This is a genomic window from Mycobacterium sp. NGS49 (assembly GCF_059812565.1).
In genome coordinates, this window is the sequence record NZ_JCALCX010000009.1 from 171545 (window position 1) to 229215 (window position 57671).

The following is a 57671-nucleotide window of genomic DNA, read 5'->3' on the forward strand; positions in this document are numbered from 1 at the left end:
CAGCCGGCGGCTCGCGGCGTCGATCGCGATGAGCCCGGCCGGATCGCGCAGGTCATGGGTGGACTTGACCAGGACGACTTCGGGCAGGCGATTGACCGGTGTGAAATGCGCGTTGCCGGACCGGGCCCCAGCGTCACCGACCGCCACGTGCATTCCGAGGACGGGCAGCGCGCAGATGGCCGATACCAGTACGACGGCGACGGCGGGACTTCGAACCGCCCCGCGCAGCGACTCCGGGAGCGCCCACCGGGCGCCGGGCCGCGCCGACGCCACGGGCAACGCGGAAAGGAGCGTCACCGACGCGCCGAGTGCCACAACCACACCCAGCGCGGCCAGCCCGACGGCATGGACCGCCGGGGTGCGGGCCAGCAGCAGCGGGCCGGTGAGAGCCAGCACAGCCGCGCCCGGCAGCGCCAACGACGGCAGCTTCGCGCGGTAGCCGCGCCGGTCCCGCGCAGTGACCAGTAGCGCCGATGCGGCGATCACGCCGATCGCCAGCACCGCCGCCAACGTCCAGCAGAACAGCCCGAACAGCGGGGCCAGCGGCCACGCCGCCGCGAGGGACAGCCCGGCGGTCAACGCCACGGTCCCGACCGCCGACAATCCCAGCCGCAGCAGAAACAGGGCGGCGATCACAGCCGCCGCGGTCACGATCGCCGCCGCCTGCCACGGCTCCACGCGCAGGGGAGTGCCGCGAAGAGGCGCCGGGACGGTGATGCGGGCGTGCAGTCCCGCGCTCGGCGGGAGCTTGCTCACCACGGATCGCGCCGCCTCCAGCGATGCTGCGGCCCCGGCGGTGCCGGCCTGTCCCCGTAACCAGATCACCGCGGTGCCGGATCGCCCGTCGGGGCTGGTTCCCAACGGTGCCATCAGCGGGTCCGACCACCAGTCCAGGACGGACCCCACGTGCGCGGTGTCCGCGCGCAGGGCGCGGACGGCATCGTCGTAGTACTGCCGGTCGGCGTCGCCCAACGGGTCACGGCCGTCCAACACCAGGTAGGCGATCGCATCGGTGCCGGTACCGGGGAAGGCTTGGGCGATGCGGTTGCCGGCGGCGCCGCTCGAGGCGCCCCGGGCCGGCACGTCCCCGCGCGGCTGTGTGGGGGCGAGGCTGAGGATCACGTTCACGGCCACCGCCGCTGCGACCCAGGCCAGCACGACAAGGAGCGTGGTGAGCCGTGCCGGCTTTCGACCACCGTCGGCTGACGTCGACACGGTGATGTTAAGCGTCCAAGCGGGCGAACTTGTCCTGCCGATACTGCTCGACACAGGCCGCCCGTCTGACCTTGCCGCTGGTGGTGATCGGAATCGAGCCCGGCGGCACCAGCACCAGATCCGCCGCGCTCAGACCGTGCGAATGCGACAGAGCCGAGTTGACTTCACGCTTGACCTCGCCGAGGCGGTCCGTCAACTCCTGATCCGACTCGCCGCGCTGTCGCAGTTCGATGATGGCGACCAGTTTCTCGGTGCTGCGATCACCGGGAACGGCGATGGCCGCGCACCGGCCGCGGGTGATCTCCTGGATCGTCGCCTCGATGTCGTCCGGCGAGTGGTTGCGTCCGTACACGATCAACAGGTCCTTGATCCGGGCGATGATGAACATCTTGCCCTCCGAAAAGAACCCCGAGTCTCCCGTTCTCAGCCAGGGACTGTCGGGCGTGCCGTCGGCGGGATTGAAGATTTGTGCGCCGAAGGTACTCTCGCTCTCTTCTGGCCTCCGCCAGTAGCCGGTGGCGACGTTGTCGCCGTGCACCCAGATTTCGCCGACCGTCCCCTCCGGGCATTCGGTGCGGGTCTCGGGATCGACGATCCGCACCTCCGGCGCCTCCGGGATGAGGTAGCTGACCAGCGGTGTGCCGCTGCCGGCGGGACACCGGACCGCCTGTCCGCCGGCCAGTTTCTCCGAGTCGAAGTTCACCAATTCCGGCGGTTCGCTCGGGCTGCCCGTCGCGACGAACACCGTCGCTTCCGCAAGCCCGTAGGACGGTCGCACCACCTGGTGCCGAAGATTGAAGCGCGCGAAGCGATCTGTGAACCGTCTGAGTGCCGCGGGTTGCACCCGTTCGCTGCCGCTGAGGATGGTGTGCACGCCGCCGAGGTCGTGTCCCGCCATGTCCTCGTCGGAGACCTTGCGGGCCGCCAGTTCGTAGGCGAAGTTCGGTGCGGCCGAGAACGACCGAGAGTTGTTGGCCAGCATGTGCATCCACCGCGCCGGCCGTTGCAGGAAGGCCACCGGGCTGGTGATCACCGCGGAGAATCCCGCCAGGATGGGCGTGCAGATTCCGCCGACCAGGCCCATGTCGTGATAGAAGGGCAGCCAGGACACGATGGTGACGTCCGGTGGCGGTACGCCGCCGTCGTCCGCAGCGAAGTAGCCGGCCATCAGCTGTTCGAAATTGATCCGCAGGTTGTCATGGGTGATGACGACGCCGGCCGGCTCGCGGGTCGAGCCGGACGTGTACTGCAGATAGGCGGTGGCCGGATGGTCCGCATCCCCGGCGCCAGATCGGTTGCGAGCGTCCAGGTTCAGCCGATCGATCTCGACGATCGCCGGGGCGGGGGAGGCGCCGTCCTGCGCGGAGACACGCCTAGCGACGTCGTCGATGACCGGGGAAGTGGTGAGGACGGCGATGGGCGAGGCGTCGCGCAGCACCGAATCGACACGTTCATCGCTGGCACCGCCCTGTGGCACCGACAGGGGAACGGCGATACGCCCGGCCTGCATCGCGCCGAGAAACGCGACGATGTAGTCCAGCCCCTGGGGAGCCAAGATCACCGCGCGATCCCCCGGCGAACCGAAACGAGTCAGCTCCTGCGCAACGTTGAGGGTGCGGCGATACAGCTGTGACCAGGTCAGTGTGGTGGTTACGCCGTCCCGGTCCCGCTCGAAATCGATATATGTGAACGCCGGGTCATTCGGCTGGATCTGGGCCCATGTGCGCAGCACAGCGGGGAGGGAACGCACACTCATAGGCATGACGGTACCGGCGCGCCGCATGTGCAGGCGCCGAATCCGGCCGATGGCCAGGGGCGCGGAGGTGCACCGGCCGGGCTGAACGCCATCGGTGCCGGTCAGTACCCGAGATCGGTCCCACCTGGGAATTAGCTGAGTTTGGGCGCCGATGGCCCCGGTGGCGTCTAAGCTCGTCATTCGAGACGGTGTCGAGCTCCCGTCAGCCCCGATTTGGAGGGTGCCAGAACGGCACGGCACTATTCCGTTGCCCGTACCCGACCCGGTGCTGAGTCGGGACGCGCCGGTTGAGTTGAGACGAGGTTGGTAAGGCGATGGAAACACGTGTCACTCCTATTGCGGTCATCGGAATGGGGTGTCGGCTTCCCGGGGGTATCGACTCGCCCGAGAAGCTCTGGGAGTCGTTGCTGCGCGGCGACGACCTGGTCACCGAGATTCCCGCCGACCGCTGGGACGTCGACGCCTACTACGACCCCGAGCCCGGGGTTCCCGGTCGAACGGTCTCGCGGTGGGGCGGTTTTGTCGACGATGTCGCCGGCTTTGACGCCGAATTCTTCGGGATCAGCGAGCGCGAAGCGACCTCGATCGATCCGCAACACCGGCTGCTGCTCGAGACCGCGTGGGAAACGATCGAGCACGCCGGTCTGGACCCGGCCTCGCTGGCCGGATCCGCCACTGCGGTGTACACCGGGCTGACGCACGAGGACTACCTGCTGCTGACCAAGGGGTCCGGCGGCCTGGCCAGCCCCTATGCGGTGACCGGCCTGAACAACAGCGTGGCCTCGGGACGGATCTCCTACGCGCTGGGCCTGCACGGTCCCGCGATGACCTTTGACACCGCGTGTTCATCGGGTCTGATGGCCGTGCATCTGGCGTGCCGGAGCCTGCATGAGGGTGAAAGCGACCTCGCGCTGGCCGGCGGCTGCGCATTGCTGTTGGAGCCCGACGGCAGTGTGGCGACGTCGGCGGTGGGCATGCTCTCGGCCACCGGACGCTGTCATTCCTTCGACGCGGCTGCCGACGGGTTTGTGCGCTCCGAAGGTTGCGCGATGGTGCTGCTCAAGCGCCTGCCCGACGCGTTGCGCGACGGCGACCGCATCCTTGCCGTGGTGCGCGGCACGGCGACCAACCAGGACGGCCGCTCGGAGACGCTCACGATGCCGTCGGAGGACGCGCAGGTCGCCGTGTATCGCAAGGCTCTGGCTGCGGCCGGTGTCGCCGCCGAATCGATCGGTGCCGTGGAGGCGCACGGCACCGGTACGCCGGTCGGCGACCCCATCGAGTACCGGGGCCTGACACGGGTTTACGGCACCGACGGCAGCCGGTGCGCGGTGGGGTCGGCCAAGAGCAACATGGGCCACAGCGAGTCGGCGGCCGGTGCCGTAGGACTGATCAAAGCGATCCTGTCGCTGCAGCACGGCGTGCTGCCGCCGCTGCTGCACTTCACCCGGCTACCCGACGAGCTTGCCGACATCGAAACGGGACTCTTTGTGCCGCAGTCGGTTACGCCGTGGCCCGGCGACGGCGGTGACACCCCCAGGCGGATTGGGGTGTCCTCGTTCGGGATGTCGGGCACCAATGTGCACGCGATCGTCGAACAAGCCCCGGCGCCGCAGGCCAGTTCGGCCGCAGCCGCCGAAGGGCCACTGGTTTTCGCGGTGTCGTCTTCGTCGGCCGACGGCTTGCGGGCCAGTGCGCGGCGACTCGCCGAGTGGGTCGAGGCGCAATCGGACTCGGTGTCGCCCGCCGATCTCGGCTACACGCTGGCGCGCCGGCGTGCGCACCGACCGGTGCGCACCCTGGTGGTGGCCGACGGACCGGCGGAGCTTGCGCAGCGGCTGCGCGAGGTGGTCGACGGTGAAGCTCTGTATCAGCCGGCGGTGGCCCACGACGACCGGGGACCGGTGTGGGTGTTCTCCGGGCAGGGTTCGCAGTGGGCCGGGATGGGCGCGGATCTGCTTGCGAGCGAACCGGTTTTCGCCGCCACCATCGCCGAACTGGAGCCGCTGATCCTGGCCGAATCGGGATTCTCGGTCACCGAGGCGATGACCGCGCCGCTGACGGTTGTCGGCATCGACAAGGTGCAGCCGACCATCTTCGCCATCCAGGTGGCCCTGGCCGCCACCATGGACCGGGCCTACGGCGCGCGGCCCGGCGCGGTCGTCGGGCACTCGATGGGTGAGACGGCCGCGGCCGTCGTCGCCGGCGCGCTGTCGCTCAGCGACGGTGCCCGGGTGATCTGCCGCCGCTCGAAGTTGATGGCCGGGATCGCCGGCTCGGGCGCCATGGCATCGGTGGAACTGCCTGCCAAACAAGTCATTTCGGAGCTGATGGCGCGCGGCATCGACGGCGTCGCGGTTGCGGTGATGGCTTCGCCACAGTCCACGGTGATCGGGGGTGCCACCGAGCAGGTGCGCGATCTGGTCGCCCGCTGGGAACAACGGGACGTGATGGCGCGCGAGGTCGCGGTCGACGTCGCATCCCACTCGCCGCAGGTCGATCCCATCCTCGACGAACTGGCCACGGCGCTGGCGGACCTCGAGCCGGTGGAGCCCAAGGTGCCCTACTACTCGGCGACCTTGTTCGACCCGCGCGAACGGCCGCTATGCGACGCCGACTACTGGGTGGACAATCTGCGCAACACCGTGCAGTTCGCCGCGGCGATTCAGGCCGCGCTGGACGACGGCTTCCGCGTTTTCGCCGAGCTGTCGCCACACCCGCTGCTGACCCACGCCGTCGACCAGAACGCCCGCAGCCTCGACATGACCGTCGCCGCGCTGGCCGCGGTCCGGCGGGACCAGCCGCTGCCGCACGGGCTGCGCGGGTTCCTCACCGATCTGCACAGTGCGGGCGCCGCAATCGACTTCTCGGTGCTCTATCCCGCCGGACAGTTGGTGGATGCCCCGCTGCCGGCGTGGACTCATCAGCACTTGTTCATCGACGCCGCCGGTGAGGACAGCAAGGTGCACGGGGCGAGCACCATCACCGTGCACCCGCTGCTCGGGTCGCACGTGCGACTGGCCGAGGAGCCCGAACGCCACGTCTGGCAGACCGACGTCGGCACCGCGTCAATGTCCTGGCTCGACGACCATCAGGTGCACAACGTGGCGGCTCTGCCGGGCGCCGCGTACTGCGAGATGGCCCTGGCCGCCGCGGCGGAAGTCTTCGGCGCGGCACCCGCAACGGAAGCCCGCGACATCGTGTTCGAGCAGATGTTGCTGCTCGACGACCAGACGCCGATCGATGCCGTCGCGTCGGTGCAGGCGCCCGGTGTCGTCGACTTTGTGGTGGAGTCCGCACAGGACGGTGAAACCACCCGGCACGCCACCGCGACGCTGTGCGCCGCCCGAGACGAGTCGGTACCGCCCGCCTACGACGTCGCCGCCCTGCTAGACGCGCATCCGCGCAGTGTCAAGGGATCCGAACTGCGGGAGTCGTTCGTCGAACGCGGTGTCCGGCACGGCCCCGCCTTCAGCGGGCTGTCCGCCGCGCACACCGCGGAGTCCGGCGGCAACACCGTGCTGGCCGAGGTCGCGCTGCCCGCGTCGATCCGTTTCCAGCACGCGGCCTACCTCGTGCACCCGGCGTTGCTGGATGCGTGTTTCCAATCGGTGGCGGCCGGCGTCGACGCCGCGGCCGGCGGAGGCCTGCTGCTGCCGCTGGGGGTGCACACATTGCGTGCCTACGGGCCCCTGCGCAACGCGCGCTACTGCTACACCCGGGTGACGCGGGCGGACGCGACGGGCGGTGAGGCCGACCTCGACGTGCTGGACGAGCACGGCGCGGTGCTGCTGGCGGTGCGCGGGCTGCGCATGGGAACCGGCACCACCGAAAGCGGCGAACGGGATCGGGTGCTGGCCGAGCGGCTGCTGACCTGCGAGTGGCAGCAACGCACGCTGCCCGAGGCGGACGCCGGTGAGGCAGGGTCGTGGCTGCTGGTTGACGCCTCCCTGGCCGGCGAGATGTTGGTCGGCTCGTTGAACGATGCGCTGAAAACCCAAGGGGCAGAATGCTTCAACTTGCAGCTGTGCCCGGGAGCCGAGGTGGAGCCGTTCCGGGCGCAACTGCGCGCCCGTTCTTTCGCCGGTGTGGTGCTGCTGTGTGGCCCGGCCGGAAACGCACCCGATGACGGGGGTCTGGCACAGGGCCGGGAACAGGTGCGTCATCTGGTGCGCCTGGCCCGGGAACTGCCCGAGCTGGAAGGAGAGCTGCCCCGGCTGTTCGTCGTGACCCGGCAGGCCCAGTGGGTGCGTTCGGGTGACGACCTGAATCTGGAGCAGGCCGGGCTGCGCGGTCTGCTGCGGGTGATCGGCAGTGAACACCAACTGTTGCGCACCACGCACATTGATGTCGACGAACACACCCAGGGCGAGCAGCTGGCCGAGCAGCTGCTGAGCGGTTCCGCCGAGGACGAGACCGCCTGGCGCGGTGGCGACTGGTACACCGCGCGGCTGTGCCCGGCGCCGTTGGTGCACAACGACCGCAGGACCGCCGTGATCGACCACGAGACACAGGGCATGCGGCTGCAGGTCCGTACGCCGGGCGACCTGCAGTCGCTCGAACTTGCTGCGTGCGACCGTGTTCCGCCCGGACCGGGACAGATCGAGGTCGCGGTCGCGATGTCCACCATCAACTTCGCCGACGTGCTCATCGCATTCGGTAAGTTCCCCGTCGTCGACGACCGCGAACCGCAGCCCGGCATGGACTTCGTGGGCGTGGTGACCGCGGTCGGGGAGGGCGTCACCGACCACCGGGTCGGTGACCGGGTGGCGGGCTTCTCCGAGGGCGGCTGCTGGCGCACCTACCTGACGTGCAACGCGAACCTGGCGATCGGGCTGCCCGCGGGACTGAGCGACGAGCAGGCGATCGCGTCGGCCACGGCGAACGCCACCGCTTGGTACGGGCTGAACGATCTGGCCGGCATCAAGGCCGGCGACAAGGTGCTGATCCATTCCGCGACCGGTGGCGTGGGGCAGGCGGCGCTGGCGATCGCGCGGCACGCCGGGGCCGAGATCTTCGCCACCGCCGGCAATGAAGCCAAGCGACAGATGTTGCGCGACATGGGTATCGAGCATGTTTACGATTCGCGCAGCGTCGATTTCGCCGAGCAGATCCGGCGCGACACCGACGGCTACGGTGTGGACATCGTGCTGAACTCCCTGACCGGTGCGGCGCAGCGGGCCGGACTGGAGCTGCTCGCCTTCGGCGGACGGTTCGTCGAGATCGGCAAGGCCGACGTGTACGGCAACACCCGGCTCGGGCTGTACCCGTTCCGGCGCGGGTTGACGTTCTACTACCTGGACCTGGCGCTGATGTCGGTGCTGCAGCCGCAGCGGGTCCGGGAACTGCTCGAGACGGTGTTCGCGCTGACGGCGGACGGCGTGCTCGCCGCGCCGCAGACCACGCACTACCCGCTGGCCGAAGCGGCGAATGCGGTGCGGGCGATGAGCAACGCCGAACACACCGGCAAGCTGCTGCTGGACATGCCGCGCACCGGACGGGCCAGCGTGGTGGTGCCGCCGGAGCAGGCTCCGGTGTTCCGCCGCGACGGCGCTTACATCATCACCGGCGGGGTGGGCGGACTGGGCCTGTTCTTCGCCTCGAAGATGGCTGCCAAGGGTTGCGGCCGGCTGGTGCTGACCGCGCGTTCACAGCCCAATCCCAAAGCGCGCCAGATGATCGAGCGGATGCGCAAGGGCGGCACCGATGTGGTGGTGGAGTTGGGGAACATCTCCGAGGCCGACACCGCCGTACGGTTGGTGCAGGCGGCCACCGCCACCGGCCTGCCATTGCGTGGGGTGGTGCACTCGGCGGCGGTGGTGGAGGACGCGACGCTGACCAACATCACCGACGAGATCATCGACCGCGACTGGGCACCAAAGGTTTTCGGGACGTGGAACTTGCACCGGGCGACGGTTGGGCAGCCGCTGGACTGGTTCTGCCTGTTCTCCTCGGGTGCCTCGCTGCTGGGCTCGCCCGGGCAGGGCGCGTATGCCGCGGCCAACAGCTGGCTGGACGCGTTCTCGTATTGGCGCCACGCCCAGGGACTTCCGGTCACCACTATTGCCTGGGGTGCGTGGGCCGAGGTCGGCCGGGCCACCTTCCTTGCCGAAGGTGGCAAGCAGTTGATGATCACGCCAGAGGAAGGCATGTACGCGTTCGAGACGCTGCTGCGTTATGACCGCGCCTACACCGGTTACATCCCGATCATCGGTGCACCCTGGCTGGACGACGTGGTGCGGCGCAGCCCGTTCGGCGAGATGTTCAAGTCGACCGGTCAGAGCAACAGGGGGCCGAGCAAGTTCCGCAGCGAGCTGCTGACTGTGCCGCACGAGGAGTGGCCCGGTCGGCTGCGCCGGCTGATCACCGAACAGGTCGGCGTGATCCTGCGACGGGCCGTGGATGCCGACCGCCCCTTCGTCGAGTACGGCATGGATTCCCTCGGCATGCTCGAGATGCGCACTCACATCGAGACCGAGACCGGAATCCGGTTGAGCCCCAAGGTGATCGCCACCCACAACACGGCACGGGCGTTGGCCGAGCACCTGGCGGGGACCCTGGCGGAAGAGGGCTCCGGCTAGGTTGGTGGCGCGAGCAGACGCAAAAGCCCCCAATTTCGTGCCGAAATGGGGGCTTTTGCGTCTGCTCGCGCACTCACTCCACCGCCCAGCCGTAGTCCGACGGCACGGTGCACAACAGCTCGCGGATGGCTTCGAGTGAGTCCTTGCGCTGCGGCGAGTGTCCGTGGTTCTCGATCACCAGGTGGTCGCCGGACATCCCGCAGCCGTAGAAGTCCAGCGGCACGGTGATCGAGCAATAGAACTGTCCGCGAAAGCCTTCCAATTCGATGTCGGACGGCATCCGCACGTTGGGCAGTGCGCTCACATCGGTGCAGAACACCAGCGGCGGCAGCCCGGCCGGCGTTCCCTCGAAAGCCACGCCGAAGTTGAGCCCGGACTGCTGGACGACGCCGTCGGCGATGTCGGAGCGGAAAGTGGCGCCGATATCGGTCGCCAGGTCCACGATGTCGGTGTCCGGGCCGATCTCGGCCAGGTAGGTGGCCACTCCCACCAGGTTGGTGGCCTCGGTCGGGGCGACTGGCGGGCTCAGGAAATAGCGCAGGTCGACCGGGTAGACGTAGGGGATGGGAACGTGTGGGGTCTCCCGTAGCCGCCACTCGGTCATCAGGATCGCCGCTGCCACCACGGTGTTGACGCTGACCCGGTTCTCCCGCGCGAACTCCACCAGATCCGTTGTCTCCTGCTCGGTGAGCCGGACGCGGGTGACCGGAACCGGTTGCGGGAAACCAGGAGTCGCGACCAGCGTCGGCTTGACCGAGGGTGGCAGGTCGTAGGCGAACATCACCGGCAGGAACCGTTCCACACCCGTCATACCGAGCTTTTTGACACCCCGCTGTTCGAGCACCACCTCCAGCGGCTGCGGCGCGGACTGGGGGTTGACCGGGCCCGGGTCGCCGGTGGTCACCACATCGGTGTAACGGGAGAACAACTCGTCGAAAAGGCCGGCGCCGTGGTGACCGTCGGCGATGCTGTGGTGCAGGAAGATGGTGAGTTCCGAGGTCTTCTCGTGCAGGGTCAGGCGCAGATTCAGCAGTGTCTGGCCCTGATCCAGGGTCACCTGCGCGGTGCCGAGCACGCCTTCGGGGCCGTCCTCCACCACGATCCCCGGATGCAGCATGTCGTCGGATACCAGGTTCCAGCCGCCGTCGGGGCTCTTCTCGAGGTGGCTGGCCAGGATCGGGTGCGCATCGACGAGTGCGTCGAACGCGTCGGACAGCGCGTCGGCGTCGACACGGCCGCGCAGCTGCACGGTGACGGCGGTGAAGACCTCGTACTGGGCGAATACTTCCTCGCTGCGGGACAGCTTTCGGATCACCGATCCGGGAAACACGTTAAGAATCCAGCCTTTCCATCAGTGCGTGCTGGCTCGTTTGTATCCGATGGCCATCGGGACGGCGCAGGCGGCGGCTATCCCGGCGCTCCACAGCAGTGTCGTGATCATCGGTGCCAGCACCGGGCCGCCGGCCGAGAGCCCGCGCATGGCCGCGATCGCGTAGCTCACCGGTTGGTGTTCGACGATCGGCTGAATCCACTTTGGGTACTGGTTGAGTGGCAGCAACCCGGTGGAGAAGAAGATCAGCAGCAGCTGCCACAGCTCAACCGCTTCCACCACCAGGGTTTTCGACGTGAACAACGCGATGGTGGTGGTGAGAGCGGCGAACGCCATTCCGAAGATCACCGGGACGCCCAGCCACATCACGGTGGCCAGCGCGCCGCCCCGGAAACGGAAACCCAGCGCCACGCCGGCGCCGAGCATCACACCGGTGGTGACCAGGATCCGGATCGCCTCGGCGATGATGCGCGCCAGCGGGCCCGAAGCCCGGTGCACCGGCATCACCCACAGCCGGGTCAGCAGCCCGCTCTGCTGTTCGCGCATCAGGTCGATCGCGACGAACGCCGAACCGCTCACCGCCCCTCCCAGCGCAAGGAGCGGCACGATGCTGTAGAGCGCGCTGTCGTGCGTCATGGCATAGATCAAATTGCCCAGCACGATGTAGAGCACCAGCATGAAGGCCACCGGCAACACCAGTGCCTCCATGACCGTGACCAGGTCGCGTCCCCACCGGTTGAGGATGCGTTGGGTCTGCACCAGCGTCTGGGAGACCAGCAGCCGTAGCGAGCTTTCCGGCGCCCGGGCCGTTGCGGCCGCGGTCACGGGCGCCGCGACAAGACGACGACGGACACCGGCACCAGGAACAGCGCGAAACCGGCGAGCCACAACAGCGGTGGCGTCATGACCGACCACGTCACCGGCACCGGCGACTTGACGGTATCGCCGGCCAGTGCGCGCAGCGCGATCACCAGCTGCGAAATCGGCTGATTGCGGACGACCGGCTGTATCCAGTGCGGGAACATCTTGAGGGGCTGCAAACCGACCGACAGCAGCCCGAAGATCAGGATCGGCATGGTCAGCAGCGGCAGCATGGCATCGGGGTTGCGGGTGGCGGTGCCGATCAGGTCGGCGCCGAACGACAACAGCACCCCGATGACGATGGCCAGCACGCAGAATCCCGCGATGTACAGCGCCCCTCGGTGAAACCGGAATCCGATCACGTGGGCGGCGATCAGCGAGACGGTCAATCCGACACAGCAGCGGTACACGCTGGCCGAGACGCGGGCCAGCACCGGTGTCAACGGTGCGATCGGCATCGACCGAAACCGCCGGTTGACGCCGTGCAGCGAATCGGTCGCCGCCCGAAACGCCGACGAGATGGCCGCAAAAGCGATGGCCTGCAAGGTGATCAGCGGTGTGATGTACTGCCCCAGGTTGCTCGCGATGCCACTGCCGGCCCCGCCTACATAGTGATTCCACGGGATGGAGAACGGGATGTAGAAGCCCACCGCGAAGGCGAGCGAGGCGCCGATCGCGGTGATCAGTTCGCCGTTGCGCAGTGTCGGTGCGATGAAGCGCACGGTGAGCACCCACCACTGTTGCAGCATCGACTGCTGCAACCTACCCGTCGCGGCCGCGGCGGGGGCGCTCACCGCACCGCCTCGGCGGTGAGGTGACTCAGCCCCCGCGACTCGCTGGGATCGGCGGTCATGGAAAGGAATACGTCGTCGAGCGACGGCCGGCGCAGCGCGATGTCGGCCGGTTCGAGGTGGGCGGCGTTGAGCAACCGCACCGCCTCGATCAGCGTGCCGGTGCCGTCCGGTGCCGGCATGGTGATCCGGTCGGACTCGAGAGTCAGCATGGTCCGTTGATGTTCGGGTAGCAGCGGCCCGAGCGCGGCGACCATTGCCGGCAGGTCTTTGATGTTGCGCGGCACGACTTCGCAGAATGTGCCGCCGGCGCGGTGCTTGAGCTCGTTTGCGGTGCCCTCGGCGATGATGGTGCCCCGATCGATCAGGATGATGCGGTCGCTGAGGGCATCCGCCTCCTCCAGGTACTGGGTGGTCAGCAGCGTGGCGATGCCGAGCCTCTTGAAGTTGGTCACCAAGTCCCAGATGGCTTGCCGGCTGCGGGGATCCAGTCCGGTAGTCGGTTCATCCAGGAACGCCACCAGGGGCTGGACCACCAGACCGCAGGCGATGTCGATGCGGCGACGCATGCCCCCCGAATAGGTGCTCACCCGACGTTTGGCGGCGTCCACCAGATCGAACTGTACGAGCAGTTCCGCCGCGCGGGCGCGTGCGGTGGACTTGGAGAGCCCATACAGACGGCCGAACATCACCAGATTCTGCTCGCCGGAGAGCATGTCGTCGATGGCGACCTGCTGCCCGGTGAGCATGATGGACCGCCGCACGCCGGCCGGGTCGGAGACGACGTCGTGACCGGCCACGCTCGCCGAACCCTTGGTCGGCTCAGTCAGCGTCGACAGAATGTCCACCATGGTGGTCTTGCCGGCTCCGTTGGGGCCGAGCAGACCGATCACTTCGCCCCGGCCGACCTCGAAACTGACGTCGTCGAGCGCCACGACCTGTCCGGACCGGGTGCCGAACGTCTTTCCGACCCCGTTGACGACCACCGCTGCATCACTTGGCATCCGAGTCTCCTCAGTCCAGGCTCGACAGGTCCACCAGGGCACCCGCTTCGGCGACGCCCTCGATCTCGCTCTCCAGCTGCTCGGCGGCGATCCCTTCCTGGATCAGCTCGCTCAGCGCCTGCGGGAAGGTCCGTGACAGCGCCTGCACCGTTTCGCCGGAGATCCTGCGGGTGTCGTACCACCAATCGACGTGTGTCGAGCCCGCGAACCGGTACACGCGCACCTCGAGGGCATGGCCCAGGCCCGGTATGGTTTCGCGCACCGGCATGGTGACGTCGGAATCGAACTGCACCGGGGCGTCGATGGGCGGGAGTTCGGGAATCGTACCGGCATAACGGAAGTGGATGTCGGGTGTGCGCTGGGCGCCGAAGGCGCGCCCGGTCGGCGCGTAGAGGTAGCGCAGCAGCCCGTAGCCGATTCCGTAGTGCGGAACCGATTTCAGGGTGTGGTGCACCGCGTCCAGTTGTTCGATCACCGTGGAGCCCTCACCGGTGGCGCAGGCCAGCGGCACCGGGTAGTAGGTCGTGCACCAACCGGCGGTACGACGCAGGTCGACGTCCGGTCGCAGCACCGAGCGTCCCTCGCCCTCCAGTTCGACGGCGACCACACCGTCGCCGACCGTCTGGGCGATGGCGCGGCCCAGCGCGGTGAGCAGGATCTCGGAGATGGAGCGCCGGAACCTGCGGCGCGCGTCGTCCAGTTCGGAGGTCCGCCCGGCATCGAGGGTGCAGGACACCCTGGCCAGGTCGGCCGCGGTCGGCGGCGCGGTTTCGGATTCCGACAACCAGCGGGTTACCTTGGCCGCGTTGTCCATCCAGAAGGACCTGGTCTCCAGCGCCGCCGGATGCGTTGCCAGCGCGGCCGTGCGCTGCGACCACTCCCGCCAGCCGGTCACGGGCTGCTCGAGCGTGATGTCGCCGCCGGCCAGATGCTGTCCGAAAGCGATGACGATGTCGCTGCCCAGGATCTGGTGTGAGGCCGTGTCGGCCACCATCGCATGAATCCCGAGCCCCAGATAGTTCGGGCCGCCGGAGGAGGTGGTGATATGCACGGCGGTCAGCGGTGCGGTGGAATCGCCCTGCTCGGCAATCACTTCGGCGAGCACCGACGCCGGCTCACTCCCGTCGGGCAGGGCACGGGTCACCAAAGCCGTGAACTCCGCGGGTGGGCCGACGTGCTGTTCCCACACGCCCCCATTGTCGACCAGTTGCAGCCGCAACGCGTCGTGATGGCTGGAGACCGCCGTCAGCACCGTCCGGATGTCGTCCGGACTCACCTTCGGGTCCAATCGCAGGATCAGCGGCACCCGCCAGCGGCCGCCGTCTTGCAGTCCGTGCTCGAGGAAGTACGCCGTGTTCGGCAGGATCGCCGGATCCGCTTCCGGCTCGGGTGGTTTGGCCAGACCGCTGGCCGCGAACGCGGCGTCCACCGCGGCGGTGAGCGATGCCAGGGTGGGGTGCTCGTAGAGATCCTGCGGGGTGATGCTCAACCCCTCGTTGGAGGCGGTCATCGCGATGCTGATCGCCATCAGCGAATCGCCGCCCAGGTCGAAGAAATTGGCGTTGGGGTCGATCGAGGGGACCCCGAGGCACTGCTGCCAGACACGTTGCAGCGTGATGCCGGTCTGCGACGGCCCGGTCACATCGGCGGCGGGTTCGACGTGGTCACCCAGCGACGCGCCACTGTCGGGTGCCGCCGCAGCGGACTCCCAGACGGTCGTCCTGGGTTCGATCCAATGCCGTTGGCGTTCAAAAGGATAGCCCGGCAGGGACACGATGTGGGGTGACACCGAATGCCGCGGCGACCAGTCCACATCGACTCCGGCCGACCAGAGTTCGCCCAGGGCGCGCAGGAAGGTCTCGCGGTCGTCGGCCTGCTGGATGGGGTGGCGCATGAGCCGGACGGAGCGGTTGCCGCTCGACCACCTCGGGTGCCGGATCGCCGAACCGGTCAGGCTGCCGCCCGGCCCGACCTCGACCAGGATGCGATTGGGTTCGGACAGCACCGCGTCGAGTTCGTCGGCGAACCGGATGGTGGAACTGATCTGGCGGGTCCAGGTGTCGGGGTCGGTGGCCTGCTCGTCGGTCAGCCAGGTTCCGGTGAGGTTGCTCAGCAGCCGGGTGTCGGGAGTCTTCAGCTGCTGGCGGGACAGGAATTCGCTGAATTCGCCCAGCATGCCGTCCATCTGGCCGGTGTGGAAGGCGTGGGTGGCGCGCACCCGCCGTACCGGGATGCCCCGCTCGCCCAGCCGCTGGGTGAAGGCGCGGATGGCCTCCTTGGGACCGGCGACCACACAGTTGCCGGGGTCGTTGACCGCAGACACCTCCGCCCCCGGCACCAGGTGCTGTGCCAGCTCGGCGGGGCTGAGTGCCACGGCGACCATCGCCCCGGGTGGGGACTCGTGCATCAGCCGGGCCCGCAGCGACACCGTCTTGATGGCGGTCTGCAGGTCGAAGACCCCGGCCAGCGTGGCCGCGATGTATTCACCCGTGCTGTAACCGATGTAGGAGCCGGCGCGCACCCCGTAGCTGTCGACCAGCTTCGCCAGCGCATATTCGACGGTGAACAGCGCGGGCTGGGATCGGTCGATGCGCTCCAAGTCGGCGGCGGATCCACTGAATATGGCCTCGTGCAGGTCCAGGCCAATCTCCGCCTGGAAGGCCGTGGCGCACGCGTCGAAGTGCTCGGCGAACACGGGCTCGGTGTCGTACAGACCCTTGGCCATGCCGGGATGCTGAGCGCCCTGGCCGGGGAACAGGAAGACGACCTGCTCGGCGGTTGCCGTCTGACCCGCGGACTCACCGACGAAGACGTTGTCGTGCTCGGTGGCGCGCAGCAGTGTGATCGCCTGTGCCCGGTCGGCGGCGACGGCGGCCATGGTGACGTGGTGTCTGCGCCGGCCGGCCAGCGTGTGGGCGACATCGGCCAGGCCGGGGGCGTTCGGGCGCTCCAGCGCGGTGGCCAGGGCGGTACGCGCCTCGCCCAGGGCGTCTGCGGTACGCGCCGAGACCAGCAGCACCTGCGGGCCCTCGGGCTCGGCCTGCGTCACGACCTCGGGGGCCTCTTCCACCACGAGGTGGGCATTGGTGCCGCCGATACCGAACGAGCTCACCCCGGCCCGCCGCGTTCCGTCGGATTCCCATGCACCGTAACGGCTTTGCACCGTGAACGGCGTCTCGTCGAGATGCAGCTCCGGGTTGGGGCTGGTGTAGTGCAGGGTGGCGGGGATCGCCTTGTTCTTCAGGCACAGGATGGTCTTGATGAGGGCGGCGATTCCGGCGGCCACCTCAAGGTGACCGATGTTGGACTTGACCGAGCCGATCACGCACGGCGCGGATCGCGGTTCCGCGGCTGCTTCGAACGCCGTTCGCAGGCCCTGGATTTCGATGGGGTCGCCCAACGGTGTTCCGGTGCCGTGGGTTTCGACGTAGCCGATGGTCGAGGCGTCGACGTCGGACACCGCATGGGCCTCGGCGATGCAGTCGGCCTGGGCCGACGCGCTGGGCGCCGCGAAGCCCATCTTCGCCGAGCCGTCGTTGTTGATCGCCGAGCCGCGGATGACGGCGTGGATCCGGTCTCCGTCGTCCAGGGCGGTCTGCAGCGGCTTGAGCACCACCAGCCCGACACCGCTGCCGAAGACGGTGCCGTCCGCGCGGACGTCGAACGGGCGGCAGTGCCCGACCGCCGAAAGCATTTGGCCCGGCGAATGCCAGTACCCGACATGGTGTGGGACGCAGAGGGATACGCCGCCGGCCAGTGCCATGTCGCACTCGCCGGAGAGCAGGCTCATGCAGGCCAGGTGCACCGCCACCAGCGATGACGAGCACGCCGTCTGCACCGCCATGCTCGGGCCGCGCAGGTTGAACTGGTGCGAGATCCGGGTGGCCAGGAAGTCCTTGTCGTTCTGCAGGAACATGCTGAGCTGATCCCAGTTCAGGCCCTCGGCCAGCACGGCGTTGGGATCCTGATGCGACAGCAGGTTGTGCAGCAGATAGCCACTGGGCGAGCTGGTCCCGTACACGCCGATGGAGCCGTCATACCGGGCCGGATCGACGCCGGCGTCTTCCAGCGCATGCCAGGCGCACTGCAGGAACAACCGGTGCTGCGGGTCCAGCGAGCGGGCGACCAGCGGCGGGAACCCGAAGAAGTCGGCATCGAATTCGTCGACCCCGTCGACGATCGGCGCCCGCCGCACATAGGACGGGTTTGCCAATGCTTTGTCGCTGATCCCGGCGTCGCGAAGCTGTTGTTCGGAGAGGGTGACGATGGATTCCTTGCCGCGGCGGAGGTTGTCCCAGAACGCCGACACATTGTTGGCGCCCGGGAACTTGCCGGCCATGCCGACCACCGCGATCGCGTTATCGGGAATGCTCACTGGTCTAACCTCCGTGTAGTTCAGATCGAGTCCGTCGCCGCTGTGCGGCTGTCTGTCGCGCCGCCGCGCGTTGCTGAGCGCGGTCGCGGACGGTGGTACTCGTTTCGGTCGCGGGTTCGGGGTCCGACAGGCCGAGTTGGCGCATCAGATCGGCGGTCAGGTCGTGCAGGGTCGCACCCTGCAGCAGCAGCGCCACTGGCGGTTCGGCGCCGAAGTCGGCGCGGGAGGTGTTGCGGATGCGCACGGCCATCAGCGAATCCATGCCGAGGTCGAGCAACGGCAGGCCAGGATCGACGGCGGATTTGTCGCCATACCCCATCACCGCCGCGATCCGGGACCGGAGCAGGTCCGTCATGACGCGCGCCGCCTCGGCCGGGGCCAGGTCGCGCAGCGAGTCGGGACCGGCCCAGTCGTCGCCGCCGCCGGCGGCTTCCAGTTCCCGGACCACGACGGAGAAGAAGTCGTGGTGGCGGATCTCGGGGAAGGCGATCAGTGCCCGGTCCGGACGCAGTCGCGCGACACCGGTGTGGCTGCGACCGCCGGCCAACAACGAGTCCATGGCCGCGAGCCCCTCTGCCGGTGTGATCGGGTCCAGCACGCTGCTGGCCAGGGTGCTGGCCATGCCGACGTCCGACCACGGGCCCCAGTTGATCACCGCGGCAGGCAGTCCGGCGGCGGTGCGCTCCGCGACCAGCGCGTCGAGCCACGCGTTCGCGCACGCGTAGGCACCCTGCCCAGGGGCGCCGAGCAGCGAGGCGGTGGAGGAGAAGCCCACCCACCAGTCCAGCTCGCGGCCGGCGCTGGCTTCGTGCAGCCGTTGCGCACCAATGGCTTTGGGTGCCCAGACCCGGTCGAGGCTGTCCTTGGTCATGGAGTACAGCAGGGCGTCGTCGATGACGGCGGCGGAGTGCAGGATGCCGCTGAGCACCCGGTCGCCGTCCTCTGCGGCCGCGACAAGCTGCTCGGCCACGCCGGGGGCGGCGACATCACCGCGGACGATCACGATCTCGGCGCGGCTCTCCAGTTCGGCCAGAATCTTGCGCTGTTCTTCGCCGGGTTCGCTGCGGCCGTTGAGGACCACCCGGCCCGCACCGCCGTCAACCAGCCAACGCGCCACCACCAGGCCCAGGCCGCCGAGGCCGCCGGTGATGATGTAGCCGGCACCCGCGCGAACCACCGGATGGCTCTGGGCGGCGCCGAGGGTGGCACGGCTGAGCCGTTCGACGTAGCGGTGCCCGTCGCGGTGCGCGATCACCGTGGTCAGGAGCTCGGCTTCGGGTGCATTGAGTTCCGCGATCAGGCTGTCGGTCCCGGAATCCAAATCGACCGTGGAATCCAAATCCACCAGCGTGGCGCGCAATTCGGGGTGCTCGTAGGTCAGCACCCGGATCAGGCCCTTGCACGCCCCGATCGCCGGTTGCCCGGCTTCTTGCCCGACGGCCAGGCCGCCGCGGCTGACCAGCCAGAGGCGCGGGGGTTCGCCGTGCCAGCCCCCGACGACGGCGCGGACCACGGTGCTGATCGACCACACCAGGTCGCGGGCCTGGGTCGCGTCGGACGCGTTGCCGACGAAGATGATCACGCCGGCGGGCGGGTATTCGGGGTCGCCCGCGGTCTCGGCGAACGCGGCCAGCATCGCGGGTTCGTCGTCGAGTGCGGCGGTGAGCACCCGATGATGTTCGGATCGCCAACCGGCGGCGAACTCCTCGGCCGAGGCATTGGCGCCGTGGGTGGCCAGCACCAGCCAGCTGCCGCGTGCCGCCGCGGCGGGCTCGACGGGCAGCGGCTGTTCCACCCACGTCGCTTCAAAGATCTTCTGCCCCAGAGGCAGTGGCACGCTGCGCCGTTCCACCGAGCGCAGGAAGATGTCGTTGATCTCGGCGGTCACGTTGCCGGCCGCGTCCATCAGCAGAATCCGGCCGAGCTTGCCGCTCCCGCCGGCGTCGAGGTTGGTGAGGGTGGCGCGGCAGCGGGCGTAGCGGCCCGGGTTGCCGTATATCCGCAGGCTCGCGAAGGAGACCGGGAGATACGTGGAGGCCCCGCCGGCCTCATCCGAAGGCATCGCGGCCCCGAGGCTCTGCAGCGCGGCGTCCAGCAGTGCCGGATGGATGCGGTAGCCGGGGTGCCTGGGCGCCTCGACGGGCAGGGTGATCTCGGTTTCCACCGAGCCGTCGGTCAGCCGGTCGATGCGGGTCAGAGCGGCGAAGGCCGGACCGTAGTGCAAGCCGGTCTGACGCAGCAGCGCGTAGAAATCGGCGGGTGCGACAGAGGTCTGGCATTGCCCGCTCACCGGCACGGATCCCGCTTCGGCGGCGGTTGTCTCCACCTTCGCCAAGGCGTGCCGGGTCCAGTCGCCGCCCCCGGCCCGCGAATGGATCTCGATGCGAATCTTGCTGTCGCCGTTGCGGATCAGCTGGGTGGTCAGTTGGGTGTGGGTGTCCAGGGTGAGCATCTGCTCGACCTCGAGTTGATTGATCGACAACCTCTCGACGGGCAGGCCGAGTCCTTCGCTGGCGGCCGCCAGGGCGATCTCGGCATAGCCCGCGGCCGGCATGATGGACTGCCCGAACACCTGGTGGTCGGCGAGCCAAGGGGAGACGGCGGTGCCGACGTCGGCCTGCCACACGTGATCGCGGCTGGACGGCACTTCGACGTGAATGCCGAGCAACGGGTGGTTCAGCATCAGGTCCGCCGTCGAGGAACGATCCTGCACCCAGAATTGCCGGTGCTGCCAGGCCATGGTGGGTATGTCGGCCAGCCGGCCACCGGCGGTCGTCGGGGGGTGCTTGGCGACCTGGGCGAGATGGGCGCGGAAGGTGACGGTGTCGTCGGCATCGCGCTGCAGAGTGCCGACCGCGCGGTATTCCGGGTCATCGAGGGTTTCGGTGATGGCGTGGGTCAGCAGCGGGTGGGCGCTGACTTCGATGAAGGTGTGGTGATGGCCGCCGGCGACGCTGGCGGCCTGCAAGATGGCCTGCTGGAAGCGCACCGGGTTGCGCATGTTGACCGCCCAGTGCTCGGCATCGAAAACCGGCGTGGTGTCCGGGCTTTCGTAAGTGGTGGAGATGATCGGGATGGTCGGAGTGCGGGGCGCCAGATCGGCCAGTTCGGCACGCATGGCCGGCTGCAACGCGTCCATGGCCGGGTTGTGCGGCGCCACTTCGATGTTGACCCGGCTGGCGAACCGGTCCTGGGCGCGCGCCTTTTCGATCAACTCGTCGATCTGCCCGGTGGGCCCGGAGATCACGGTTTGGCGCGGCGAGTTGTAGATGCCCAGCGTCACCTGCGGGTAATCGACGATCAGCGCCTCGGTGGCCTCGGCGTCGAGCTCCAGCAGCGCCATCCCGCCCTGCCCGGACAGCGGCGCCATCAGCCGGGCCCGGGTCGCGGTGACCCGCAATCCTTCGGCGGGCGTGAGTGCCCCGGCGACCACCGCGGCGGCCACCTCGCCCATGGAATGGCCGATCACCAGGTCGGGCTCCACCCCGTAGGAACGCCACAATGCGGTGAGCGCCAATTGGATGCCGATCAGACCCAACTGGATCTGCTCGATGCCCACCAATTCCCGGCCGCCCGCCAGCACGTCATGCAGCGAGAAACCGGCCTGGGCAACGAAATCGGGCTCGAGCTCGGCGACCGCCTCGGCGAACGCGGGCTCGTCGGCCAACAACCGGCGACCCATGCCCGCCCACTGTGACCCGCGCCCGGAGTAGACGAACACCGTCCCAGCACCGGGTGACCCCGTCCGGGTGCCGACCACGCCCGAGGCCGGCTTGCCGGCGGCGAGGGCGCGCAGCCCGGCGATAGCCTGGTCGCGGTCGCGCGCCACCACGGCGCCGAACCTGGCGTGCCGGGCCCGGTGAAAATCGAGCGTGTGCGCGACGTCGGCCAGCGGGACGTCAGCTCCGTCCAGCCAGTCCGCCAGTGCGCCCGCCGCGGCGGCCACCCGCTGCGGCGTCTTACCGGACACCACCAGCGTCGACACCGGCTGGTTGGTAGCTGTCTGCGGCACAGCAACATTCGGGGCCTGCTCGATCACCACATGCGAGTTGGTGCCGCTGAGCCCGAACGACGACACCGCCGCGCGGCGGGGACCCGAATCGGCGGGCCACGGGGTGGTTTCGGTGGGCACGAACAGCCGGGTCGACGACGCGTCGATGGCCGGGTTCCACCGGGTGAAGTGCAGGTTTCGCGGAATAGAACCGTGCTGCACCGCCAGAATCGCCTTGATCAGCCCGGCGACACCGGCCGCCGCCTCGAGGTGACCGAGGTTGGTCTTCACCGCGCCGAGGGCGCAGCGGCCTGCGCTCTGATTTTTCTGAAGGCCGTAGGTGGCTGACAGCGACTCGAACTCGATCGGGTCACCCAGAATGGTTCCGGTGCCGTGGGCTTCGACGTAGTGCACACTTTCCGCGCTCACATCCGCTTGTCGCAGTGCGGTGGTGATGACATCGCGCTGGGCCATCGCGTTCGGCGCGGTCATGCCGTTGGAGCGGCCGTCCTGGTTGATCGCCGATCCGCGGATCAGCGCCAGGACCCGGTCGCCGTCGCGGGTGGCGTCGGACAGCCGCTTGAGCACCACCACACCGCAGCCCTCGCCGCGGGTGAAGCCATCAGCCATGGCGTCGAAGGCTTTTGAGCGACCGGTCGGGGACAGCGCCGACCACTTCGAGACCGCGATCGCGGCGAACGGCGACAGGGCCAGCTGCACACCGCCCGCCAGTGCCACGTCACTTTCCCGCAGCCGCAGCGATTGACAGGCCAGGTGCACCGCTACCAGCGATGACGAACACGCGGTGTCCACCGCAACCGCCGGGCCGCGCAGGCCGAGCAGGTAGGCGATGCGGCCCACCGCGGCCGCGTGCGGCGTGCCGGTGGACAGATAGGCGTCGATCTCGGCGCGACGCTCGATGTTGACGATGGTGTAGTCCCACGTCGACAGGCCCATGATGGCGGCGGTTCGGCTGCCGCTCAGCGAATCAGGGGCCAGCCCGGCGTGTTCCAGCGACTCCCAGGCGACCTCGAGCAACACCCGGTGCTGCGGATCCATCGCGGCGGCCTCGCGCGGGGTGATGCCGAAGAACTCGGCATCGAACCCGGCGACGTCGTCGATGAACCCGCCCCACTTGGTGGTCATCTTGCCCGGTGTCTCCGGGTCCGGGTCGTAGAACGCGTCGCCGTCCCACCGGTCGGCCGGCACCTCGCGGATGGTGTCGCGGCCGTCGAGCAACAGCTCCCAGAAGTCTTGCGGCCCGGTCACATTCCCGGGCAGCCGGCAGCCCATGCCGATCACCGCGATCGGCTCGGCGACGTCGGTGGGGAATGCGGTGCCCGCGCGCACCAGTTCGCGCGCCAGGACCTCGCGGGCCTTCGGTGACATTTGGGCCGCGCGTTCGGCCAGACTCGTCATTACTCCGCGCCTTCCGTTGCCGCTTCGAGCTCGCTGGCCGCGACCAGGTCAGACAGCAAATCCAGTTCATCGTCGGACAATTCGTCGTCCACTTCGGCGTCGGCGACCTCGACGGCCTCCGACTCGTAGCCCAGCCGCTCGCACAGTGCACCGGCCAGGTCGGTGATGGTCGGGTAGGCCCAGACCAGGGCCACCGGCAGGGTGGTCCCCAGACTCGCCTCCAGCCTGTTGCGCAATTCCAGGGCCATCAGCGAATCCAGGCCCAGCGACTCCATCGGCTGGTCGTGGTCGATCGGGTCGGTCGAGCGCAGTACCGCCCGGATCTCGTCGGCGATGGCCGTCGCGAGTCGCGCCGGGCGTTCGGCGGGTTCGGCTGCGTCCAGCTCCGCGCGGATCCGGCCGCCGCCGGTGCGCTGCTCGACCGTGATGGATTCCTGCAGGGCCGCGAACAACGACGAACCCGCTGCGGCGGGAAAGGATTGGAACCACTGACGGGCGTCGAGCGCGAAGACGCCGGTGCGGGCCCGGTCGGCGGACAGCACCAACTCCATCGCCGCCAGCCCCTGCGCCGGGGTGATCATCGAAACACCGAGGTCGGCGAAGAACTGGGCGCGGCCCACTTCGGCCCAGGGGCCCCAGTTGATTCCCGCGGCCGGCAATCCCAGGGACCGGCGGTAGGCCACCAGTCCGTCGATCCAGGAGTTCGCCGAGGCATACGAGCCCTGACCGGGTGCGCCGACCAGCGAGGAGACCGACGAGAACGACACCCACCAATCCAGGTCGGAATCCTTGGTCGCCTCGTGCAGCCACCACCCGCCGGCCACCTTGGGAGCGAACACCCGCGCCGACGCTGATTCGGAGATGTTCAGCACGATCTCATCAGCCAGCACCATCGCACTGTGCACCACTCCGGCCAACCGCACGCCGGCATCTGCGACAGCGGCCACCAGGCGGCGTGCGGTTTCGGGGTCGCTGAGGTCGCCGGTGACCACCTCGACGCGGCCGCCCGCGTCGTTGATGTCGTCGATCGCCGTCTGCACCTCGGGGCCGGGTGCCGAACGTCCGTTCAGCACAACCAGTCCCGCGCCGTTCTCGGCCAGCCATCGTGCGGTGACGAAACCCAGACCGCCCAGGCCGCCGGCGACCACGTATCCACCGTCGGGCCGGACCAGTGGCTGGGCCGGGCGTGCCGCGAGTGCGGTGATGCTGCCGGTCTGCGGTATGGATATGACGATCCGGCCGGTGTGCCCGCCCGATCTCGACAATCGCAGTGCCTCGGTCGCATGCTCGATCGGAAACTCGGTGACCGGCAGCGGCGCCAACCGGCCCGCGACGGCGTGCGCCAGGATCTCTTCGAGGTAGGCGCGGTAGCGCCGGGGTTGCAGGCGCAGGTTCAAGCCGATGTCGACGACCGAGAACGACGCGCTGCGGGGCAGCGCGCCCAGCCCGATAGACGTGTCGGTGGCACCCAGTTGAACGAACCGGCCACCCGGTGCCAGCAACTGGATTCCGGAGCGAATGGCTTCTCCGGAAGCCGAATTCAGCACGACGTCCACGGCGTCCTCGGGCGCGGAGGTGTACACGTGCGCACCGATGAGGGTTGCGATGGCGCAGGCCGCCAGGTCGACACCGTCGCCGGTGGGGTGGATGAGCACCGTTTCGCCGGGCGCCAGCTGCCCGACCGTGCACAGCGCATGCCACGCCGTCAGATAGGCCAGGCCGAAGCCCGCCGCCTGAGCATCCGTGAGCGCGTCGGGAATCGGGACCACAAGATCGGCCTGCGTGGTCAGGTGCGAGCCGAGGGGGCCGGGGCCGAAAGCGGCGACGCGCCTACCGGTCTCGGGTCCACGGGTGACCACGCCCACGCATTCGGTGCCGAAATCGGCCGCGCCACCGGCGTTCAGCGGGCCAAGGAGAACGCGGACCTCCACCTGGTTGTCGCCCGGCGCGGTGCGCCGGGCCGCGCGCACCTGCAGACCACCGTCGAGCGTGAATGCGCCGCCGGCGTCGATGTCCACTGTGGTGAAGCGGTTCTCGGGGGTCAGCTCACCCGCGGCCATCGGCGTGGCGACCAGCCGGCTCACATACCGTTGCCCGGCGCGCAAAGCCACCTCGTCCTGGGCGGATGCCGCCAGGAGTTCGTCGACGAGACCAGGAAGCGGTTCGGTACCGGCGGGGTCGAGATCGACCAGAGTGGTCCGGAGCTCCGGGTGCTCGAAGGTCAGTACCCGGGCGATGCCGCGAAGTGAACTCTGGGCCAGCGTGACCGACTCGCCGGCCTGCAGCTGCTGTGCCCCGCGCGTGACGATCCACAACCGCGGGCTGTTGCGGGCACCGACGCGCGACACCGTCCGGACGATGTCGGCGATGCGCAGGGTGCGGGCGCGGGCGAGGTCGAGTTGCGCCGGAATCGGCTGGGCTTCATCCACTTCGCGGGACGGGCACACTACTACGATGCCGTCCCAGGTGGTGTCGCGCTGACTGATTGCCGCCCGCACGGACTCGTCGCCGCAAACCAGATCACACCGGCTGGTCCGGTGGGCGAGTTCCGACCGCAACGCGGCCGTCAGCGGATCGTCGTCGGAGCCGACCAGCAACAGCGCCGCGGGCGCACCGGCCTGCTCGTCGGGCGGCGCCGGCCGCCATTCCACCGAGAACAGCCGATTGCCGAGTTCCCTTGCGCCGCCGGGTGACTGGAGCACGGCCATCTCGACCCGGTCGATCTCCAGCAGCGCCCGGCCGTCGGAATCGACCAGCAAGACCCGGCCGGCCCAGCGGTCCGGCTGGGCGGTCGGGGCGAGCGACGCGATCGTCGTGGCCCCGTTCACCACATCGCCGTACACCCGGACGCCCGCGAAACCCACCGGCAGCACCATGGCCGGCCGGCCGCCGGTGGTCAGGTCGGTGGCCTGTGCGGTGGCGCCGAGCGTCTGCATGGCGATGTCCATCATGACCGGATGCACCAGGAACTTTCGGGCTCCGGCCTTCGCGGACCCCGGCAACTGCACCCGGGCGTGGGCGGCACCCGACGGCAACACCGACAGTCCGACAATGCCCTGGAACGCCGGTCCGTGCTGCTGCCCGGCGGCACGCAGTCGTTGGTACAGCTCTTCGGGATCGAGCGCGGTGGCGCCCTCGGCGGACTCCGGTTCCTCCAGCGCGGCCGGTTCCGCGGGGACCAGCGTGGCGGTGGCGTGCTTGATCCAGCCGGAACTGGTGCTGCGGGTGCGGATCTCGACCCGGCACGACTGCTCGTCGCCGGTGAGGGTGGTGGCGATCACCGTGCCGTCGGTGACGTGCATCAGCTGGTCCAGGGTGAGTTCGCCGATCATCCAGGACCCGGCGTCCCCGAAGCTGTCCGTCGCCGCGGCCAGAGCGATCTCCGCGTAGGCCGCCCCGGGGAGCACGCAGACGCCGTCCACGCAGTGGTCGCCCAGCCAGAGCAGGTTCGGGCCGATGGTGCATTCCCACACCCGGGTGCCGTTGGTGGGATCGTTGACGCCGACGCCCAGCAAGGGATGGGAGTGGGCCCCCTGCGGTGTGCCCGAACCGGTGCTGATCCAGTGCCGGCTGTGCTGCCACGGCGTGCCCGGCAGCAACGGGTGCGGCTCGGGCGGGTGCGGTGTGTCGGGCGGGCGGGTGCCGTACGTGGCGTTGACGTTGGTGTGGAAGGTGACGGTGTCGTCGGTGTCGCGCTGCAAGGTGCCGAGCACGCGCGCGCCCGTGTCACCGAGGGTGTCGGTGATGGCGTAGGTGAGCAGCGGGTGCGGGCTCACCTCGACGAAGGTGTGGTGGTTGTGCGCCGCCAGGCTGACGGCCTGGTGGAAGCGAACCGGGTTGCGCAGGTTGGCGACCCAGTAGTCGGCGTCCATGAGCCCCGGCGCCGGGCCGTCGAAAGCCGTGGTGAGCAGTGGCAGGGTCGGCGTCTTCGGCGTCAGATCAGCCAGCGCGCAACGCAATTCGGGCAGAATCGGGTCGACGATGGGGTGGTGCGAAGCGACGTCGACCTCGATACGCCGCGCCAGCAGGTCCCGGGCGGCGACCGCAGCGATCACCGCGTCCACCTGGTCCGGCGGCCCGGCGATCACCGACTGGCGCGGCGAAGCGTGTACCGCGAGGGACAGCCCCGGATGGCCGGCGATCGCCGCCGCGGTGTCGTCGGCATCGAGTTCGAGCAGCGCCATCGCGCCCTGTCCGGCCAGCGCCGCCATCAACCGCGACCGGGTGGCGATCACCTTCAGGCCGTCGGCGGGGGAGAGCGCCCCGGCGACCACTGCCGCCGACACTTCGCCCATCGAGTGTCCGATCACCGCGTCGGGATTCACCCCGTGCTGCCGCCACAGCGCGGTGAGCGCGAGCTGTATGCCGACCAGCACCGGCTGGATGTTCTCGATGCCGACCACCTCGCGGCTCTCGGCCAGGGTCTGCTCCAGCGAAAAACCGCATTGCGCAACGAAATCGGGATCAAGCTCGGCGACCGCCGCGGCGAACGCGGGCTCGTCGGCCAGCAGTTGGCGCCCCATGCCGACCCACTGCGAGCCCTGGCCGGAGTAGACGAACACCGTGCCGGGCGCGGCGGAACCGTCATTGCAGACGGGGTCGGCTGCCACTGCGCGCAGTCCCGCAATCGCCTGCGCGCGATCCCGGGCCACCACGGTGGCGAACTTGACCTGCCGCGCGCGGTGATGGTTGAGCGTGTGGGCGACATCGGCCGGCGTCAGGTGCGCGCCGGGGCCCTCCCACCACTCGGCCAGGGCCGCTGCCGTGGCCGCGACCCGCTGCGGCGTCTTTCCCGAGACCACCAGGGTGGAGACGGGCGGGTGCGAACCGGCCGGAGCGGTAACCGAATCGGGCGCTTGTTCGACCACCACGTGCGCGTTGGTGCCGCTGACGCCGAACGAGGACACCCCCGCGCGGCGGGGCCGATCGGTGGTCGGCCAGGCCATGCCTTCGGCGGCGATGGTCAGCCGGGAGACGCCCTCGCTGACGTGCGGTGTCAACTGGCGGAAGTTGAGGTGCCGGGGGATCTGCCGGTGCCCCAGGGCCAGCACGGTTTTGATGAATCCGGCGATGCCGGCCGCGGCCTCCAGGTGGCCGAGGTTGGTTTTCACCGAGCCCAGCACCAGCGGTTGGCGGCCGTCGCGGTCGCTGAATACCTTGCTCAGCGAGTCGAGTTCGATGGGATCGCCCAGCGGGGTTCCGGTGCCGTGCGCCTCGACGTAGTCGATATCGGCCGGCGCCAGCTTGGCCGCCGTCAAAGCCTTGCGCAGCAACGCCTGCTGGGCGGGGCCGTTGGGCACCGTCACGCCGCTGCTGGCGCCGTCCTGGTTGACCGCCGAACCGCGGACCACGGCCAGGATGCGGTTGCCGTCGCGCTGCGCGTCGGCCAGTCGCTTGAGCACCACCACCCCGGCGCCTTCACTGCGCACGTACCCGTCCGCGGCGGCGTCGAAGGTTTTGCACTGGCCTTCCGGCGACAACATTCCCCAGCGCGAGCACGCGATGCTCGGCCCCGGACTCAGCAACAGGTTGGTGCCGCCGACCAGCGCCATGTCGCTCTCCCGGGACCGCAGGCTCTGCGATGCCAGGTGAATGGCCACCAACGACGACGAGCAGGCGGTGTCGATGACAACTGCGGGGCCTTGGGCCCCAAGGAAATACGCCAGCCGTCCGGCGGTGAAGTTCAGCGCGTTGCCGGTGGGGATGTAGGCGTCGAGATCCTCGGGGCGCAACTGGCCGGCCAGGGTGACCATGTAGTCGTAGGCGGTGACGCCGACGAAGACGGAAGTCTGGGTGCCCCGAACGGTGTGCGGGGCAACACCGGAGTTCTCCAGTGCCTCCCAGGCGACTTCGAGCAGCAACCGCTGTTGCGGGTCCATCGCCGCCGCCTCGCGCGGGGAGATGGCGAAGAACTCGGCGTCGAACTCCGCGGGCTGCCAACCGGTGAGGAAGCCGCCCTCGCGACTGCAGATGGTGCCGGGCACGGTGTGGTCGTCGGTGTAGAAGGCGTCGGCGTCCCACCGCTCCTCGGGCACCCGGATGATGCCACTTCTCCCGTCGCACAACAGGGTCCAGAACTCGTCCGGGTTGCTCACACCGCCGGGGAAGCGGCAGCCGATCCCGATCACGGCGATCGGTTCGTTATTGGCCTGTTCGGCGATCTCCAGGCGAACGGTGAGATCATCGATCTTGCGTAGCGCCTCGGTGATGATCGCCCGGCGGTCCGGTACCGTCGAGGCAGTCTGACTGGTCACAGCGTTCAGCTCAGCCTCTCTGAAAGTTGCTGCAGCAACTCGTCTTCGCTCAGGTCGTCGTACACGTCTTCGGGTGGATGCTCGTCTCCCGCCGGCGTGAGTTCCGCGAACTCGGGTAGGACGGTGGCCAGGTAATCGGTGAGGCCGTACACGGTCGGGTAGTCGAAAACGACCGAGGCGGGCAGGAATTCGCCGAGGCTGTCCGACAGCGCCCGCTGCAGGGTCACGCTCATCAGCGAGTCCATGCCCAGTTGGAAGAAGCCGGTGGACGGGTCGAGTGTCTCGGTGGCCGGCATGCCCATCACCGTCGCGGCCAGCGCGCCGACCTGGTCGAGCAGCATGTCGTGGCGACGGTGCGCGTCACAGGCGCGCAGCGCCTTGCGGAACTCGCTCTCCGGCAGCTTGACGTCGCCCTGCGCCGGCAGCAGGTCATCGACGATGCGCAGCGACCCGCGGGTGCGAAATGCCGCGGCCAGCAAGGGCCAATCTGCCGCGACGACCGCGGTGCGCGCCGCCGCGTCCGGGCCCATCACCAACGGCAGTGCCCCGATGGCGATTTCGTCGTCCATGGGTTGCAGGCCGGAGTCGGCACTGACCTGACCTGCTTCGTGTTGCGCCTCGGAAAGGGATCGCCACAGCCCCCAGTCGACGACGGTGGCCGGCAGGCCCATGGTGCGCCGCGCGTAGGCGAGGGTGTCCAGGAAGGTGCTGGTTGCGGTGTAGTGCGCCAGCCACCGGGACCCCAGCAGGCCGGAGACCGAAGAGAACACGACGAAGTGCCGCAACGGGTGGTCGGACAGATGCCGCAGTGAGAGTCGGTGCAGCAGCGCCGCGGCGTCCAGTTTGGGCCGGAACATCGCGGCCACGTCGTCGTCGGACATTTCGCTCAGCAGCACCGGTCCGCCGGCGAAGGCTGCCAGGTAGATGCCTTCGAGCGGCGGCAGGTCGGCCCCGAACCGGTCGAACAGCGCGCCCATGGCGGCGGGGTCGGCGGCGTCGGCGGTTACTTCGACGAGTCGGGTCCCGAGTATGGCCAGTTCGGTGGCCAACTCCTGTAACGAGCCGGACCTGCGGGCCACCGCGACGATCGTGGTCGCGCCCATCCGGGCGAGCTGACGGATCAGCGTCGGCCCGATGTGTCCGGTCGCGCCGATGACCAGCTGGCTGGTGTCGCCGGCGAGCTGAGCCGCCGGGGCGCCCGAGTGCTGCGGTCGCCAGTGCAGCCGGGGCACGTGACGGGCCCCGGACCGGTAGACCAATTGATCGTCGTCGTCCGCGCATTCAGCTGCGGCGAGCACGTACCGCGCGGCGAGTTCGGCGGGCGTCGAGTCGTCGACGTCGACCAGGCCACCCCAGATTTCGGGGTGTTCCAGGGCCAGTGAGCGGCCCAGGCCCCACAGCACCGCGTGTCCGGGGTTGGCCCGGTCACCTTCGGCGATGGGTTGCGCGTTGCGAGTCAAGATGAACAGCCTCTTTGGCGACCCGGTCGCCACCATCGCGGCGGCGAGCCTGCGGGCGGCATGGAAGCTTCGGTAGGCCGCCTCGATGTCGAGGAGCTCGCCTGCCACCGGCGGCGCGTACAGCACGTTGTCCACGCCGCGCAGCGCCTGGTGCACCTCGTCGGGATCGTCCGGCAGCGTCGTGACCCGGGAGGCCGCGAGCATGGCGTCGGTCAAGGCAGGTTCGGCTGCCACCAGCCAGCAGGTGGCACTCGCTGTCTCCGCTGTGGGTGCCGGACGCACCGGCCAGTCCAATTGGTAACACCAGTCTTCGACGGTGTCCCCGGGTACCGGCAGTCGAACATGGTTGCGGCTCGGCGGCTTTGCTGCCGTCTGGCCCATGTCGATCCAATGGTGGGTGTGCTGCCACGGGGTGGTGGGCACCGCCGGGTGTGGCTCGGGCGGGTGCGCGGTCTCGGGTGTCCGCACGGTGTAGAGGTTGGTGCGGAAGGTGACGGTGTCATCGGCGTCGCGGGCCAGGGTGCCGACGGTGCAGTAGTCCGGACCGGTCAGGGTTTCGGTGACGGCCTGAGTGAGCAACGGGTGCGCGCTGATCTCGATGAAGGTGTGATGATGGCCGCCGGCGACGCTGCCGGCCCGCAAGATGGCCTGCTGAAAGCGCACCGGGTTACGCATGTTGGTGGCCCAGTGCTCGGCGTCGAATGCCGGTGTGGTGTCCAGGCTTTCGTATGTGGTCGAGATGATCGGTAGGGACGGCGGGCGCGGCGCCAGATCGGCCAGTTCGGCGCGCATGGCCGGCTGCAGTGCATCCATCGCCGGATTGTGCGGAGCCACCTCGATATTCACCCGGCCGGCAAAGCGGTTCTGCGCGCGTACCACCGCGATCAGCTCATCGATCTGCTCGGTGGGCCCGGAGATCACGGTCTGGCGCGCAGAGTTGTAGATGCCCAGGGTCACCTGCGGGTGGTCGGCGATCAGCGACTCGGTGGCTTCGGCGTCGAGTCCCAACATGGCCATTGCGCCCTGCCCGGACAGCGGTGCCATCAAGCGCGACCGGGTAGCGGTGACCCGCAATCCCTCGGCCGGGGTCAGTGCACCGGCCACCACCGCGGCGGCCACCTCGCCCATCGAATGCCCGATCACCAGGTCGGGCTGCACGCCGTGTGAGCGCCACAGTTGGGTCAAGGCGAGTTGCATGCCGATCAGGCCCAGCTGGATCTGTTCGATGCCGAGGAGTTCCTTGCCGGTGGACAGCACGTCATGCAGTGAGAAACCCGCCTGCGCGACGAACACCGGCTCCAGTTCGGCCACCGCGTCGGCGAAAGCCGGTTCGTCGGCCAGCAATCGGCGGCCCATGCCGGCCCATTGGGAGCCGCGCCCGGAGTAGACGAACACCGTGCCCGGTCCGGGCGAGTCACTGCGGCAATCAACAAGATTCGGGGCATGTTGCCCCGCGGCGAGGGCGCGCAGCGCGGAAACTGCCTGACTGCGGTCGCGGGCCACCACGGTGGCGACCCGGTTGTGGCGGGTGCGGTGGTGGTTGAGCGTATGGGCAACGTCGGCGACGGCTACGTCGGTGACCTCCAGCCAATCGGCCAGCACCGCCGCCGTCCCGGCCACCCGCCGGGGCGTCTTGCCCGACACCACCAGCGCCGACACCCCGGAGTCGGGCGCGGTTGCCGGCACCGGGTCGGGCCCCTGTTCGACCACGATGTGCGCGTTGGTGCCGCCCAAGCCGAACGAGGACACCGCGGCCCGGCGCGGGCCGTCGGTTCGGGGCCACGGGCTGTTCTCGGTGGGTACGAAAAAACGGGTGGATGCCGCGTCGATCGCCGGATTCCACTGCGAGAAATGCAGATTCGGTGGGATGTGGCCACGTTGCACGGCCAGTGCGGCCTTGATGAAGCCGGCGATCCCCGCGGCGGCCTCCAGATGACCGAGATTGGTCTTGACGGCCCCCAGCGCGCAGGCGCCCCCGCTCTGACCCTTGATGAGACCGTAAGTCGCCGCCAGCGCCTCGAATTCGATCGGGTCACCGAGCACCGTCCCGGTGCCGTGCGCTTCGACGTAGTTCACGCTCTCCGGCGCCACATCGCCGGACCGCAACGCGTCGGCGATCACGTCGACCTGGGCGGCCGTGTTCGGCGCGGTGACGCCGTTGGAGCGGCCGTCCTGGTTGACCGCGGAGCCGCGGACCACCGCCAGCACCCGGTCTCCGTCGCGTACCGCGTCGGTCAGTCGTTTGAGCACCACCACGCCGGCGCCCTCGCCGCGCACGAAGCCGTCGGCGGCCGCGTCGAAGCTGGCGCAGCGGCCCTGGGGAGACAGCAAACCCCATGCCGAGATGGCGATCTGAGTTTCCGGCCGCAGCGTGACACTGACGCCGCCGGCCAGCGCCAGATCGGTTTCCCGCAGTCGCAGGCTTTGGCAGGCCAGGTGCACCGCCACCAGCGACGAGGAGCACGCGGTGTCCACTGCCACCGCAGGACCCCGCAGCCCCAACAGGTAGGAGATGCGGCCCACCGTGATGCTGTGCGCGTTGCCGGTCCCGGTGTAGGCGTCCACGGTGTCGGGGTTCGCGGCCAGCATGGATTGGTACTCGTTGAAGTACACGCCCATCATCACGCCGGCCCTGGTCCCCGCCAGCGAATCGGTAGGTATGCCGGCGTGTTCCAGGGCTTCCCAGGCCACCTCGAGCAGCATCCGCTGCTGGGGATCCATCGCCGCGGCTTCGCGCGGGGTGATGCCGAAGAACTCGGCGTCGAAGCCGGCGATGTCGGGAACGAAGCCGCCCCACTTGGTGGTCATCCGGCCCGGCGTCAACGGGTCAGGGTCGAAGAACGCCTCCGCGTCCCAACGGTCGGAGGGAACCGGTGAGATCGCGTTGCGTCCTTCCACCAGCAGGTCCCAGAAGCTCTCCGGTCCGGTGACATCGCCGGGAAACCGGCAGCCGATGCCGACCACCGCGATCGGTTCGGCCACGGCGATCCGCGAGATCTTCTCGAACTCGCTGCTCAGCGCCGCACGTTGCGGCGCGCTCATCCCGGATATCCGGCTGAAGGCCGTTCGCATCACGAAGACCTTTCGGCCTCGGCGGACGTCGACTCGATGCGGTCAAAGAGGCTGTCCAATACGCTGCCGGCCGACGCGGAAAGCGCGGCCATTTCGTCTTCTGCTGAATCTTGTTCTGGTGCAACTCGATTGGCCAGGTATCCGGCCAGTGCCGCCACGGTCGGATGGTTGAACAGCATGGTCGCGGACAGTTCGATGCCCACCAGCTGCTCGGCCTCACGCCGGATCGCCATCGCCATCAGCGAATTGAGCCCGAGTTCGGCGAACGGGCGGTCGCTGTCCAGTTCAGCCTCCGGCAACCGCAGCTCGCGGGCGATGATCCGGCGCAGTCCGTTCTCGAACTCCTCCCGTATCTCCGAGACAGAGAGTCCGGACCAGTCCCGCGCGGGGATGAGGTAGTTGTCCTCGATGACCGATCCGTCTGCGGCCGAGGGCACCGGCAGCACCACCGCCTGCGCCACGTCGTAACAGTCGGCGTGCTCCCAGGCGGTGAACGCCTCTTCCGCAGTGATGTCGCGCGATCCCAGGCGGGCCAGCTCATTCCCGACGATGCGGGCGTCCGCGGCGAAGCCGAGGCCGCGCCAGGCCACCCAGTCCAGGCTCATGGTGTGACAGCCCTGCTGGTGGCGGGCCCGTGCCAACGAGTCGAGGTAGGCGTTGGCGGCGGCATAGGAACCCTGGCCCGGGATGCCGAACACCGCGGCGGCCGAAGAGGCGAGGAAGAAGAAGTCGACGCTGCCCGGTGGGAACGCCTCGTGCAGCACCTGGCTGCCGCCGATCTTGGACCACACCACCTCACGCACGGCTTCCTCGGTCATGGTGCTCACCAGTTGGTCGTTGGTGACGCCTGCCGCGTGGATGACGCCGCGGATGGGTGGGGCACCTTCGGTGTCCCGCCGCTCCAGCAGGGCCTGCACCTGGGTGCGGCAGCCGACGTCGACCGAGGCGGTTTCGACTGCGACGCCACGCATTTCGAGTGCGCGGATCGCTTCGATCCGGTGGCGCAGTTCTGGGTCCAGGCTGTCGAGTTCCCAATCCCGTCGAGGCGGCAGCGGGGTCCGGCCGCTCAGCACCAGCCGCCGGGCGCCGCGGTCGGCCAGCCAGCCGGCCATCAGCAGGCCGAGTGCGCCCATGCCGCCGGTGATCAGGTAGGCCGCCTCCGGCCGGCACTGCACCGGCTTGCGCACCGGTTCGCCGCGCAACGCCGTCAAAGCCGGCGCGAGCACGTCGTCGCCGCGCAGCACCAGGATGGACTTGCTCGGGTGCTGGAGGAGACCGGCGAGCGCCGCGGATTCGCCGGGTTCCCCGGGATCGGCCAGATCGACCAGCCCGCCCCATACTTCGGGGTGCTCGGCGGCGATCACGCCGGCCAGTCCCCACAGGAAACTCTGGCGCACCGCCGACGGGGTCGCGGACTCGTGCACTCCGCGGGTGACGATCCACAGGGCAACCGGGTCGGTGCGTTGCGCCAGGGTGCGGACGGCGGCGGTGACCTCCGCGCACACCCGGACGGCGAAGTCGACGTCGGTCTCGGCGGCGTCAGCCGGCCGGGACTCCGCGACGTACAGCACGTACCGAGCGTCTGATACGGTGCCTGGCCCGAAGCCGTACTGTCCGAGGCGTTCCCGCAGCGCGGGGGCTTCTTCGCCGAGGACCGCGAGGGTTCCCGGCCCCAGCGCCTGGCCGGAATCGACGCGCGGTTGCCAGTCCAGCGTGTGCACGAATGTCCGTGCGTCCGAATGGGTGTCGGCAGCGGGCGTCTCGCCGAAGTCCAGTGCCCGGTAGCGAAGCGATTGCATCGACAGGCACGGTTCGCCAGTGTGCCCGGCGGCGGTGACGTCGAGGGTGATTCCCTCCCGGTCGCGGCCGGTTTGGGTGACCAGCACGGTGCCGCGCGGTTCGGTGAGGGTGCCGTGCAACCAGACCTGTCCGATGCTGGCCGGAACGAGCAGGCGCGGGTCGGTCACGTCGGACAGCGCGCCGACGATGACGGCGGCGTCCAGCAGCGCTCCGGTGTGCCCGTCGGGCTGCGTGTCCGGGAGGTCGACGGCGGCGCGCAGGCCGGTCTGGCCGGGCTCCCAGGAATCCAGGGACCACCTGAACGGCAGACCGTCCACGCCGCGCAGCGCAAGCTGTTCGGTGATGTCGGGAACATCGTCGCCGCCGAAGCGGGCGTGGGTCGGCGGGGCGACGTCCGTCGACGGGCAGCATCGAGGGTCCGGCGGCGCGGCCGAGAGCCGGGCGCTCACATGGCGTGTCCAGCGATCCGATGCGCTGTCGACCGGGCGTGATGCCAGGGCGATCGACTGGCCGTCGGCCACCACCTGGATCAGCCGCGCCCGGTCGGCGAAGACGGGCTGCTCGAAGCGCACCGCGGACAGGGCCGAACAGCCCAATTGACCTGCGGCGCAGAGGAGTGTGCGCAGCACGACCGAAGCAGGCACCACTTCGACGCCCTGGAACCGGTGCCGGCCGAGGTACGGCTTGGCGTCGGGAGCCAGCCGGGCCTGCCAGAGGTGGGAGGGCACCCCGCTCGACACCGCGGTGACGGTGCTGTGCCGGCCCAGCAGCGTGCCGGCCGCCGGGGCCGAAACCTCGTGATTGGCAGCGCGTTTCGGGTTGATCCAGTGCCGGGTGTGTTGCCACGGCGTGCTGGGGATCGGCAGGTGTGGTTCCGGCGGGTGCGGCGTGTGCGGCGGGTGGGCGCCGTGCGCGGTATTGAGGTTGGTGCGGAAGGTGATGGTGTCGTCGGTGTCACGCTGCAGGGTGCCGATGCTGGTGTACCGGGTGCCGTGCTGCGCGCTGTGCAGGGTGTCGATGACGGCCTGGGTGAGCAGGGGGTGGGCGCTGACCTCGATGAAAGAGTGGTGCTGCTCGCCGGCGAGTGCGATGGCCTGCTGGAAGTGCACCGGGTTGCGCATGTTGACCGCCCAGTGCTCGGCGTCGAAAACCGGTGTGGTGTGCGGGCTTTCGTAGGTGGTGGAGATGATCGGGATGGTCGGAGTGCGGGGCGCCAGATCGGCCAGTTCGGCACGCATGGCCGGCTGCAACGCGTCCATGGCCGGATTGTGCGGGGCTACTTCGATATTGACCCGGCTGGCGAACCGGTCCCCGGCACGGACTCGGGCGATCAGATCGTCGATCTGCCCGGTGGGACCGGAGATCACGGTTTGGCGCGGCGAGTTGTAGATGCCCAGCGTCACCTGCGGGTAGTCGACGATCAGCGCCTCGGTGGCCTCGGCGTCGAGCTCCAGCAGCGCCATCCCGCCCTGCCCGGACAGCGGCGCCATCAGCCGGGCCCGGGTCGCGGTGACCCGCAGCCCCTCGGCGGGCGTGAGTGCCCCGGCGACCACCGCGGCGGCCACCTCGCCCATCGAATGGCCGATCACCAGGTCGGGCTCCACCCCGTAGGAACGCCACAATGCGGTGAGCGCCAGCTGCATGCCGATCAGGCCCAACTGGATCTGCTCGATACCCACCAATTCCTGGCCGCCCGCCAGCACGTCATACAGCGAGAAGCCGCCCTGGGCGCAGAAATCGGGCTCGAGATCTTCGACCGCCTCGGCGAACGCGGGCTCGTCGGCCAACAGGCGGCGACCCATGCCCGCCCACTGTGACCCGCGCCCGGAGTAGACGAACACCGTGCCGGCGCCGGACGAGCCGTCGGTGGGGCCGACCACACCGGGGACCCGCTGGCCCGTGGCCAGCGCGCGCAGCCCGGCAAGGGCCTGCTCGCGGTCGCGCGCCACCACGGTGCCGAACTTGGCCTGACGGGAGCGGTGGTGATTGAGCGTGTGCGCGACGTCGGCCAAGGACACCTGGGCTCCGGCGCCCTCCATCCAATCGGCCAGAACAGCGGCCGTCGCGGAAACCCGTTGCGGTGTCTTGCCGGCCACTATCAGGGTCGAGACGGCCGGTTGCGGGGCGCGCTGCGGCGGCGCGACCAGTTCCTGGCCTTGCTCGATCACCACATGGGCGTTGGTTCCACCGAAACCGAACGACGACACACCGGCTCGGCGCGGATGACCCGTCTCGGGCCAATCAGTCTGGTCTGCAACCACTTTCATCCGCAAGTCGGCGAATGGAATGTGTGGGTTGGGGCTTTCGAAGCGCTGGTTGGGCGGGATCTGGCCGCGCTGCACGGCAAGTACCGCCTTGATGAACCCCGCGATCCCGGCCGCCGCCTCGGTATGTCCGAGGTTGGTCTTGACGGCGCCCAGCAGCAGGGGCGCCTCCACCGGACGTCCCCGGCCCAGCACAGTCCCCAAAGCGCGGGCCTCGATCGGGTCGCCCAGCAGCGTTCCGGTGCCGTGCGCCTCCACGTAGTCCACCTCGGTGGGCTGCATCCCCGCATTCGCGTAAGCGGCACGCAGCACCGCCATTTGAGCGGCCGGGTTGGGCGCCATCAAACCGTTGGACCGACCGTCCTGGTTGATCGCCGAGCCGCAGATGACCGCGAGCACCCGGTCACCGTCCCGCTGCGCGTCCGTCAACCGCTTGAGCACCACCACCCCGGCGCCCTCACCGCGGACGAAGCCGTCGGCGGCGGCGTCGAATGCGCGGCAGTGCCCCGTCGGCGACAACGCACCCACCTGGTCGAAGCCCCGGAAAACCGACGGCGACAACAACACGTTCACCCCGGCCGCGATGGCCAGCTGCGAGTCCTGGGTGCGCAGGCTCTGGCAGGCCAGATGAATCGCCACCAGCGACGACGAGCACGCGGTGTCCACCGCCACCGACGGGCCGCGCAAGTCAAGGAAATACGACAGCCGGTTGGCGATGATGCTCATCGCGCCACCGGTGTTGCTCCAGCCGTCGATCTGCGCAAGGTCGGTCGCGCCGATGGCCCCGTATTCACTCAGGCATGACCCGGCGAACACGCCCGTCTGGGAGCGCCGCAGCGAACTCGGCGGAATTCCGGCGTGCTCCAACGCTTCCCACGCCACTTCCAGCAGCAGGCGCTGCTGCGGGTCCATCTTGTCGGCTTCGCTGGGTGAGATCTCGAAGAATTCCGCATCGAACGCGTCGATGTCGGGCAGAAACGAACCCCATCGGGTGGTCCGGGCGAGCACCGCCTTGACTTCAGCGGAGCCGTCGTCGAAGAGCTCCCACCGCTCGTCGGGGATCTTCCCGATCGAGGAGCCCCGCGCACAAAGGAAGTCCCACAACGCTTCTGGTCCCGAGATCCCGCCGGGAAAGCGACACCCCATGCCGATCACCGCGATCGGTTCGTCGAGAGAGTGACGGCCCGGACGATGGATCGCCCCTGCGTCGACTTCCGGTTCCGGCGCGGTGAGATGCGCAGCCAGTGCGTTGATGGTCGGATGCTCCCAGAAATCGATGGGGGACACCGTCCTTCCCAGTAACTCGGTCAGCTCGCCGGACAGCACAACCGCGTCGCGGGAGCTCACGCCCAGATCGGCGAGCGACAGATCGGGGTCGACCTCGTCGGGCGTGCATCCGATGTTGGTCACCAGGTAGTCGACAAGCCAGTGGCGCAGGTCGTCCTCGCCGGCGATGCTCGCCGTCATACGGTCACGTCCAGCCGCTTGAAGCCGTCGCTGCGGTACCGCTCAACGCAGGCCGAACGCCGAATCTTGCCGCTGGTGGTGATGGGAATTGAGCCGGGCGACACCAGCACCAGGTCGGCGACCCGCAGGCTGTGTGAGCGCGAAACGGCCGAGGTGACCTCACGCTTGACCGAGCGAAGCTTGAGCATGGCGTCCTCGGCCGAAGCGCCGCGTCGTTTCAACTCGACGATGGCCACCAACTGCTCGCTCAGGTCGTCCGGGACCGAGATCGCGGCAACCCGGCCGCCGGTGATTTCCTGGATCGTCGCCTCGATGTCGTCGGGATAGTGGTTGCGGCCGTCGACGATCAGCAGGTCCTTGATGCGGCCCATGATGAACAGCTCACCCTCGGACAGCACGCCCAGGTCGCCGGTGCGCAACCAGGGGCCGGCCGGGGTCCCCGGTGCGGGATCGACGATGTGCGCGTTGAAGGTGCGGTTGGTCTGCTCCGGCTTCTGCCAGTAGCCCAGGGCGACGTGGTCGCCGTGTACCCAGATCTCACCCACGTCTCCGGACATGTTCTCGACCATGGTGTCGGGATTGACGATCCGTACGGCAGACGGGTCGGGGGACCCGTAGCTGATGAGCTCGGTGCCGACCGAACCCTCGGCCCCGCAGCGCTTCGCCTGGCCCGCGGTCAGGTGCTCGTAGTCGAACCGCACCGTCCTGGGTGCGGTATCGGGTTCCGGCGCGGCCACGTACAGCGTGGCTTCGGCGAGGCCGTACGAAGGCCGCACCGCAGCCGGGCGCAGGTTGTACTTGGCGAAACGCTCGGTGAAGCGCTTCACAGTGGCGACGTGGATTCGTTCGCTGCCGCTGACGATGCCGACCACATCGCCCAGGTCGAGGCCGGCCATGTCGTCGTCGGAGGTTCTCCGCACCGCCAATTCGAAAGCGAAATTGGGTGCAGCGGAAAAGCACGACGGGTTGGTGGCAAGCAGTTGCATCCAGCAGGCCGGGCGGCGCAGGAATGCCATGGGGCTCAACAGCACCGCACTGCGTTCGGCGACCATCGGGGCACAGATTCCCAGAATCAGACCCATGTCGTGAAATAACGGCAACCACGAAACCACGGTCCCGTTGGGAATCTTCGCCAGGTCGCCGAAATAGCCGTACAGGCTCTGTGTCACATTCGCGATGACGTTCTTGTGGGACACGATGACGCCCGCCGGTGTGCGGGTTGAGCCGGAGGTGTATTGGAGATAGGCCGCCCCGCTGGATAGGCGAGGAACGCCCGCCGACTCCCGTGGTGAGTCCAAGTCGAGCAGATCGACTTCGATGATGAACGGGGTGGACTGGCCGTTCTGGGCGCGCGCGTACTTTGCGACGTCGGCCACTACGGAGGACGTGGTGAGAACGGCAACCGGTTTGGAGTCGCGCAATACCGCGGAGACACGATCGTCGTGAATCCCGTATTGCGGCGTAGACAGCGGAACGGCGATGAACCCGGCTTGTAGGGCCCCGAGGAAGGCGATGACGTACTCCAGCCCCTGCGGGGCCAGAATGGCCACTCGGTCACCGGGCGCGCCACACAGCCTGAGTTCGTCCGCGATGACACACGCCCGGCCGTACACCTGGGACCACGTCAGCGTTTCAGCAAAGCCTTTCGGGTCCAGGCCGTAGTCGATGAACGTGTACGCCGCGGTCTCGGGCTGCTGATCGGCCCGCTCCTTCAGCAAAGCGGGAAGGGATCCGTCAGTCACCGGCATCGATTTACACTCCCATTTCCACGTTTGCCCTTGCGCGCTATTGCGAACGCGCCGAAACCTTCACGACCGCATAGCGGTGCTTCTAGTGCCGCCCAACGGCGCGGTCGACGAGCCCAGTCCATGCCGACGATTACTTTGGCCCCCGCAGCAGCACGACAGTGTGCCGTCTGATGATCGCCCCTGGACTAATCTCGCTCCCCAAATAACTAGTCGCGTGTTCAACGGTAAACATCTCCGGGTGCGGGTGGGGGCATTATCGGAAAATCCACACGCTTCCCACAGCTACCGCTGAGGTATCTGTTCCACGGCGCAATCGGCCGAACTGCGCTGCATCTCATTGTCTCCTGCCAGGCGCTGTGGTCTGTTGTGACTTTTGATACATCGGTGGCTGGTGTGAATTCAGGTGAGAACCGCGCCTGACGTTCCTCGACCCATGGATCGCCGGTTTCTGGGACCGGCGTCCCGTTGTGACGAGGGTAACACCTCTGAGACCGCCCCCGGTGGGCTCGGCTTCGCCCGCCCACATGCCGGCCCGCCAGCGTCGGGGCGGGCACCCCGTGCCGGCCTCTCGTCCGTCGCGTCAGTGCCGACCGCGGGGTGGGTCCGAGCGCAGGGTCCGCGGGTGCCGGACGGTACCCTGCAGCTAAGTTGAGTCAGACCACTCGAGGGTTCTGGTCTCGATGTCGTTGACGAGTTCCGGCAGGTGGTGGTTGAGGTAGAAGTGGTCGCCAGCAAACACCCGGAGGGTGAACTCGGACGTCGTGCGATCCCCCCAGGGGCGCATGTCGTCCTCGGTCGCTATCCAGTCCTTGTCGCCGATGAATGCGTAAATGGGACATGCCAGCCTCGTCTCCGGCGGACTGTCGTAACCGGCGATGGCGCGTGCCGCACGTAGCGTCGGCAGCACGCCCACCAGAAATTCTTCGTCGTTGAAGAACTCTGGATTCATGCCTGTCATCTGGGCCACCAGATTGAGCATCTCGTTGTCGGACATGCCTTTGATCTGCTTATAGCGGATATGGCCGGGAGCCGAACACGCCGAGACGAAGAAGGCGATCACCTGATGGCCGGCCGCCTGAAAGCGCAATGCGACTTCGAAGGCCAGCATTCCACCCATGCTGTGGCCGAAAAAGGCGACCGGAATATCGGGACGAGCCGCCGGTTTCATCATCGCGAAAATTTCGTCGGCGAGGGCCGGAATGCTGGAGAGGGGTGGCAATCCGGCACCGTCGCGTTGTCCCGGATACTGCACCGCGATCCGCGTGAGGTTGCCGGAGAACTCGCGGGAGAACGGAACGTAATCTTTTGCGGTTCCACCGGCGTGCGGAAATATATACAGCGTCGGTCTATCCGAATTCCCGTTCCTGCCGCTGTTTGCCGAATTCCCGTGCACTGGGCCAGCATAGCGTCCTCGGGCTGGGCCTGGCGGTGGCCGAGGCGCTGCCGAAGTGCGCTTGCGGCGATAGTCTGGAAGGCATACCACGTGAGTACGGATCGTCTGCGGGCCGTCGAATCGACTTGGAAACGATGAATACGACGAGCAGCCGAAAATTGGGCCCGACACACCGGTGACATGACCGCTGTCACAGACGTAACACCAGGCACACTGGTAACAACTAATGATGCCAGGAGGGTATGGCCGTGTACCGAGTCTTTGAAGCGCTGGACGAGTTGAGCGCGATTGTCGAAGAAGCCCGTGGCGTGCCGATGACGGCAGGCTGCGTCGTACCCCGCGGCGATGTGCTGGAACTGATCGACGACATCAAAGACGCGATCCCAGGCGAACTCGACGATGCCCAGGACGTCCTCGACGCTCGCGACTCGATGTTGCACGACGCCAAGTCGCACGCCGACTCGATGGTGTCCTCGGCGACCACCGAGGCCGAGTCGATGGTCAACCATGCCCGCGCCGAGGCCGACCGGCTACTGTCCGACGCCAAGGCGCAAGCCGATCGGATGGTCGGCGAGGCGCGCCAGCACAGTGAGCGGATGGTCGGCGAGGCGCGCGAGGAGGCCATGCGTATCGCCGCCTCGGCCAAGCGCGAATACGAGGCCAGCGTCAGCCGCGCCAAGACCGAATGCGACCGCCTGATCGAGAACGGCAACATCTCCTACGAGAAGGCCGTGCAGGAAGGCATCAAGGAACAGCAGCGGCTGGTGTCGCAGAACGAGGTGGTACAGGCCGCCCATGCCGAATCCACTCGGCTAATCGACACCGCACACGCCGAAGCGGACCGGTTGCGCGGCGAGTGCGACATCTACGTCGACAACAAGCTTGCCGAGTTCGAAGAATTTCTCAACGGCACCCTGCGCTCGGTCGGGCGCGGTCGTCACCAACTTCGCACCGCAGCCGGCACGCACGACTACGTGACCCGGTAGCGGCCTGCCCGACCCGGCCGGGCGCCAGCACCGGTAGACCTCTGCGCTGAGCGCCGTAGGATTCCCCGTATGGCAAGGCAGCACGGCCAAACGGCGCAGCGGCGCGCCGTCACGCCGTTGACCATCGACATCGCCCGGCTGGGGCGCCGGCCGGGATCCATGTTCGAGATGCACGACTCGGTGGACAGTCCCGTGCGGATCGGCGTGGAGCTGATCGCGATTCAGCCGGGCGCGCCGTTGCGGCTCGATCTCCGGGTGGAATCGGTCTCCGAAGGCGTACTGGTGACGGGTACCGTCGACGCCCCGACGGCAGGCGAGTGCTCCCGCTGCCTGTCGCCGATCCAGGGGCGGGTGGAGGTCGGGCTGACCGAGTTGTTCGCCTACCCGGACAGCGTCACCGAGGCCACCACCGAGGAAGACGAGGTGGGCCACGTCGTCGACCACACCATCGACCTCGAACAGCCGATCATCGACGCCGTCGGTCTGGAGCTGCCCTTCTCACCGGTGTGCTCACCGGATTGCCCCGGCCTGTGCCCCCAGTGCGGGGTGTCACTGGCCGCGGAGCCCGGCCACCAGCACGAACAGATAGACCCCAGATGGGCCAAGTTGGCCGGCATGCTGCCCGAACGCGATGATTCGGACGACGGACAGGGAGGTGAGCGGTGACCCAGTCGCGACAGCCGCTCCTTGACGCGCTCGGCGTCGACCTGCCCGACGAACTGCTCTCCCTGGCGCTGACCCACCGCAGCTACGCCTACGAGAACGGCGGGCTGCCCACTAACGAGCGGTTGGAGTTCCTCGGCGACGCGGTGCTGGGCCTGACGATCACCCACGAGCTCTACCACCGGCACCCGGATCGCTCCGAGGGTGACCTGGCCAAACTGCGCGCCAGCGTCGTCAACACGCATGCGCTGGCCGATGTTGCGCGCAACCTGACCGATGAGGGGCTGGGCGCTCACGTTCTGTTGGGCCGCGGCGAGGCCAACACCGGCGGGGCCGACAAGTCCAGCATCCTGGCCGACGGGATGGAATCGCTGTTGGGAGCGATCTATCTGCAGCACGGTATCGAAGTGGCCCGCGCGACGATCTTGCGGTTGTTCGGCCCGCTGCTGGATGCCGCGCCGACCCTGGGCGCCGGCCTGGACTGGAAGACCAGCCTGCAGGAGCTGACCGCCGCACGCGGGCTGGGTCCGCCGTCCTACCTGGTGACCTCGACCGGCCCCGACCATGACAAGGAGTTCACAGCGGTGGTCGTGGTGATGGAAACCGAGTACGGGTCGGGCGTGGGTCGCTCCAAGAAGGAGGCCGAGCAGAAGGCGGCATCGGCGGCGTACAAGACGCTGGAGTCCCTCGAAGCGCTGGACTCCGTCGAGAAATCGTCGGCTCAACTCTAGGGTGATGACCCGCCTCACCCGGCTGCGCCGGGCTTGCGATCATCACGGGGTTCGATGGTGATGACCCGCTTCACCCGGCTGCGCCGGGCTTGCGATCATCACGGGGTTCGATGGTGATGACCCGCTTCACCCGGCTGCGCCGGGCTTGCGATCATCACTGAATGCCCGAACTACCCGAAGTCGAGGTGGTGCGGCGCGGTCTGCAGGCTCACGTGGTGGGCAAGATGATCACCGCTGTCCGGGTTCACCATCCCCGTGCCGTGCGCCGGCACGAAGCCGGGCCCGCGGACCTGAGCGCGCGCCTGCTGAACGCCCGTATCACCGGAACCGATCGGCGCGGTAAGTATCTGTGGCTGATGCTGGACACCGCGGATGCCGAGCACGCCGAACCGGACACCGCGCTTGTCGTGCACCTGGGCATGAGCGGCCAGATGTTGCTGGGCGTGGTCCCGAAAGCCGACCACGTCCGGATTTCCGCGTTGCTCGACGACGGGACGGTGCTGAGTTTCGCCGACCAGCGGACCTTCGGTGGTTGGATGCTGGCCGATCTGGTGACCGTGGACGGCAGCGTGGTCCCCGAACCCGTCGCACATCTGGCGCGTGATCCGCTGGACCCTCGATTCGACGCCGAAGCGGTGGTGGATGTGCTGCGGCGCAAGCACTCCGAGATCAAGCGGCAATTGCTCGATCAGCAGGTGGTGTCCGGAATCGGCAACATCTATGCCGACGAGGCACTGTGGCGGGCCAAGGTCAACGGCGCGCGCATCGCTGCCACCCTGTCCCGCCGCCGGTTGGCGGCCGTCCTGGATGCGGCGGCCGGGGTCATGCGCGAGGCGCTGGCCAAGGGCGGCACGTCGTTCGATTCGCTTTATGTCAACGTCAACGGTGAATCCGGTTACTTCGACCGTTCGCTGGACGCCTACGGCCGGGAAGGAGAGCACTGCCGTCGTTGCGGCGCGGTGATGCGCCGGGAGAAGTTCATGAACCGCTCGTCGTTTTACTGCCCGCGCTGCCAACCCAGGCCGCGGAACTAGCGCCCCCAGGGCCGAGATGCACGGGGTAGAGACAGGAGAAAAGGAGCCATGACGGAACTGTGGGTGGAGCGCACCGGCACCCGCCGGTACACCGGACACAGCTCGCGGGGAGCACAGGTGCTGATCGGCAGCGAGGACGTCGACGGGGTTTTCACTCCCGGTGAGTTGATGAAGATCGCACTCGCCGCGTGTAGCGGGATGTCCAGTGACCAGCCGCTGGCCCGCCGCCTCGGCGATGGGTATCGGGCGGTTGTCCGGGTGTCCGGCGCCGCCGATCGGGAGAACGAGATCTACCCACTGCTGGAGGAGAAGCTCGAACTGGACTTGTCCGGCCTCACTGCCCAGGAGAAAGAGCGCCTGCTGGTGGTGGTCAACCGGGCCATCGACGCGGTCTGCACCGTCGGGCGCACCCTGAAGGCCGGTACCGGCGTCACCTTCGAGGTGGCCGATGTCGAATCCTGAGGTGCGGCTGACCGCCTGGGTGCACGGCCACGTCCAGGGCGTGGGGTTTCGCTGGTGGACTCGCTGCCGGGCGCTGGAGCAGGGCCTGACCGGCTATGCGGCCAACCAGGCAGACGGCCGGGTGCTGGTGGTCGCCAACGGGTCGCGGGAGGCCGGCGAACGGCTTCTCGAACTCCTGCAGGGCGGCGATACGCCGGGCCGGGTGGACAAAGTCGTGGCCGACTGGTCGGAGCCGACGGAGCGGTTCAGCGGTTTCGTCGAACGGTGACGGCTCTCCCGGAGAGGCTGAAGTGGCCGGTGTGACCAGAGCGACGCCAGTCATCCATCGCGGCACGCACTGTGGCCGAAACTGCCGTCCGGGCGGTCGCGTGCGGCGGGGGGTGGGCCACTCCGGGCGGTAATCTGGCCCCTCGTGTACCTCAAGAGTCTGACGCTCAAGGGCTTCAAGTCCTTCGCCGCGCCAACGACTCTGCGTTTCGAGCCGGGCATCACCGCCGTCGTCGGGCCCAATGGATCGGGCAAGTCGAACGTGGTCGACGCGCTGGCCTGGGTGATGGGGGAGCAGGGCGCCAAGACGTTGCGCGGCGGGAAAATGGAAGACGTCATCTTCGCCGGCACCTCGTCACGCGCGCCGCTGGGCCGCGCCGAGGTCACCGTCACCATCGACAACTCCGACAATGCACTGCCCATCGAGTACTCCGAGGTTTCGATCACCCGCCGGATGTTCCGCGACGGCGCCAGCGAATACGAGATCAACGGCAGCAGTTGCCGTTTGATGGACGTGCAGGAGCTGCTGAGCGACTCCGGCATCGGCCGCGAGATGCATGTGATCGTGGGCCAGGGCAAGCTGGACGAAATTCTGCAGTCGCGCCCGGAGGACCGTCGTTCGTTCATCGAAGAGGCCGCGGGCGTGCTCAAGCACCGCAAGCGCAAGGAAAAAGCCCTGCGCAAGCTGGATGCGATGGCCGCGAATCTGGCCCGGCTCAACGACCTGACCACCGAATTGCGCCGCCAGCTCAAACCGCTGGGCAGGCAGGCGGAAGTCGCTCGCCGGGCGCAGACCATCCAGGCCGACTTGCGCGACGCCCGGCTGCGGCTGGCCGCCGACGACCTGGTCAATCGGCGCTCCGAACGACAGGCCATCTTCGACACCGAGACCGCCATGCGCCGCGAGCACGACGAGGCTGCCGCCCGGCTGTCGGTGGCAGCCGAGGAACTGGCCGCGCACGAAGAATCGCTGACCGAGCTGTCACAACGCGCAGAGGCCATCCAGCAGACCTGGTTCCGGTTGTCGGCCCTGGCCGAGCGCGTCGGTGCGACCGTCCGCATCGCCAGCGAACGGGCCCACCACCTCGATATCGAGCCCACCCGGACCAGCGACACCGACCCGGATGCGCTCGAGGCCGAGGCCGAGCAGGTGGCGCTTTTCGAGGAGCAGCTGCTGGCCGAGCTGGCGGAGGCGCGAAATCGGCTCGACGCCGCGCGTGCCGAGCTGGCCGAACGGGAGCGCCGTGCCGTCGAGGCCGACAAAGCGCATATGGCGGCGGTGCGCGCCGAAGCCGACCGCCGTGAGGGCCTGGCGCGGCTGGCCGGGCAGGTGGAGACGATGAGGGCGCGCGTCGAATCGATCGACGACAGCGTCGCGCGGTTGTCCGAGCGGATCGAACACGCCGCTGCTCGGGCGCAGCAGACCCGCGCCGAGTTCGAGAGCGTGCAAAGCCGGGTCGGCGAACTGGACCAAGGCGAGGTGGGCCTCGACGAGCAGCATGAGCGCACGATGGCCGCGCTGCGCCTGACCGACGAACGGGTCGGAGAGCTACAGGCCGCCGAACGTGCCGCCGAACGGCAAGTGGCATCGTTGCGGGCCCGCATCGACGCGCTGTCGGTGAGCCTGGAGCGCAAGGACGGCACCGCGTGGCTGGCCCGAAATCACGGCGCCGCAGGGCTTTTCGGTTCGGTGGCCGAATTGGTCAAGGTGCGCTCGGGTTACGAGGCGGCGCTGGCCGCGGTGCTGGGCTCGGCGGCCGACGGGTTGGCCGTCGAGAGCCTGGTCGCCGCACGTAGCGCGGTCACCGCGCTGAAAGACGCCGACGGCGGTCGCGCTGCGTTGGTGCTCGGCGACTGGCCGGCCTCGCCGCCGCCGCCCGTGGGCCTACCCGGCGGGGCCACCTGGGCGCTGGACCTGATCGAGGTGCCGCCGCGGTTGCGCGGTGCCATGGTGGCCATGCTGTCGGACGTCGCGGTGGTCGACGACCTGGGCGCAGCGCTGAATCTGATCGCCGACCACCCCCGGCTGCGGGCGGTGACCCTCGACGGGGACCTGGTGGGTGCGGGCTGGGTGAGCGGCGGATCGGACCGCAAGGTGTCCACCCTGGAGATCGCCTCGGAGATCGAGAAAGCGCGCAACGAGCTGGCCGCGGCCGAGTCGCAGGTGGCGCAGCTCAGCGCGGCGCTGTCGGGCGCACTCACCGAGCAGAGCTCCCGTCAAGACGCCGCCGAGCAGGCGTTGGCCGCACTCAACGAATCCGACACCGCCATCTCGGCGATGTACGAACAGCTCGGGCGGTTGGGCCAGGACGCCCGGACGGCCGAGGACGAGTGGAACAGGTTGCTGGCTCAGCGCGAGGACTTGGAAGCCGGCCGGGGCCGGACCCTCGACGAGGTCGTGGAACTCGAGGCCCGGTTGCGCAACGCACAACAGACCGAGCACGTTCAGGCGAACGAACCTGCCGACCGGCAGCAGGTCGCCGCCGCCGCGGACGCGGCGCGCAGCTTCGAAGTGGAGGCGCGGCTGGCCGTGCGCACCGCGGAGGAGCGCGCCAACGCGGTCCGGGGGCGGGCCGATTCGCTGCGGCGGGCGGCTGTGGCCGAGCGCGAGGCGCGGGTTCGGGCCGAACAGGCGGCGGCCGCCCGGTTACGCGCTGCGGCGGTGGCTGCGGCGGTGGCCGAATCCGGGCGTCTGCTGGCCTGGCGCCTGAACCGGGTGGTGGATGCCGCCTCGCAACTGCGCGACGAGTTGGCCGCCGAGCGGCAGCAGCGATCCGCAGCCCTGGCCGCCGTGCGCGAGGAGACCAACCTGCTCAGTGCCCGGGTGGCGGCGCTCACCGATTCGCTGCATCGCGACGAGGTGGCGAACGCGCAGGCCGCGCTGCGGATCGAGCAGCTCGAGCAGACGGTGCTGGAACAGTTCGGGATGGCGTCGGCCGACCTGATCGCCGAGTACGGCCCGGATGTGCCGTTGCCCCCCACGGACTTGGAGATGGCCGAGTTCGAGCAGGCCCGCGAGCGGGGCGAGCAGGTGGTTGCGCCGGCCCCGATGCCGTTCGACCGCGCCACCCAGGAGCGCCGCGCCAAGCGCGCCGAGCGGGAACTGAACGAGCTGGGCAGGGTCAACCCGCTGGCCTTGGAAGAGTTCGCCGCGCTGGAAGAGCGGTACAACTTCCTGTCCACCCAGCTCGAAGACGTCAAGGGTGCCCGCAAAGATCTGCTCGACGTGGTCGCCGACGTCGACGCCCGCATCCTGCAGGTCTTCAGCGAGGCGTTCTTCGATGTCGAACGCGAATTCCAAACCGTGTTCACCGCGCTGTTCCCAGGTGGGGAAGGCCGCCTGCGCCTGACCCAGCCCGACGACATGCTCACCACCGGCATCGAGGTCGAGGCCCGGCCACCCGGCAAGAAAGTCACCCGGCTGTCTTTGCTGTCCGGCGGCGAGAAGGCCCTGACCGCGGTGGCGATGCTGGTCGCCATCTTCCGGGCCCGCCCTTCGCCGTTCTACATCATGGACGAGGTGGAGGCCGCGCTGGACGACACCAATCTGCGCCGGTTGATCGGCCTGTTCGAGATGCTGCGCGACCGTTCGCAGCTGATCATCATCACCCACCAGAAGCCCACCATGGAGGTGGCGGACGCGCTGTACGGGGTGACGATGCAGGGCGACGGGATCACCGCCGTCATCTCGCAGCGGATCCGGGGTCAACAGGTGGACCGGCTGGTCGCCAACTCTTCATAAGAGAGTTTCGGCGTCCGGCGGCAATCGGACATAATCGCGCGGCTCAAGCGGCGCGCTACTTCCTGCTCGTCTCTAGCCGCACGCAGTTCCGCGCTGTGGCGCGGCTTGATGGGGGACGCTGAGCGGCGTGCGCTGAGCTGCACTGCGATGCGGTCCTATCGTGCTCATCATCAGAGTGAGTGACAGTTGCTTGTGAACGTCCTGATCGAGGGTGCCTGTGGCCTCGCCAACGGCGGAGGGCTGGCTTAGCCAACATTTGTTCGCCGCCGTGGCGGCGCGCGATGGGTCCATCGGCTGAATTGCGTGTCCGCCCAGAACGCGAACAGCCAGCCAGGGTCGGCGCACCAGGCAGATCGCGACAGCAGGCTTGGCGCGCAGCGGTTTCGCCCTCTGAGGATATGTCCGCGCCAGATTTTGGGGGAATCACTTGACTGAAGTTATCCTCGTATATGACAATTTCTTCAGAAGCCTCTTTAGGGAGGCTGCTGTAGGAGTTCATCACCTGCGCGACATACGCCCTTCTCACTGAGCTGGGAGGACTAACTGTCCGAACGCTTCGGAACCTCGGAGGCTCGCGGGCGGTGTTCTTCAGCGCTAGCTGTAATGCGGCCCGTCATGGCGAAAGGAACAGAAATTGTCGTACTTGGTGGTATCGCCAGAGCTTGTGAGCCTTGCGGCGGGCCACCTGGGCGATATCGGGTCGGCGCTCAGCGCTGCCAACGCGGTCGCTTCGCTTCCTACTACCGGGCTTATCGCCGCGGGTGCTGACGAGGTTTCGGCGGCGATTGCGGCGCTCATTCGTGGCCATGCGCAGGCGTATCAGTCGATGAGTGCACAGGTAGCTGTCTTCCACGACGAGTTTGTCGAGGCCCTGGCGGCTGGTGCCAGTTCATACTCCAGCGCCGAGGCGACCAACAAATCGCCGCTGGAGATGGCCGCGGGTGTGGTCAACGCGCCGGCTGCGGCGCTGTTGGGCCGGCCGCTGATCGGCAACGGGGCCGATGGGTCGCCGGGATCCGGGCAGCCGGGCGGGCCAGGGGGGCTGTTGTACGGAAGTGGTGGTCGTGGCGGCTCGGGGGGGTTCGGGCAGCAAGGCGGCCCAGGTGGGCCAGCCGGGCTGATCGGCAACGGCGGGGCCGGCGGCGCGGGCGGCACGGGCGCAGGCGGAGGCGTCGGTGGCCTCGGTGGCCTGCTTTACGGCTCCGGCGGGGCTGGCGGAGCTGGGGGGATCGCCGGACCGGCCGGGACCGGCGGTGCCGGCGGCGGCGGCGGCAACGCCGTGTTCTGGGGCCACGGCGGAGTTGGTGGGGCTGGTGTGGCCAGCGGTGCCGGCGGCGGCGGCGGCAACGGCGGAATGCTCTACGGCAACGGCGGGGCTGGCGGTGCTGGCGGAGTGGGCGTTGCCGGTGCGGGCACCGGTGGGCATGGCGGTCAAGGAGGCAACGCTGTCGGTTTGTGGGGCAGTGGTGGCGCCGGCGGGGACGGCGGCATCGGTGGCGCCGGAGCCGACGGCGTTAATCCTGGTATGGCATCTCCGACAACACCGGCGGGTGACGGAACGGACAACACCAACAACCATGGGAAGGCCGGGGGCGACGGCTATGGCGGCATCGTTACCGGACAAGCCGGCGGTAACGGCGGCGGAGCCGGGACCGTCTTCACCAACCCCGCAGACGGGCTCGCTGGCGGCAAAGGCGGTGACGGCGGCTCGGGCGCAGTGGGGGGCGCGGGCGGCACGGGCGGCGCGGCCGTAGATGGCGCCACGGCCGGCGGGGCTGCCGTCGGCGGACGCGGCGGCCCCGGCGGCACCGGCGGCGCCGGCGCGCCCGGCGGCGCCGGGGGTGCCGGTGGCCTAGCCGGTAGCGAGTACGCCCCTGACAACAGTCGTGGCGGCACCGGCGGCACGGGCGGCGACGGTGGCACCGGCGCGCCCGGTGGCAGGGGCGGACGAGGCGGCCTCGGCGGCGATTCCGACGGCAACGTGACTTATGACGCAAACGGCGGACGGGGCGGCGCTGGCGGTCGCGGCGGGGATGCCGCCAGTAACGCCGGAAGCGGGGGCGCAGGCGGGCTCGGTGGCGCCGGGGGGCACGGCGGGCTGCTGTTGGGCGACGGTGGCACGGGCGGTTCCGGAGGGGCTGGCGGCACCGGCGGAGCGGGCGCCTCGGGTGGTGTCGGGGGAGCGGCTGGAGCGGGCGGCGACTCGCTCAATAAGCGCGCCGGTGACGGCGGCTTCGGCGGTGACGGCGGCGCTGGCGGTGACGGCGGGACTGGCGGTGCCGGTGCGGCCGGCGGCGCGGGCGGTAGAGGTGGACTGTTGGGGCTCGCCGGCAGTGACGGGGTCGGCGGGATGGGCGGTACCGGCGGTGCGGGAGGTGCCGGCGGTGACGGCGGCAACGGCGGTCCCGCGGGAACAGGTGCCAACCCCGGCGACGGCGGCGACGGCGGCATTGGCGGCACGGGTGGCCAAGGTGGTCTCGGCGGCGTCGGCGCTCAGGGCAGCGCCGGCTTCGGTGAGGTCGGCGCCGCAGGCAAGGCGGGCCAGCACGGATCGAAGGGCTGATCGCGACGGGCGACATCCGACGGCGGCGAGGAACGATGATGGCCTACTTGCCGACAGCACCAAAAACCGTCGGGGCGGCGGCCGGGGATTTCGCCAGGATCGGGTCAGCGATCAGTGCTGCCATTGCGGTGGTGGCTCCGACTACGGAATTGTCAGCCACCGCTGCGAACGTTTTGGCGCCACCATTTCAATGCGGTTTCGCGGGAATGCCCAAGCGGATCAGAACGGAGGTGCCCTACGCCCTGCTTGAGATCTATCGCGAACCATAAGCAGGTCCTAGTGTCTCGGCCATCTCGAGCGAGAAGTCCGGCACGGCATCGAATCCTATTGTGCCACCGGGCATTCCGAACCACTCTCAAAATTGAATATCATTATTGATTTACCCAACACAATCAGTACTGATTGCATGTCGTTAATGAGTTGCTGGCATTTACCGTAAAAACGCAAGCTCCGCACCCATGTGCTGAATAATCGGCACTGACGTTACGCTGCTGTCAAATGCAGTGCCGCCGCGGCCTTTGCGGACACAATGGTAGGGAGGAACGATCTATGGATTTCGTTGTGCTGCCTCCTGAGGTGAACTCGGCGCTGCTGTTCAGCGGTGCCGGATTGGGGCCGACATTGACGGCAGCGGCAGCTTGGGATGGCCTGGCCAACGAACTGAGCGCGGCCGTGACCTCGTTTTCCTCGGTAACTTCAGGCCTGGTGGGTTCGGCGTGGCAAGGTGCTGCGTCTGGGGCGATGGCGGGCGCGGCGGCACCGTTGCTCGAGTGGCTGCGTGCAGCGGCGGCATACGTCGGAGACGCGGCCGCCGGCGTTCGGGTGTCGGCGGCGGCGTTCGAGGCGGCGGTCGCGGCGACGGTGCAGCCGGAGATCGTCGCAGTCAACCGCGCTCAGCTGATGTCGCTGGTGGCCTCAAATCTGCTGGGTCAGAATGCCCCGGCTATCGCCGCCGCAGAGGCCCAATACGAGCAGATGTGGGCTCAAAATGTGGGCGCCATGTTCGGTTACCACGCTGAGGTCTCAGCAGCTGCTTCGTCCTTGGCGCCGTTGAGCGTGCCGCGGAACCTGTTGGGAGTGGTCGGCGTTGCCAAAGTCGCCGCAGCCGGTGCCTTCCGCAACCTGGGCCTGGCGAACGTCGGACAGGGCAACATCGGCAACGCCAACATCGGCGATTTCAACTTCGGGTCGGGCAACACCGGTAGCGGAAACGTCGGCAGTGGCAACATGGGTAGCGGCAACTTCGGTTTTGGCAACTCGGGTGCGGAGTTGACCGCGGGCCTCACCAATTTCGGATTCGGCAACACCGGTAGCAACAACATCGGATTCGGCAACACCGGTGACAACAACATCGGATTCGGCAACACCGGAAACAACAACATTGGCCTCGGGTTGATCGGCACTGGTGGAGCAGGGTTCGGCGGATGGAACTCCGGAACGGGCAACATCGGATTGCTCAATTCGGGAACCGGGAACGTCGGCATCGGCAACTCCGGCACTGGTAACTGGGGAATTGGTAACTCTGGAGAAGGCTACAACACCGGTATCGGTAACTCGGGCACCGTGAACACAGGCTTCTTCAACTCGGGGCTAGCCAACACAGGAACCGGCAATACAGGCAATTACAACACCGGCAGCTTCAACCCTGGCACCGGTAACTCCGGCGACCTGAACCTAGGTAACTTCAACACAGGCGTGTTCAACAGCGGCAATTACAACACCGGCTTTGCGAACTCAGGAAATGTCAACACCGGCGCTGTGATCAGCGGCAATTCAAACAACGGCATCCTATGGCGAGGCGATAACCAGGGCTGGCTGTTCGGACATGGCCCCGGCTACGGCAACTCGACGACCGAACCTTCTTCGGGCTTTTTCAACAGCGGCGTCGGTACTGAATCGGGGGCTTTCAACACCGGCATCAACAACTCCGGGTTGTTCAACTCGTCTTCGGGAGCCGACGGCAACTCCGGCCTCGCCAACACCGGTGTGTTGACGTCGGGACTATCGAACTCCGGCAACACCGTGTCTGGACTTTTCAATTCCAGCACCCAGGGCACCGGGACGGTCGCCTACCTCTCCGGTGGATTCAACACCGGAACCAACATTTCGGGATTCTTTCAGGGTGGCGAATCCAAATTAAACCTCGGCTTCGCAAACGACGGTGCATACAATATTCTCGCCAACGCCAATGTCGGGAACTACAATCTACTCGGCAGCGGAAATATCGGTAGCTTGAACCTCTTCGGCAGCGGAAATCTCGGTAGCTCCAATCTATTTGGCAGCGGAAATGTCGGTAGCTTCAACCTCTTCGGCAGTGGAAATGTCGGCAGCAACAACTTCGCCAGCGGAAACATTGGCAGCTACAATGCAGGTCCCGGCAATCTCGGCAACTACAACATCGGAATCGGCAACTTCGGCACCGCGAATACTGGTTTCGCGAATGCCGGCAATTCAAACCGGGGTCTGGCCAACTCCGGTAGAAATAATATCGGCCTCGGAAATACCGGCAATAACAATATCGGAATCGGACTCACTGGTGAAAACCAGGTCGGATTCGGTGCATTGAATTCGGGTAGCGGCAACACCGGTTTTTTGAACTCCGGGTCCGGAAATATAGGTCTACTCAACTCTGGCACCGGAAACGTGGGAATTGGAAACTCCGGCACCGGAAACACAGGCGCCCTGAATGCCGGCAACCTCAACTGGGGTATCGAGAACGCAGGCAACGGAAACTCTGGCCTGCTCAACGCGGGAAGCTACAACACAGGTACAGCGAACACCGGTAGCTTCAACACGGGTGCCGTTAATTCTGGCAGCTACAACTCCGGTGCAATGAACCCGGGTGACACGAACACCGGCAATTTCAATATCGGCAATATCAACACCGGCAGCGGCAACCCCGGCAGCATGAACACCGGGCTACTCAATCAAGGAGATGTCAACACCGGAGCTCTGAACACGGGCAACTTGAACAACGGCTTCTTGCGCGCTGGTGATAATCAGGGCCAAATTAGCATCAACATCTCGTACACAACTCCTTACCTCCCCATTAATCAACAGCTGGTGGTACCAGTAAATTTGGGTGTGACCTTTCCCGCCATGGCCGTGCCGATTACGCAGGCCGGGACAGTTTTTGACAGGCACTACTATCTGAACGACGTGTTCTACTTCGGCCCCGTCATTCTGGGCGCGTCTACTTTGACCACTCCGACGGTCACGCTTACTGTCGGCGGACCGGCGGTCACCATTCCCATCAGCTTTGTCGGTGCCGTAGAGAGTCGCACGATCACATTCCTGGACATCCCAGCCGCGCCCGGCTTCGGGAATTCGACCACCAATCCATCCTCTGGCTTCTTGAACACCGGCGCTGGCCGCATTTCCGGCTTCGGGAACTTCGGCGCTGGTAGTTCGGGCATGTGGAACAGCGGCATGTCGAGCGCGATCGGAAATTCAGGGTTTCAAAACTTCGGTGCACTGCAGTCGGGGTGGGCGAATCTGGGCACCGGCGTCTCGGGCTTCTACAACACGAGCGCGGTCGACTTAGTTTCACCTGCCAATGTGTCGGGTCTCGCAAATGTGGGCACCGACCTCGCCGGTATGTTCCGCAGCGCGACCGGCACAACCTTCAATCTCGGTGTTGCCGACAATGGCCAGCTCAATCTAGGCAGCGGAAACCTGGGCAGCTTCAATGTAGGCAGCGCAAATATCGGTAGCTACAACCTCGGCAGCGCCAATCTTGGTCTTTATAACGTTGGTTCCGCAAATCATGGCGTATATAATTTTGGGCCAGCGAACGTAGGTGACTTCAATGTCGGGTTGGCGAACTTGGGCAGCTACAACCAGGGTATCGCCAACACAGGCAACTACAACCAAGGCCTTGCCAACACGGGCAGCAACAACGTTGGCTTCGCCAACACCGGGTCAAGCAATTACGGCATCGGACTCACCGGCGACCATCAAGTCGGCATCGTGGGGCTGAATTCTGGCTCCGGAAATATTGGATTTTTCAATTCTGGTACAAATAACGTCGGTCTATTCAATTCAGGCCACGGTTCTTTCGGAATCGGCAACTCAGGTAGCATAAACACGGGACTATTGAACACTGCTATCACGAACACTGGCATTTTCAATTCCGGGAGCGTCAACACCGGCATCGCCAATGCGGGCAACTTCAACACCGGATCCTACAACGCCGGCAACACGAACACCGGAATGGCTAACCGCGGCGATTTCAATACAGGCTGGTATAACGTCGGGAACGGTAGCACGGGCTTCGCGAACCAGGGCAATATCGGCACGGGTGCGTTCATAACCGGGGACATGAACAATGGCTTTTTCTGGCGTGGCAACAATCAGGGGCTGCTCGGTGTTCATTATGCTATTCTCATTCCCGAGATTCCCGCGCATCTCGACATCGACGTGCCCCTCAACATCCCCCTCAA

23 protein-coding genes and 1 pseudogene (2 of these 24 running past the window's edge) are annotated in these 57671 nt (G+C 67.9%); 10 read left to right on the top strand and 14 right to left on the bottom strand.

Annotated features, from left to right (window positions below):
* A protein-coding gene (locus AC5Y7D_RS11915; protein ID WP_499924134.1) for an MMPL family transporter crosses the window boundary here: on the bottom strand, nucleotides 1-1215 show its start. The gene continues 1377 nt to the left of window position 1, outside the view; 1215 of the gene's 2592 nt are visible here — the first part of the coding sequence; it begins with the start codon at nucleotides 1213-1215; the stop codon falls past the left edge of the window.
* A gap of 7 nt (nucleotides 1216-1222) precedes the next feature.
* Nucleotides 1223-2971, bottom strand: a complete 1749-nt coding sequence (locus AC5Y7D_RS11920; RefSeq protein WP_499924135.1) for an AMP-binding protein — start codon at nucleotides 2969-2971, stop codon at nucleotides 1223-1225.
* A gap of 314 nt (nucleotides 2972-3285) precedes the next feature.
* Between AC5Y7D_RS11920 and pks2 the strand changes: the two genes are divergently transcribed.
* On the top strand, nucleotides 3286-9552 hold the full coding sequence (gene pks2 / locus AC5Y7D_RS11925) for a sulfolipid-1 biosynthesis phthioceranic/hydroxyphthioceranic acid synthase (protein ID WP_499924137.1): 6267 nt from the start codon (nucleotides 3286-3288) through the stop codon (nucleotides 9550-9552).
* A gap of 73 nt (nucleotides 9553-9625) precedes the next feature.
* Here pks2 and AC5Y7D_RS11930 read toward each other — a convergent pair whose 3' ends face one another.
* From AC5Y7D_RS11930 to AC5Y7D_RS11980, 11 genes are all read right to left on the bottom strand, one after another.
* Nucleotides 9626-10882: a phthiocerol/phthiodiolone dimycocerosyl transferase gene (locus AC5Y7D_RS11930; protein ID WP_499924138.1), complete on the bottom strand. Its 1257-nt coding sequence runs from the start codon at nucleotides 10880-10882 to the stop codon at nucleotides 9626-9628.
* Nucleotides 10883-10903: 21 nt separating this feature from the next.
* Nucleotides 10904-11707: an ABC transporter permease gene (locus tag AC5Y7D_RS11935; protein WP_499924139.1), complete on the bottom strand. Its 804-nt coding sequence runs from the start codon at nucleotides 11705-11707 to the stop codon at nucleotides 10904-10906.
* Entirely contained in the window at nucleotides 11704-12492 is a 789-nt protein-coding gene (locus AC5Y7D_RS11940) for an ABC transporter permease (RefSeq protein WP_499924184.1), read from the bottom strand. The genes AC5Y7D_RS11935 and AC5Y7D_RS11940 overlap by 4 nt, the downstream gene beginning before the upstream one ends.
* 41 nt (nucleotides 12493-12533) lie before the next feature.
* On the bottom strand, nucleotides 12534-13538 hold the full coding sequence (locus AC5Y7D_RS11945) for an ATP-binding cassette domain-containing protein (RefSeq protein ID WP_499924141.1): 1005 nt from the start codon (nucleotides 13536-13538) through the stop codon (nucleotides 12534-12536).
* 10 nt (nucleotides 13539-13548) lie between these two features.
* Nucleotides 13549-17913 carry a beta-ketoacyl synthase N-terminal-like domain-containing protein gene (locus tag AC5Y7D_RS11950; protein ID WP_499924142.1) on the bottom strand — a complete coding sequence of 1455 codons (4365 nt, stop codon included), beginning with the start codon at nucleotides 17911-17913 and terminating at the stop codon, nucleotides 13549-13551.
* Nucleotides 17914-17917: 4 nt separating this feature from the next.
* A complete protein-coding gene (locus tag AC5Y7D_RS11955) occupies nucleotides 17918-23323 on the bottom strand; it encodes a type I polyketide synthase (RefSeq protein WP_499924143.1) in 5406 nt (1801 codons plus the stop codon).
* The gene (locus tag AC5Y7D_RS11960) at nucleotides 23323-29577 is read right to left on the bottom strand and encodes a type I polyketide synthase (protein ID WP_499924144.1); all 6255 of its coding nucleotides are present in this window, start codon (nucleotides 29575-29577) and stop codon (nucleotides 23323-23325) included. Before AC5Y7D_RS11960 ends, AC5Y7D_RS11955 begins: the two co-directional genes overlap by 1 nt.
* 5 nt (nucleotides 29578-29582) lie before the next feature.
* The gene (locus AC5Y7D_RS11965) at nucleotides 29583-34112 is read right to left on the bottom strand and encodes a type I polyketide synthase (RefSeq protein ID WP_499924145.1); all 4530 of its coding nucleotides are present in this window, start codon (nucleotides 34110-34112) and stop codon (nucleotides 29583-29585) included.
* Nucleotides 34109-39640: a type I polyketide synthase gene (locus tag AC5Y7D_RS11970; protein WP_499924146.1), complete on the bottom strand. Its 5532-nt coding sequence runs from the start codon at nucleotides 39638-39640 to the stop codon at nucleotides 34109-34111. Before AC5Y7D_RS11970 ends, AC5Y7D_RS11965 begins: the two co-directional genes overlap by 4 nt.
* The gene (gene fadD26 / locus AC5Y7D_RS11975; protein ID WP_499924147.1) at nucleotides 39637-41388 is read right to left on the bottom strand and encodes a long-chain-fatty-acid--AMP ligase FAAL26/FadD26; all 1752 of its coding nucleotides are present in this window, start codon (nucleotides 41386-41388) and stop codon (nucleotides 39637-39639) included. The genes AC5Y7D_RS11970 and fadD26 overlap by 4 nt, the downstream gene beginning before the upstream one ends.
* 643 nt (nucleotides 41389-42031) lie before the next feature.
* Nucleotides 42032-42781 (bottom strand): thioesterase II family protein, encoded by a 750-nt coding sequence (locus tag AC5Y7D_RS11980; RefSeq protein WP_499924148.1) that lies wholly within the window; start codon nucleotides 42779-42781, stop codon nucleotides 42032-42034.
* 248 nt (nucleotides 42782-43029) lie between these two features.
* Here AC5Y7D_RS11980 and sepIVA point away from each other — a divergent pair, with 248 nt between their 5' ends.
* The 3 genes from sepIVA (at nucleotide 43030) to rnc (ending at nucleotide 45161) form a co-directional block, all read left to right on the top strand.
* Nucleotides 43030-43767 carry a cell division protein SepIVA gene (sepIVA, locus tag AC5Y7D_RS11985; protein WP_499924186.1) on the top strand — a complete coding sequence of 246 codons (738 nt, stop codon included), beginning with the start codon at nucleotides 43030-43032 and terminating at the stop codon, nucleotides 43765-43767.
* A gap of 69 nt (nucleotides 43768-43836) precedes the next feature.
* A complete protein-coding gene (locus AC5Y7D_RS11990) occupies nucleotides 43837-44433 on the top strand; it encodes a YceD family protein (protein ID WP_499924149.1) in 597 nt (198 codons plus the stop codon).
* Nucleotides 44430-45161, top strand: a complete 732-nt coding sequence (rnc, locus tag AC5Y7D_RS11995; RefSeq protein ID WP_499924151.1) for a ribonuclease III — start codon at nucleotides 44430-44432, stop codon at nucleotides 45159-45161. Before AC5Y7D_RS11990 ends, rnc begins: the two co-directional genes overlap by 4 nt.
* A gap of 45 nt (nucleotides 45162-45206) precedes the next feature.
* Here the strand turns inward: rnc and AC5Y7D_RS12000 are convergent.
* Nucleotides 45207-45322 (bottom strand): annotated as a pseudogene (locus AC5Y7D_RS12000) (hypothetical protein); the annotation flags it as partial.
* Between AC5Y7D_RS12000 and mutM the strand changes: the two are divergent.
* The 6 genes from mutM to AC5Y7D_RS12030 all read left to right on the top strand — a co-directional run.
* Nucleotides 45323-46195, top strand: a complete 873-nt coding sequence (mutM, locus tag AC5Y7D_RS12005; RefSeq protein WP_499924152.1) for a DNA-formamidopyrimidine glycosylase — start codon at nucleotides 45323-45325, stop codon at nucleotides 46193-46195.
* A 48-nt stretch (nucleotides 46196-46243) separates the two neighbouring features.
* A complete protein-coding gene (locus AC5Y7D_RS12010) occupies nucleotides 46244-46657 on the top strand; it encodes an OsmC family protein (protein ID WP_499924153.1) in 414 nt (137 codons plus the stop codon).
* Nucleotides 46644-46925, top strand: coding sequence for an acylphosphatase (locus AC5Y7D_RS12015; protein WP_499924155.1), 282 nt, complete (start codon nucleotides 46644-46646; stop codon nucleotides 46923-46925). Before AC5Y7D_RS12010 ends, AC5Y7D_RS12015 begins: the two co-directional genes overlap by 14 nt.
* A gap of 144 nt (nucleotides 46926-47069) precedes the next feature.
* A complete protein-coding gene (gene smc, locus AC5Y7D_RS12020; protein ID WP_499924156.1) occupies nucleotides 47070-50666 on the top strand; it encodes a chromosome segregation protein SMC in 3597 nt (1198 codons plus the stop codon).
* Nucleotides 50667-51300: 634 nt separating this feature from the next.
* Nucleotides 51301-53229, top strand: coding sequence for a PE family protein (locus AC5Y7D_RS12025; protein WP_499924157.1), 1929 nt, complete (start codon nucleotides 51301-51303; stop codon nucleotides 53227-53229).
* Between the two features lie 549 nt (nucleotides 53230-53778).
* On the top strand, nucleotides 53779-57671 hold the start of the coding sequence (locus AC5Y7D_RS12030; protein WP_499924159.1) for a PPE domain-containing protein. Its footprint extends 6457 nt past the window's final position; 3893 of the gene's 10350 nt are visible here — the first part of the coding sequence; the start codon lies at nucleotides 53779-53781; the stop codon falls past the right edge of the window.

What these genes read in the sequence shown, in the direction of transcription:
- AC5Y7D_RS11940 (WP_499924184.1), bottom strand. Translation starts at nt 12,492, where the DNA reads ATGCTGCAACAGTGGTGGGTGCTCACCGTGCGCTTCATCGCACCGACA.
- AC5Y7D_RS12010 (WP_499924153.1), top strand. Translation starts at nt 46,244, where the DNA reads ATGACGGAACTGTGGGTGGAGCGCACCGGCACCCGCCGGTACACCGGA.
- pks2 (WP_499924137.1), top strand. Translation starts at nt 3,286, where the DNA reads ATGGAAACACGTGTCACTCCTATTGCGGTCATCGGAATGGGGTGTCGG.
- fadD26 (WP_499924147.1), bottom strand. Translation starts at nt 41,388, where the DNA reads ATGCCGGTGACTGACGGATCCCTTCCCGCTTTGCTGAAGGAGCGGGCC.
- mutM (WP_499924152.1), top strand. Translation starts at nt 45,323, where the DNA reads ATGCCCGAACTACCCGAAGTCGAGGTGGTGCGGCGCGGTCTGCAGGCT.
- AC5Y7D_RS11970 (WP_499924146.1), bottom strand. Translation starts at nt 39,640, where the DNA reads ATGACGGCGAGCATCGCCGGCGAGGACGACCTGCGCCACTGGCTTGTC.
- AC5Y7D_RS11990 (WP_499924149.1), top strand. Translation starts at nt 43,837, where the DNA reads ATGGCAAGGCAGCACGGCCAAACGGCGCAGCGGCGCGCCGTCACGCCG.
- AC5Y7D_RS11945 (WP_499924141.1), bottom strand. Translation starts at nt 13,538, where the DNA reads ATGCCAAGTGATGCAGCGGTGGTCGTCAACGGGGTCGGAAAGACGTTC.
- AC5Y7D_RS11955 (WP_499924143.1), bottom strand. Translation starts at nt 23,323, where the DNA reads ATGACGAGTCTGGCCGAACGCGCGGCCCAAATGTCACCGAAGGCCCGC.
- AC5Y7D_RS12015 (WP_499924155.1), top strand. Translation starts at nt 46,644, where the DNA reads ATGTCGAATCCTGAGGTGCGGCTGACCGCCTGGGTGCACGGCCACGTC.
- AC5Y7D_RS11920 (WP_499924135.1), bottom strand. Translation starts at nt 2,971, where the DNA reads ATGAGTGTGCGTTCCCTCCCCGCTGTGCTGCGCACATGGGCCCAGATC.